This is a genomic window from Marinobacter sp. SS21 (genome assembly GCF_028369065.1).
Classification (GTDB): domain Bacteria; phylum Pseudomonadota; class Gammaproteobacteria; order Pseudomonadales; family Oleiphilaceae; genus Marinobacter.
In genome coordinates, this window is the sequence record NZ_JAQNDA010000008.1 from 1 (window position 1) to 56877 (window position 56877).

A 56877-nucleotide genomic window follows, 5' to 3' on the forward strand; every position below is an offset into this window, starting at 1 on the left:
AGTGCGGACGTCCGGGTAGGCAGGGAATTGCTCGAAGCCACCAAACCTTTTGTTGAAGAGTCTTCAGCTAAAAGCTGGTGGTACGTCGGCTCAACCTTTGTGTTAATGATTTCCGCTCTAGCCATCGCGGGGATGTTGGTGTGGTGGCCGCTGAAGTTGGTGTTCGCAATACTGGGAGCACTGCTGATCGTGCGCTCCTTTATAACCTTTCATGATTACCTGCACGGTGCGATTCTCAAAGAGTCCCGGTTCGCCTACTTGCTATTTCATTCCTTCGGAGCTCTTACCCTGACGCCAACCACGTCCTAGCTTGAAAGTCACAATTATCACCATGGTCACGTTGGTAAAATCAGTGCCTCCAGTGTCGGGGCCTTCCCGCTCATAACCACCCGTATGTGGCAAGTGGCGACACCGCGGGAGCGCCTGGTTTACAGGTCCCAGCGGCATCCTTTGGTGGTATTGTTTAGCTATCCCGTTGTCTTTGGAATAAATACGACTAAAGCTAACCCCCCCCCAAAAAAAAGGCCCAGGAGCTTTCGCTTCCGGGCCTTTTTTTCAGCGCGTCAGGTTAACCACCTCAACCACACTTACTATCCCCACAAGACAAACAAGTCGCACACCCATCCATCACAATCACCGCCTTGGTGCTGCACTTGCCACACATGGTGGCGTTGGCCGGGTATTCGCTGGCGGATTCGTCGTTCTGGGGCTTTTGGCTGGATTCGAACTCCGCACGCTTTTCGGCAATGATGCGCTTGGTGGCTTCGCTCATTTCCTCGCTTTCCAGCAGGCCGATGGCCTTGAGGTGTTTCTCGATCACGGCGCCGATTTCGGCCACCAGGGAGGGCATGAACACGCCGCCTTTTTTGAAGTAGCCGCCGTTGGGGTCGTATACGGAGCGCAGTTCTTCCACCAGGAAGGTGACGTCACCGCCCTTGCGGAATACCGCGGAGATGACGCGGGTGAGGGCGATGACCCACTGGAAGTGCTCCATGGACTTGGAGTTGATGAACACTTCGTAGGGCTGGCGGCTCTCGTGGTCGGTGTCTTCATTGAGCAGGATGTCGTTGATGGTGATGTACATCGCGTGCTCAGCCACCGGCGGCTTGATTTTGTAGGTGGTGCCCAGCAGGAAATCCGGGCGCTCGATGGTTTCGTTCATCTGCACCGGCTTGGGGGCGTTATCCTGCGCTGGCGCGTCCTGTTGAGGCTGTGCGTCGGCCTTGGCCACCCGGTAACCGACGATGTTCTTGGTGATTTTAACTGTCATGTTCGTTGTCCTGTGTCGGTGGTCCCGGATTAGTACTTGCCGTAGGTGCCTTCTTTCAGGGCGTCGAAGAGGTTGGCGGCGGTGTGGGTTTCACCGTCGTATTCTACCTGTTCATTGCCCTTGAGGGTTACCTTGCTGCCGTCGTCCAGGGTGAATTCGTACAGGGTGTTCTCCAGGTCTTTTTCCTTGACCAGTACGCCCTGGAACGCTTCCGGGTTGAAGCGGAAGGTGGTGCAACCTTTCAGGCCGTTCTCGTAGGCGTACATGTAGATGTTCTTGAAGTCCTGGTACGGGAAGTCCTGTGGCACATTGGCGGTCTTGGAGATGGAGGAATCCACCCAATTCTGCGCCGCGGCCTGGATGTCTACGTGCTGGTTCGGGGTCACGTCGTCGGAGGTGGTGAAGTAGCTGGGCAGCTTCTTGTCTTCCTCGTCGGAGAACGGCATGGCGCTGGGGTTCACCAGCTGACGGTAGGCCAGCAGCTCGAAGGAGAACACGTCCACTTTCTCTTTGGTCTTGCGACCCTCTCGGATGATGTTCCGCGAGTAGTGGTGGGAGAAGCTCGGCTCGATGCCGTTACTGGCGTTGTTGGCCAGGGACAGGCTGATGGTACCGGTCGGGGCGATGGAGGTGTGGTGGGTGAAACGGCCACCTTTCTCCGCCAGTTCCGCCACCAGCTCCGGTTCTACCACGGCAATCTTCTGCATGTAGCGGCTGTATTTGGCGTGCAATACGCGGCCTTTGATCTTGTCGCCTGCCTTGAAGCCGTCCGCCTTAAGTTCCGGGCGCTGGCTCAGCATCTTGGCGGTCACTTCGAACTCGTCGTCCATGATCGGGGCGGGGCCTTTCTCGCCGGCCAGGGCGAGGGACTGACGCCAGCCTTCCACGGCCATCTCGCGGACCACTTCCTCGGTGAAGCCGACGGATTCTTTCGAGCCGTAGGGCATACGCAGCATGGCGAGGGTGGAGCCCAGGCCCAGGATGCCCATGCCGTGGCGGCGCTTGTAGGTGATTTCGTGGCGCTGCTCAGCCAGCGGCAGGCCGTTGATTTCCACCACGTTGTCCAGCATGCGGGTGAAGATGCCCACCACCTTGCGGTATTTCTCGTAGTTGAAGCTGGCCTTGTCGGTGAACGGGTAGTCGACGAACTTGGTCAGGTTCACCGAGCCCAGCAGGCAGCTGCCGTAGGGCGGCAGGGGCTGCTCGCCACAGGGGTTGGTGGCGCGGATGTCCTCGCAGAACCAGTTGTTGTTCATCTGGTTGACCTTGTCGATCAGGATGAACCCTGGCTCGGCGTAGTCGTAGGTGGAGGTCATGATGGTGTCCCAGATCAGCTGTGCCTTCAGGGTGCGGTAGATGCGGCAGGCGACCTTGCCTTCGTCGTTCAGCACGTAACCCTTGGTGACCGGGAAGTCGCGGTAGACGAACTGGCTGGCGTCGGCCAGGTCCAGGCCTTCTTCTTCGGCTTCTTTCTGGGTGACCGGGAACGACAGGTGCCAGTCGTCGCCGTTCTTGACCGCCTCGATGAAGTCTTCGGTGATCAGCAGGGACAGGTTGAACTGGCGCAGGCGGCCGTCTTCACGCTTGGCCTGGATGAAGTCGATGATGTCCGGGTGGTGTACGTCAAAGGTGGCCATCTGGGCGCCGCGACGGCCACCGGCGGAGGACACGGTGAAGCACATACGGTCGAAGATGTCCATGAACGACAGCGGGCCGGAGGTGGTGGCGCCGGCTCCGGCCACGTAGGCGCCTTTCGGGCGCAGGGTGGAGAACTCGTAACCGATACCGCAACCGGCCTTGAGGGTCAGGCCGGCTTCGTGGTTCTTCTCCAGGATGTCGTTCATGGAGTCGTTGATGGTGCCAGACACGGTGCAGTTGATGGTGGACGTGGCCGGTTTGTGGGCTTCGGCACCGGCGTTGGAGGTGATACGGCCAGCCGGGATGGCACCGTTCTGCAGGGCCCAGACGAAGTCTTTCTTCTGTTTGGTGCGGACAGATTTGTTCTCGACCTGGGCGAGGGCTTCGGCAACCCGTTCGTAGGTGCCCTGGATATCCTGGTCTACCGGCTCGCCAGTCTTGGTCTTGAGCTGGTACTTGCTGCTCCAGATATCCAGTGAAGCGTCCTGCATCTGAATTGTTGTTATGACTGCCTGTGCCTTAGCGTTCATTGCCACCCTCTGTATTTCAATCGTGCCGATTAAAGACGGCGCGTTTCGAACTCTAGCGTCTTGCTTCGAGTATACGCCGTCTTACCCCTAAGAATTTGTCGTCTGTTTTGGTGCTTTAGTAACCAGAAGCGCAACCACAACATCTGGTGGTTGTCGGGCCGGCCCGGTTGACGCTGTTGGTCGTTCGCCGGCGGCCTGGCACCTGCTGTCGGTGCTTTGATCAGTTCGAGCGTATGTTGCGCAAACTGCTCAATAATGACCCAATATATTGGTGAATTTTGTGGAAGTATAACAGGATATAGTGGTCTGTGAAGAAGGTGACAACTATTAACTTGTGCCTGATCCAGCTGGAAAATTAATGGTCGAAGTCTTGAAATGGGAAAACTTCTGTAGCCAGAACGACTTGGGTAGCCAAAAGTATAAACACTATATGTAGTGGTTAAAAAGTGGTCAAAATGACTGGATTGAGGGCGGCTGCGGGCTGGAATCCAGTGCCCGCGCCGCCACTGAGGAGGGCTAGCCGAGCAGCAGGTTGTCGTCGTCGATTTCGAGACCGCGTTGTTGCTCGAACAGCCCTAGCAGGTCCTTGACCTCCAGGCCCTGCCGGTCTTCACCGGCGATGTCGAAGACCACCTGGCCCTGGTGCAGCATGACGGTCCGGCTGCCCACTTCCAGGGCCTGCTTCATGCTGTGGGTGACCATCAATGCGGTGAGCTTTTGCTCTTCGATGATCTTCTGGGTCAGCTCCAGTACAAAGGCCGCCGTCTTGGGATCGAGGGCCGCGGTATGCTCGTCCAGCAGCAGGATGCTGGAGGGCGTCAGGCTGGCCATCAGCAGGCTCACCGCCTGGCGTTGGCCGCCGGACAGCAGCCCCATTTTGTCGCCCAGGCGGTCTTCCAGTCCGAGTTTGAGGGTGGCGAGGCTGCTACGGAACTGATCCATGTAGCGGGCTTTGACCGCCGCGGTGAGGCCTCGCCGTTGGCCCCGCTTAATGGCCAGGGCCAGGTTTTCGTCAATGGTGAGCGATTCGCAGGTGCCGGCCAGCGGGTCCTGGAACACCCGGGCAACGTTGCGGGCCCGCTTGTGGGTCGGCAGCCGGGTGACGTCCTGGCCGTCCACCAGAATCTGGCCGCTGTCCACCAGTACTTCGCCAGCCAGGGCGTTAAGAAAGGTCGACTTGCCGGCGCCGTTGCTGCCAATCACGGTCACGAACTCGCCCTGGTTGACGGTCAGGCTCATGTCTCGCAGCGCCGGGTTTTCCAGCGGCGTGCCCTTGCCGAAGGTCAGTTTCAGGTTGGATGCACTGATCATGGATGACTCCCTCAGGCTTTGTTGCGGGTGAGGCGGGCGCGGACCGAATTGCGCACGCCCGGCAGCACGATGGCCAGGGTAACCAGCACCGCGGTAATCAGGTTCAGATCCTGAGCCTGCAACCCCATGAAGTTGGCGTTGAGGGCCAGGGCAATGGCCAGGCGGTAAATGATGGCACCCACCACACAGGCCAACAGCGCGCGAAAGACGGTGGACGGCGTCAACACCGCTTCGCCGCCAATGAGTGAGGCCAGACCGATAACGATCACGCCAACCCCCATGGTGACGTCCGCCGCGCCCTGGCTCTGGGCGAACAGGGCGCCGGCCAGGCCCACCAGGCCGTTGGACAGGGCGACGCCGAGCACAATCATACCGCCGGTGGCGATGCCCTGGGCACGGGCCATGCGGGCGTTGGCACCGGTGGCGTGCATGGCCAGGCCGGTTTCAGACTTCATGAAGCGCCAGAGCAAGGCCAGGGCCACCAGGGTGACGATCACAAACAGCACCACCGGCACCTGGTGGTAAGCCAGCCCCAGGTCATACCAGGGGGTCAGTACGGTATCTTCGGTGAGCAGGGCGACGTTGGGGCGCCCCATGATGCGCAGGTTGACCGAGTACAGCGCGATCATGGTGAGAATGGATGCCAGCAGATTGAGAATGTTGAGCTTCACGTTCAGCAGCGCGGTGACTGAGCCGGCGGCCATGCCGGCCAGTACCGCCGCGCCGGTGGCCAGCCAGGGATTGACACCGCTGATAATGAGCACGGCCGCTACGGCGGCGCCGAGCGGAAAGCTGCCATCGACGGTCAGATCCGGGAAATCGAGGACACGAAAAGAGATAAAGATGCCAAAGGCCACCAGACCATAGATCAGGCCGGTTTCTATGGCGCCATAAAAGGCAATTTCACTGAGCATGGGTAGGTCTTCGCCGTAAGGGAGTCAAAAGGGGCAGCGTTCCATAAGGAAAGGCTGCCCCGGGACAGGTGACGGTTTAGCGGTTGCTGGACACAACTTCCTGCGCGGATTCGATGAGTTCGTCGCTCAGGGTGATGCCCATGCGCTCGGCCGCTGCCGGGTTGACGAACAGGTTCAGCTTGTCCACGCTTTCCACCGCCATCTCGCCGGGGTTGGCGCCTGCCAGGATGCGGGCGACCAGTGCGCCGGTCTGACGGCCATGGTCATAGTAGTCGAAGCCAAGCGCCGCTACCGCGCCTCGGCTGACGGTGGCGGTATCCGCCGCAAACACCGGGATCTTGGCCCGTTCGCCCACAGAGACGACGGCTTCGGCGGCACTGACCACGGTATTGTCGGTGGTCAAATAGATGGCATCGACTTTGCCCACCAGGGAGCGGGCCGCGCCGAGCACTTCGGACGTCTTGGTGGCGGCGGCCTTGACCAGTTCCAGGCCGCGAGCCGCCAGGCGTTCCTCAAGCATCTCAACCAGTGCAACCGCGTTGGCCTCGCCCGGGTTGTAGACGGTGCCGATGCGATTGGCATCCGGCATCACCCGTTGAAGTAGGTCAATGTGGCGGTCCAGGGGCAGCATATCGGTCACGCCGGTGATGTTACCGCCCGGGGCCTGGAGGTTGGGCACCAGTTTCGCACCAACCGGGTCGGTGACCGCGGAGAACACCACCGGGAGGTTGCGAGCCGCCGCGGCCATGGTCTGGGCGGAAGGGGTGGCGATGGCGACCACCACGTCAGGGCCCTCGCCAACAAACTTGCGGGCGATCTGCGCCGCGATGGCGGCATTGCCTTGAGCGCTCTCGTGCAGGATTCGAAGGTTGTCGCCTTCTTTGTAGCCTTGCGCATTGAGTTCGTCCTTGACGCCTTCGTACACGGCATCCAGAGCCGGGTGTTCCACAATCTGGGTGATTGCCACCGTTTTCTGGTCGTCCGCCTGTGCCAATCCGGTGGCGGTCAGGAGCAGGGCGCCCAGGAAGGTACGCAAGGTCCGCTTGGCCATAAGCCGATCTCCAACAAGTTGAGGTCAGGTGTCGGGGTGCTGATGGTCTGTCCGGGGTGCGCCAGTTTGGCGGCCGGACGTGGTCAAAAGCCCCAGGGATCAAAACGCGAAAGTCTAGCACAGCAAACCGGTGTGCGGTGGGCTTTGGCGGCGGTTTGGGGCGCCCTTCGTATGCTGGATTTTCCCTATAGACAAGTATTGTCGCGGGCGTTCCAACGGGTTATAACGGGTTGGTTTCGCCCCGCTTTGACGTGATAGAGTGTGGTGAAATATGCTACCAAAGTCGCGTGTATCAACGAGGGTCGCGCCCATCAACGAAAGCTACGTCTCTTAATGACAGTCTTATGAATCAACAGTCGTATAAATCAACGGCCGTAAAAACAGATAGTCGCTTCGCTTAACAATAACAGATACAAGGAAGGTCCATGGACACTCAACAAAAACTTCCCCTGGATATGGTTTACCACTGGGAGACCGCCAAGGCAGAATCGGTTTACCTGACACAGCCGACGGGTGGCGGTCAGGTGGTGGATTACACTTGGCGGCGTGCGGTGGGGGAGGCCAGACGTATGGCCGCCTACCTCAAGTCGCTCAACCTCCCTGAAAATAGCCGGATCGGTATTGTCTCGAAGAATTGCGCCCAATGGATCATGTCCGATTGGGCGATCTGGATGGCGGGTCACGTTTCCGTCCCGCTCTATCCCACGCTGAACGCCGATACCGTTCGCTACATTCTGGATCACAGCGGCTGCGAACTGCTTTTCGTGGGTAAGCTGGATGACTGGGACACCATGAAGGAGGGCGTGCCGGATTCGCTACCGTGCATTTCCTACCCGCTCAGCCCGCCCAACGATTTCAGGACCTGGGACGACATCGTGGCCAAATTCCCGCCGCTGGAGGAAACCGTGCAGCGGGACGCCGACGAGATGGCCACCATTGTGTACACCTCCGGCAGTACCGGTAAGCCCAAGGGCGTGATGCTCAGCTTCGGCAATATTGCCTATGCAGCTAAGGGCGGGGCCGACGCCCTGAATGTGACCGGTCAGGAACGCATGCTGTCCTATCTGCCATTGTCCCACGTATTCGAGCGGTTCGTGGTGGAAGGTGGTTCGATGTACAAAGGCTTCCACCTGTTCTTCGCGGAGTCACTGGATACCTTTGTCGCCGATCTCCGCCGGGCGCAACCGACGCTGTTCCTGGCGGTCCCGCGCATCTGGACCAAGTTCCAGCACGGTGTCTTCGAGAAAATGCCGAAGCAGAAGCTCGACAGGCTGTTGCGAGTGCCTCTGCTGCGTCGCGTGATCAAGAAAAAAATCCTCACCAATCTTGGCCTCCAGCACGTCAAGTTTGCCGGAAGCGGTTCCGCGCCGCTGTCCCACGACCTCCTGGACTGGTACCGGGGGCTCGGGCTTGAGCTGCTGGAGGGCTATGGCATGTCGGAGAACTTTGCCTATTCCCACATGACCAAGCCAGGACGTGCCCGTACCGGCTACGTTGGCGAGGGCCTGCCCGGTGTGGACGTCAAGATCAGCGAGCAGGGCGAGGTTCTGGTCAAGAGCCCGGCGACCATGATGGGCTACTACAAGGATGAGGAGAAAACCCGGGAAACCATGACGGAAGACGGCTTCCTGCGAACCGGTGACAAGGGCGAGATCGACGAGCTTGGACGTCTGAAGCTCACCGGCCGGATTAAGGAAATCTTCAAGACCAGCAAGGGTAAGTACGTGGCGCCTGCTCCCATCGAGAATCGCTTGATGAGTCACCCGGACATCGAGATGGTGTGTGTGTCCGGTGAAAACTATCCACAGCCACACTGCCTGGTGATGCTGTCGGAAGAAGCCCAGAAGCGCAAGGCGGACGACGCCTACCGCCAGCAACTGGAGGCCAGCTTCTCGTCGCTGCTCAAGTCTGTTAACCAGACTGTGGACCCCCACGAGCAGCTGCAGTTCATTGCGGTGGTCAAGGACGAGTGGAGCATTGAGAACGACTTCCTGACGCCCACCATGAAACTCAAGCGGAACGTGGTGGAAGACGCCTACCGGACCGATCTGGATGGCTGGTATTCCAAGCGTCAGGCGGTGATCTGGCAGTAACGCCTGATCCATCCACCGTCTGAAAAAAGACCTGCTTCGGCAGGTCTTTTTTTGTTGCTCGGTTAGGTGCTACCGCACCATTGGCCAGAGTTGTGGAGCGAGTGTTGGATCAGGCGCTTTAACGTGAGGTGACTGAGACTGGAGTCCCATTGGCGAGATTTCGGCAACCGATTAGACTGACCACCGACTGGGAGGGCGCTATGACGCAATTGGACCGATTTCAACACCGAATCAATGAGGCAATTCCGCTGACCCGAAGCCTGGGGGTGAGGCTGGAGCGCTATGACGGCAAGCGGCTGCTGGTGACTGCGCCGCTGGCACTTAACAGCAATCACCAGGGCACGGGGTTCGGCGGCAGTCTTTATGCCGTGGCCGTGGTGGCGGCCTGGGGTGCAGTCGAACTGTTGCTGGCGGATTCCGGATTGACCGGCAACGTGGTGGTGCAAACCGGCGGCATGGATTACCTGGGGCCTGTGGAGGAGGATTTTTTCGCTGTCAGCGAATTGCCACCTGCAACCGAGCTGGCGCGGTTTCAGAAGAGCCTGGCCCGGCATGGCAAGGGTCGTCTGAACATTGAGGCTCGCCTCTACTGCGGCGCACCCGGATTGTCACCGGAGCACAGCCAGGCCCTGGCCGTGTTTCAGGGGCGCTTTGTGGTAGACGGCGCCCATAGGTGCTCGGCAGCGGTGGTTGATAGGCAGCCGTAGCCTGGGCTGCTCAGGCCACGCTGCGGGTGTTTCCGATCGAGCGGCTCATCAGGATAATGGGCACGATGCCCGCCATGACGATGATCAACGCCGGTAGCGCGCTGTGGGCGAGCTGTTCGTCCGAGGCGAACTGGTAGACGTAGGTTGCCAGGGTGTCGAAATTGAACGGACGGAGGATCAAGGTCGCCGGTAATTCCTTCATGCAGTCGACGAACACCACCAGGGCTGCGGTGAGCAAAGTGCCCCGTAACATGGGCAGATGCACCCGGATCAGCGTCCCGCCCGGACTGTGGCCGAGGGAGCGGGAGGCCATATCCATGCTCGGAGTGATTTTTTGCAGGGCGCTCTCCACGCTGCCTGCGGATACCGCCAGAAAACGCACGGTGTAGGCGAACACCAGGGCAAAGGTGGAGCCGCTGAGCAGCAACCCGGTACTGATCCCAAACAGTTGTCTCATCCAGTCATCGAGCCAGTTGTCGAAGCCAGCCAGCGGGATGATGACGCCTACGGCCAGTACGGCGCCGGGCATGGCGTAGCCCAGGCTCGACAGGCGCATCAGCACCTGCATGCCCTGGGTGTTGTGCAGGCGCCGACTGTAGGCGAGGGTCACACCGATGAGCAGGGTGGTCAGCGCGGCCGTACCGGACAGCAGCAGGCTATTCAGCGTGTTTTGCAGGAAGGTTGGGTTCCAGCTTTCATCAAAGTATTCCCAGGCGTAGTAAGCCAGGCTCAGAGCTGGAATGACAAAGCCCAGCAAGAAGGGCAAGGCGCAGACGATCACGCAGAACCATTGGCGCTTGCGGGAGAGTGTAAAGCGCTGGATTGGTTCGCGGTTGTCCCGGGTCGCAAACTGGGATTGCTTGCGTCGCGAATAGCGCTCCAGGGTCACCAGGATGACCACGAAGGACAGCATGGTGGTGGCGATCTGGGCGGCACCGCCCAGGTTGCCCATATTCATCCAGGTGTCGAACAGGCCCGCCGTCAGTGTTTGCACCGCGAAGAAGTCAACGGTGCCGAAATCGTTGAGGGTCTCCATCAGCACCAGCGACAGGCCGACCGCGATGGCTGGGCGAGCAATGGGCAGCACCACCCGGAAAAACGTGCTAAGGGCCGAGTGGCCCAGGCTCCGGCTGACCGAAAACAGCGATGGCGACTGTTCCAGAAAGGCCGCCCTCGCCAGCAGGTAGACGTAGGGGTAGAGCACCAGGCCAATCATCACGGTGGCGCCGCCCAGGCTGCGAATCTCCGGAAACCAGTAATCCTGGGCGCTGGTCCAGCCAAAGAGTTCGCGCAGGGCAATCTGAACCGGGCCGGCGTAGTCCAGCAGATTGGTGTACACATAGGCAATAACATAGGCCGGTACCGCGAAAGGCAGCAGCATGGCCCATTCAAAGAAACGCCGGCCTGGGAAGTCGCACATGGTGATCAGCCACGCCGAGCTCACGCCGACCGCCAGCGTAATGGCGATTACTCCGACCATTAATTCGAAGGTGGTGGTCAGGTAGCGTGGCAGGGTGGTGTTGACCAGGTGGGGCCAAATATTTTCTTCAGGGAAAAACGCCAAATACAGAACGGACAGAACGGGCAGGGCAACGATGGCGGTGGTCAGGATGGCGGAGATCAGCCATCGCTTGGACGTGCGCCGGGCCAGCAAGGGTTGATGCAATTTGTAATCCGCGGGATCGGCGGGCTGGCTCATGGTCGTCCGTTCACCTGAAAAAAGGCAGGAGTTTAGACAGAGCTTGCGTGGACTTCAATGACCGCGTGCTTCGCCGGTGGATGCCGGAGCGGTGAAGCCACCGCTCCGGACCTGTGGGTCTTAGTTGTCGTAGTCGACGCGATCCACCATGCGAACGGCAGCTTCCCGGTTCTCGGCAATTTGTTGCAGAGACAGGGAATCCGGATGCATCTCACCCCAGCTGGCGACGATGCCAGAGGGTTGGATGTCCGGGTTGGCCGGATATTCGGTATTGGCTTCGGCGTAGATCTGCTGCGCTTTTTCCTGCGACAGGAACTCCATCAGTTTGATGGCGTTTTCCCGGTTCGGTGAGCTGTTGGTCAGGGCGATGCCGCTAATGTTGATGTGGGTGCCACGGCCTTCGGCGTTGGGGAACACAATGCGAACCTGCTCGGCGGCCGGACGCTGGCTCTCGTCGGCGAGCATCTTGCCATAGTAATAGCTGTTTCCGATGGACAGGTCGCAAACGCCTTCGGCAATTGCCTTGATCTGGTCGCGGTCGCCACCTTGCGGCTTGCGAGCCAGGTTGTTCTGCAGGCCGGCGAGCCAGGCTTGCGCTTCTTCTTCGCCGTGGTGGGCAATCATGGATGAGAACAGGGCAATGTTGTAGGGATGCTTGCCGCTGCGGGTGCAGATCCGGCCTTCCCACTTGGGATCGGCCAACTCTTCATAAGAGGTGATCTCACCATCCGCAACCCGGTCAACCGAGGCGTAGATCATGCGGCCACGGGTGGTCAGGGCATACCACTTGCCTTCCGGGTGACGCAGGTTTTCCGGAATATTCTGCTCCAGCACATCGTTTTCCAGCGGCTGGGTCAGGCCACGCTCGACCAGGTCGTTCAGTCGGGAGATGTCGACGGTCATCACCACGTCCGCCGGACTGTTGCGGCCCTCGCGCTCCAGGCGCTCAGCGAGGCCATTCTTGGCGAAAACCACGTTGGTTTCGATGCCGGTCTCTTCGGTGAAGGCGTTCAACAGGGGCTGCAGCAGGTTTGCTTGGCGGTAGGAATAGATGTTGACCTCATCCGCCCCGTGGGCGCTGAGAGGCAGGGCGGAGGCTACCGCGAGGGCAGCGGCGACATGCTTGATTTGCATAGCTGACTTTCCCGAACTGGTGATTGTGCGAGCAGTGCCCGTGGGCGCCGCATGGTTGAAAACAGAAACCATTCTCATTCTAGTTTTTAATAGAGTCAATGTCAGTTTAGATCAATTTGTTGAATAAAAGTGCTAATCTTGACCCTAAGCTCCCGCTTTCCAATCACTTTTGGTTAAGCTCGAGTAATGCGACAATAAGCACGATGCGCAGCAGATGTGCTGTGAAAACGATGTGCCGGTAAGAATAAGCAGAAAAGTGGTGTTGCTTCCATGACGTCTGATCGTAGAGAGCATTTGCGCACTTCCATGACCACCAAGGTGAGCGTGGAACACCCAATCAAGGGAAGGGTGGTCGTGCCGACCCGTGATATCTCGGATGGCGGGGTCTTTATCCTGGCTGCTGAGGGCGAGCTGGAGCTGGAATTGGGCGACGCGGTCAGTGTCCAGGTGCAGGGCTTGCCGGTGCCGGCGCCGGTACTGGAAATGGTGGTGGTGCGCAAGGTGCCCGATGGTTACGGATTGCAGTTTTCAGGCGACGACCAATGATGAACCGACCGCTCCTTAATCTTGTGGCCGCTATGACGCTGGCCACGATGCTCTCCGGCTGTGCCTCCTATTACAGTCATTACGCGATGTTTCCGGCCGCCAATTCCAGCGGCGAAAGTCGAATGGTCAGGCTGAGTTGGCAGTCGGCGGAGTATCCCGGCTGGTGGCTCCGGGACAATCAGGCCACCAGTATCCGTGTGGAAACCCAGTGTAGCGAACGCCAGTGGCGCTTGACGGAAGCGGAGTCGGCCGATCAGGGTGGTTGCGGCCCCGGCATCCGGGCCTGTGGCCAGGAAGGGCTCGATGTACTTGCCGAGTCTGGGCAGCCTGCGACAAAGGACTCGGTTTGCCTGGCACTGTCTTCGGGACCGTCGAACTCGCGAATAGCAACGCTGGACAGAAACCTTGAACTAACCGTGCACTGTCGACCTGCCGAAGTGAGCCGGCAATCCGGGGGTGAATCGGTCGGCATGGACTATATTCGCCCATCGGCGGTGCCCTATGTGGTTGCTGTCAAGAAGGCTCCGCGGGGGTCATTGGCGGCCAAACTGCCGGAATTCGATGACGCGGTGTGCGACTAATGTGACCGATTTCCACTCGAAAATGTGAGTGAAGTCGCGTTACTACAAATCGTTGCTGACGGCGAAATCGAGTGACATTTTGTAGCGTTTCGATAGAAGAATCCAACCAAACTGTAATGGCATCTTTCTGGTTTACCGGGAGAATAGGCAAGGTAACAAAATTGTCTGTTTCGAGGTGTCAGGTGGGTGTAAGCCAGAAGAAAGTCGCCGCTCATAGTCTTCAGGTCGGGATGTTCGTATCCGATCTCGATCGACCGTGGCATCAGACACCGTTCCCGATCCAGGGCTTCCGCATTCGTTCCGACGACGACGTGAAATCGGTGGCCTCGTACTGTTCCTGGGTCATGATTGATGTCCCGGAAAAGCGCAGTGCTGACGTTTTTGATCAGGGTTCAGTACCAATCTTCCAGCGCCGCCGTCCGGCGTCCCCGGGTGGCTCCCAGGAAGTGGTTCAATTGCCCCCCATACAGATCAAAAGTCCGGTGGCGTACCCCGAAACCGCGGCTTTCCGAAAGGAGCTCAGGGCCAGCGAGAAACTTGTGCAGGCAACGGATGAGGCGCTCCGGCAAGTCCTGGATCGTGTGAGAGCGGGGGAGATCCCAGACCTGAGGTCGCTGGCCAGTGCTGCCCAGAGCATGGCCACAAGCGTTACTCGCAATCCAGATGCGCTGCTGTGGTTGAGCCGAATGCAGCACTATGACGATTATCTCCATCAGCATGGTGTCAACACCGCAGTGTGGGGATTGGTTTTTGGCCGCTTCCTCGGGCTTGAGAAAGGTCTGCTTAATCACTTGGCGCTGGGTTGCCTGTTGGCCCAGGTGGGGAAAGTGGATTTGCCAGCTACGTTACTGCGGGACGAGGACAGTCTGTCCAGCCAGGAATTCACCGAGTACAAGTCTTATGTGGTTCGAGGGCTGGAACGCCTGCAGGATACCGGGCTGTCCAGGGCTGTCACCAGCATTATTCAGTTTCACCGCGAGCGTCATAACGGCAGTGGCTTCCCGGAAGGGCTTCGTGGTGATCGCATTCCCTTGTTGGCGAAAATTGCCGGGCTGATGGAGTACTACGAGTCGTTGATTTCCCCCAGGGACTCAGCCAGAGCCCAGACGCCGGCGCAGGCGGTCGCCTACCTGTACGAGACGCGCAACATTGAGTTCCAGGAAGACCTGGTAGAGAAGTTTATTCAGGCCATTGGCATCTACCCGATCGGAACCTTGGTGGAGCTTTCGGATGGTCAAAGAGGCGTGGTTGTATCGCACTCGCCAGAGCGCCGACTGCTGCCGAAGGTGATGGTGATGACCAATCAGGAGCATCAGTCCTTAAAACAGGCCAAGATCATCAATCTGGCTCGGCACAATGCCGAGCTGTCGGCCGAATCCAGCTTGTTGGTGAAAGGCTGCTTGCCTCGCGGCACGGATGGCCTCGACCCGGGCCGGTTTGATGTCACCGGGGCAGAATCGCGCTGGCGTTTTGGCAAGCTGCTCGGTGGTTGAGTCCGCTCGGCGGGGTTACTGAATCAGCACTCGAAGCTGTTTCCTCAGCCAGCGGTAGTCACCTTCCGGACGGAAGTTGACCAGTAGATCCGATTCCCCACCCGCCTCTCCGGTAATGAAGTACTCGACGGTTGCGCTTTGCCAGTCGTAGGCGTGAATGGCGACGTCTGCCTCCCTCAGGCTGACGGCTTCGAGAGTGGCCAGCTCGGGCTCTGCGCCAATTTTGCGCAGGCGTACGCTGTGTATGGCGGTGTCTGTTGCCGGGTGGGCCGCTGTCTCAGAATCCAGGTAGTACTGATTGGCATAGGTTCGGGTCGCCAGATCCAGCTGCTGTGTCAGGTAATTCTCTGCCTTCTCGCTATCAAATTGCTCAAGGTTGCGTACGGCGCTTGCAATGCGCTCGCGTAGGCCAATGAGATCTTCCTGGTAGAGCAGCTCTGGATCTCGCTCCTCCACGTCGATCGGGCGTGGGGGAGCGGCGTCAATTTCGGCCTGGGTGGGCGGAGTGTCGCAACGGGTGTCCCCTTCGGGGTAAAAGCAAATCTGGGCCAACAACTGATTGGCGGGTGATGGGGTCAGACCGGCCGCTTCGAATTCAGCTGGGTCGACGCTGAAGTCAATGGGGGACTCCTGCTGTGCCAGGGCCGCATTGAGCTGCTCAATCACCCGATCCCGAATGTCCAGGGTCTCTCCCTCCGCGATGGTTTCATTCCAGTTAAGCGCAAGCAGGAACCGCGTCATGTTGAGCAGGGTGGGGTCTTGCAGCAGTTGCCGTTCGGTGGGCCGGTGATCCCGCAGGCCTTCGTCATTGACCCCAGGGGATTGCAGGGCGGCGCGGGCGCTGGCCTGGAAGTCCATGGGCGTGATGATGTCATCTGCCGGCACGTCCGTGACCAGCACCAGGTCGCCAACACCAATTTGAAGTCGCTCGCCCGGGTAGTACTGGAACTGTCCGGTGTCGTTCGTCACGCCAGTTGCACTGGCGCTCCGATAACTCAAACCACGGATTCCGGAGACAGTCACCTGACCGGTCAGGTGGTCGTTATCGCTGCCGGAACCGTCGTCGTGCAGACAGCCGGTCAGCAAGATCAGGGCGGGGAGCGTGCAGAGCTGGGGCAGTGTCTTCAACAGCTGAGGCATGGCGGGTGAACTTCCGATTTGGCGCAGCGAGACTGGCGCACGGTTTGTAACTTGTTGTAATCGCCATTATAGAAATCTCCGGTTGTCGAGATCCGGAAGCCCGTCGCAGTTTGGCCGATTGTTCTATCGATAGGCGCGCGCCGGGGCCTTGAAATCCTTAGCCAGCGACACAACCTACAAAGCCTGGCCTGACAAATTCGCTCCCGGCAACTTGCCGAACATTCGAACGTTACGGAACCGATTATGAGCCACGCGCTGGAAATTAAGGGGCTGAGTAAAACCTATGGCGATGGGTTTGCGGCCCTCAAGGGCATTGACCTGACCGTAGCCGAAGGGGATTTCTTCGCGCTGCTGGGACCCAATGGTGCCGGTAAGTCCACCACCTTGGGCATCGTTTGTTCCCTGGTCAACAAGAGCGGGGGGGCGGTGAAGGTTTTTGGTCATGACATCGACACCGACTTGTCTGCGGCCAAGATGCATCTGGGGGTGGTGCCTCAGGAGTTCAACTTCAATCAGTTCGAGAAGGTGTTTGACATCGTCACCACCCAGGCCGGCTATTACGGCATTCCACTTAAACAGGCGGCGGCATCCGCAGAGAAGTACCTGAAAAAACTGGGGCTCTGGGACAAGCGCGATACCCCGGCCCGAATGCTCTCAGGCGGTATGAAACGGCGGCTGATGATCGCCCGTGCACTGGTTCACGAACCGGGATTGCTGATTCTCGATGAGCCCACCGCAGGCGTGGATATCGAGCTCAGGCGGTCCATGTGGACGTTCCTCGAGGAGATGAACCGCCAGGGCACCACCATCATACTGACCACCCATTACCTGGAAGAGGCGGAGGCGTTGTGCCGTAACATCGCCATCATTGATCACGGCCGCATCATCAAGCACACCAGCAAGCGCGAACTGTTGCAGCAACTCAACCTGCAGACCTTTGTTCTGGATACCGAATCGCCCTTGTCCTCGGCGCCTGTGCTGGAAGGGTTTGCAACCCGATTGGGCGACGAGGGCGCGCTGGAGGTGGATGTCGAGAAGTCTCAGAGCCTGAATGATGTGTTTGTGCAGTTGGAGCGCGAGGGCGTTCGCGTTCAAAGCATGCGCACCAAGGCTAACCGGTTGGAGGAGCTATTTATCCGGATGGTTGAGGAAAATGCTCGGGAAAAACTGGAGGAAGCCGTATGACCCCACGAGCCATGGCCGTCGCCTTCTCCACCATCGTCGTGCGAGAAGTTCGCCGTTTCACCCGTATCTGGGCGCAAACTCTGTTGCCGCCGGCGGTCACCATGACGCTCTACTTCATCATCTTCGGTAATCTGATCGGCTCCCGGATTGGTGAAATGGGCGGTTTCGATTACATGTCCTATATCGTACCGGGGTTGATCATGATGTCGGTGATCACCAATTCCTATGCCAACGTGGTGTCGTCGTTTTTCTCCATGAAGTTCCAGCGCAGCATCGAGGAACTGCTGGTGTCGCCGGTCCCAAACTGGGTGATTCTGGCCGGCTATGTGGCTGGCGGAATGGCCCGGGGGCTGAGTATTGGGGTCATTGTTACCCTGCTGTCGCTGGCCTTTACCCAATTGCAGATTCACCATTTGCCCGTCATGGTGCTGACAGTGATCCTGACTTCGGCGCTGTTTGCCCTGGGAGGCTTTATCAACGCCATGCTGGCGACCAAGTTCGACGACATTTCCATCGTTCCCACCTTTGTGCTCACCCCGCTAACCTACCTCGGTGGCGTGTTTTACTCCATTCAACTGCTGCCGGAGTTCTGGCAGGCTGTGTCCATGGCGAACCCCATCCTCTATATGGTGAATGCGTTCCGCTATGGCATTCTCGGTGTCTCGGATGTGAACGTGGTGGTGGCACTGGGGATGATCCTGGTGTTTATCTCAGTCCTGTCGGCGGTTGCCCTGGTGATGTTGAAACGCGGCAAAGGCATTCGCCATTGATCGCGACGTATTGATTGAGGAACGAGAATGGCCCTACACGACGCACCTTTGGGTAAGAGCAGTGAGTACCCGGAGCAATACAGTCCTGACCTGCTGTTTCCAGTGCCCCGGGACGACAATCGCCGCCGCCTGGGGCTGCAGGATGGCCGTTGGCCGTGGTTTGGGGAAGATCTCTGGCAGGCCTGGGAAGTTTCCTGGCTCCGGCCTTCCGGCGTCCCTGCGGTGGCCTGGGCGGAGTTCAGGGTGCCAGCCGCATCAGCGGCGCTGATTGAGTCCAAGTCCTGGAAACTGTATCTGAACTCACTGAATCAGACGGTGTATTCAACTCCCGAGCAGCTTCGGGAGACGGTGGAGCGAGACCTGTCCAGCGCCTGTGGCGCGGCAGTCCAGATGCGATTGTGCAGCGTGGATGACACCGCGGTCGCTCAGGGACGCCCGGATGGGTTTGAGCTGATCGACGATGAGCCGGTGGCGTCCGTCCCCCGCGACTATGACCCTGCGCGACTGACGGCGGGTGAGGGCCGGGTTTCCGAAAAGCTCTGTTCCCATCTGCTCAAGAGTAACTGTCCGGTGACCGGTCAGCCGGACTGGGCCACCATCACCGTGGAATATACCGGGCCGGTGATTGACCGGGCGGCTCTTCTGGCCTACATCGTGGGATTTCGCCACAAGCAGGATTTCCATGAGCACTGTGTGGAAACGGTCTTTGTGGATATCATGCGGCGCTGCCAGCCGGAGTCGCTGACGGTCTGTGCCCGATATACACGACGGGGCGGGCTGGATATCAATCCCTGGCGCAGCACCGAACCAGGTTCGGTGCCATCCGTCAGGCTGGTGCGACAGTAACTGCGGGTGACTGGCGGGGCGGAATTTCCGACCTACAGTTTACAGTTCTTCGTGACGTAGGCGGTCGGCGGCATCTTCCAGTGCCGCCAGAATACTTTCGCGTTCTTTTTCTGTAATCTTGTCTGAGTCCAGGTACATGGCAAAGCCGCTGTGCTCGTGTTCCAGGAAACTGCGGTTGGGGCCAATGTCCCGACGGAAGTCGACAACCTCGTAGATGGGGACCGGGCGGCCGAACCCCTTTACGGTGATTTCACCCTTGTCCCGGCACATGATCTTGTCTTTGATCAACGAGAAGGTTTCGTAGGAGACCAGGATTTCGCCGGGATTGGCGAGGGATTCCAGGCGGCTTGCCAGATTGACCTCTTTTCCGATGATGGTGTAGTCCATGCGATTCTCGGCACCGAAGTTGCCCACGGTGGTGTAGCCGGTGCTAATGCCCATGCGAATCTCCAGTGGCGTCTTGATGCCCTGGCTGCGCCATTTTTGCCGCATGATCTTCATGTGCTTTCGCATTTCGATGGCCATGGAGACACAGGCGAAGGCGTCCTCGCGCTGGCCACGGCTAGTGGGATCACCGAAAAACACCATGATGGAGTCGCCGACGAACTTGTCGATGGTGCCGCCGTACTTCAATGCGACTTCGGACATCTCGTTGAAGTAGTGATTGAGCAACTCGGTTAGCGCCTCCGGCTCCATCTCTTCGGAAAGTTCAGTAAACCCCTTGATATCCGAAAAGAAAATGGCCAGTTTTTTGCGCTGGGTTTCCAGGCGTACATCCCGTTCGCCGGTGAAGATGGATTGCCACACCTGGGGTGACAGGTATTTGGATAACTTATGGGATAGTGCGATGGATTGCTCGCGCTGGTTCTGGATCTGGGTCTTTGCCGTCATCAGATTCCGGGCCTGCTGGTGGGCATAAAAGGCGGTGACGCAGATGTACAGACCGGTGGCAAAAATCGAGGCCATGCTGGTCAGCAACGGGGCTTGAAAGGACGCCGGTGGCCCATGAATTGCGGCGGAGACAATCATGGCGCCAATCATCAACACCATGCCGTACAGCCACTGCCGGATGCCGCCGACAATCAGGCAACTGAAACTCAGCATCAGAACCACCGCCGCGGAGGGAATCGCGATCAGGTTGAGGGCGCCAATCAATCCGCCTCCAAAGACGCAGTCCAGCAGCAGCATTTTGTTTCGAATGCGATGGGATCGGCCCAGGGGCGTTCGCCGGGTGAGGACAAACGCGACATGCGGCCACACCAGAGAGGCGGCCAGCAGCCAGTACAGCCACGACGCGAAGACGGCCTCGTGCAGGCCAACCGCAAGGAAGCCAGCGGTTGCGGTGTAGGCCAGAACGCGACCATTGTAGTCTGGCATGGGAGGCACGGCCACAGGCTGGTTATGGGCGTCAAACCCCAGCGTTTTGCCCGTGTTCAGGGGTGCGTTCATCATTCTAGAACCGGATTCGGCCAATTAGCATGTCTTTCAACATGACCCAGTCGCCCAGGAGGCTGTACAGTGGGTATTTGAAGGTTGCCGGGCGATTTTTCTCGAACAGGTAATGGCCGATCCAGGCAAAGCCGTAGCCGATCACCGGCAGCAGCCACAGGTAGACCAGCCGGCCCGACAGCAGGGCGTATGCGGCCACCAGTAATACCAGTGTACTGCCAAGGTAATGCAGGCGACGACAGGTGGGGTCGCTGTGCTCTTCCAGGTAAAACGGGTAAAACTCGGCAAAGGAGCTGAAGGCGCGATCACTGCTCATTATTGTTCTTCCAAACGATTTGATCGTTCTGCTGGAGTTCCGGCGGAATCCGGGCAGACCATTCTACGACTAAAGACTAACAGCATTGCGTGTGCACGACAATTCTGGCAGTTTTGCGCAGTTCGTGAAAAAACGTCCACTACTGTCGATTATCGGGGTTCATTATGACAGATGTAATTGAGGCCATTCTTCAACGCAGCTCGGAACCGAGACTGTCCGCTCCGGCCCCGTCGGCGGACGAGCTGGCACGGCTGTTCGAATGTGCGTTCCGGGCCCCGGATCATGCGCTGTTGCGGCCTTGGCGTTATCTGATCATTGAAGGGGAGGGGCTGCACGCCCTGGGTGAACTCTACGCCCGCACCGGGGATTCCGAGGAGGCCAGGGACAAGTTGCGCAAGATGCCGCTTCGGGCGCCAATGGTGATTGTGGGCATTACCTCGCCCAAACCGCACCCCAAGGTGCCGCAGATCGAGCAGTCCATGTCGACGGCGGTTGGCATGGGCTACCTGCTGCTGGCGCTGAATGAGGCCGGCTATGGCGGCATGTGGCGAACCGGGGCTCTGGCTTACGATTCCCAAGTCAAGTCGGGGTTGGGGCTGGCGGAGCACGAATCCATTGCAGGGTTTCTGTATGTGGGCTCGGTCAGCAGCGAGAAGCCGGCCGTTCCCCGGCCGATCATGTCTGAGCTGGTATCCAGCTGGCCAGCGAAGCCTTGATAGCCCGCCCCCTGCCGTAACCGGCAGGGGAAAGACTTTGCCGCTTTTCCGGCTTTTGCCGCGGCACTGCCCCTACTCATCTCACTCCGCTTTCCCCGTTACCTCCTGCCAATCCCTTGAGGTTGGCCACAGCTAAAAAACTGGCACCCTGCTTGCTTGGTCTTTGGAAACCACGCAGCGCCAACCTTCACGTTGCCGCGCGGCGCAATGTTACGGAGGCGGTATGGCGATTTCACTGGATATGGCATTAGGCATTCACCAGCACGCGCTGCAGGCAAGAGTCCAGCGCGCCGAGGTGCTGGCCAACAATCTGGCCAACGCCGACACACCGGGATACAAGGCTCGGGATGTGGATTTCCGGGCCATGATGGAACAGGCCCAGGGCCAGATCAGCGGTATGCAGATGACTCGCACCGACGATCAGCATATGGACACGTCCGCAGCCCCAGGGACGCCGGAATTGCTGTACCGCAACCCGCATCAGCCTTCCATCGATGGCAACACGGTGGACAGTCAGTTGGAGCAAAGCCTGTTCATGCGTAACGCGATGGATTTCCAGGCCAGCTTCCAGTTCCTTAACAGTAAATTTGCCGGCTTGACCAAGGCGATCAAGGGTGAGTAGGTCTTGAGGCCAGTTGAGTAAACGCGTCGAGTTAGTGCAGTCGAATCAGCACAGGAGAGTCGCCATGTCCCTTGGAAACATTTTCGATATTGCCGGTTCCGGTATGACCGCGCAGTCGCTGAGGTTGAATACCACCGCCTCCAACATCGCCAACGCCGAGACTGCCAGTTCCAGCATTGACACCACCTATCGCGCTCGCAAACCGGTGTTTGCGACCATTCAGCAGAGTTTGCTCAATCCCGGTCAAGCCGGGACCGGTTTTGCCCCAGAGGGTGCGGGTGCGGGCGTTCGGGTTGAAGGTATAGTCGAAAGCGACGCTGAGCTGCAGATGCGTTTTGAGCCGTCCCATCCGGCCGCAGATGAGGAAGGCTATGTTTTCTACCCCAACGTCAATGTGGTGGAGGAGATGGCCGACATGATGTCGTCGTCCCGTAGCTTTGAAATGAATGTGGACGTGATGAACACCGCGAAATCGATGATGCAGCGCATTTTGACCCTGGGTCAGCAGTAATTTGGGAGTCGACCAATGACCACAGTAAACGGCACGGTTGCCGGCGATGTTTTGAGCCAGTATCAGTTGCAGTCTCAGTCGCCGGCGAAGAGTGAACTGGGCAAGACCGAGTTCATGGAGCTCATGCTGGCCCAGCTCAAAAATCAGAACCCGCTGGAACCCCAGGCCAACGGTGAGTTTATCGCCCAGCTGGCCCAGTTCAGCTCGCTGGAAGAAATGCAGAAGGTATCCGGATCGCTGGACAATATGGTTGGGGAGTTCCGGTCTGCCCAGGCCCTGCAGGCCTCCGCCATGGTCGGCCGATCCGTACTGGTACCGGGAACGGCGGGGCAGTTGGAGGCCGGCGGGGAGTTGAGTGGCAATGTCGCGGTGCAGGCGACCACTTCCAACTTGCGAGTGTCCATCAAAAACAGCGCCGGCGAGCTGGTTCGTCAGTTGGACCTGGGCAGCGCCCAGACCGGTTACCACGCGTTCAGCTGGGACGGCACCAACGCTGACGGCGACGCTTTGCCGCCCGGCAAGTACGAGGTAGTGGCCGAAGGCAGCTACCCGGGTGGGGTTGAGCAGCTGGGGACCCTGATCAGCGCCAATGTGGACAGCGTGTCTTTGGGTGGTGCCGGTGAAATCACCCTGAACCTGGCCAGCATGGGTTCGATTGCGCTCTCTGACGTGTACCAGATTAATTAGGGTAGATAGGCCCTGAACTAGCGAGGTGTAACATGGCTTTCAATACGGGACTCAGCGGCTTGCGGGCGGCGTCCGTTGATCTGGATGTCACCGGCAATAATATTGCCAATGCCAGCACGGTCGGCTTTAAGAGCAGTCGTGCTCAGTTCGGGGATCTGTATGCCAGCGGATTTCTCAGCGCCGGGACCAACCCCATCGGGGATGGCGTTCGGGTGCAGGACGTCAAGCAGAATTTCGGTCAGGGCAATATCAGCTTTACCGATAACGGCCTGGATCTCGCCATCAATGGCGACGGATTCTTTGTCCTGAACAATGGTGGTGAGATTCGATACTCGCGGGCCGGTCAGTTTGGCGTGGACAAGGATGGTTTTGTCATCAACAACCAGAACATGCGCGTTCAGGGGTTTCAGGCGGATGACGACGGCAATCTGTCGGGTATTCGCGACGATCTGCGCATCGATACCGCAAACCTGGCGCCGCGTCGCACCACCAATCTCGAAACTGACCTCAACCTTGACTCGCGTGAAGAGGTGCTGGAACAGCGGGTCTCTGTGCTGGCGGAGGTGGGCGAGGCGGAGCTGGGCGCCGGCAGCACCTCGTTTCCCGCCGAAATCGTCACCCTGACCTACAGCGATGGTACCCAGAGAAACGTGCAAATTCCGGCCGGCTCCTCGGCCGCACAGGTGGCCGGTATTTTTGCCCAGGAAGACGGTGTCAGTGCCTCAGCCACCACGGACATGACCGTGGCGGGGTTGGATGATGCGTTCATCGCGGTGGGTAACTTCACGTTCGACCTGGAGCTGGAAGGCGTTCAGGTGCCGATCGATACCACCGGTGTCACCGATCTCGACTCGCTGGCGGATGCCATCAACAATTCGAGTGCCAATACGGTCACGGCAACCGTGGTGGCTGGTGAGTTGCGCCTGGTGGACAACCGCGGCCAGACCCTGACCACCAACTACGCCAACACTGCCGGCGCCGTTGGCCCGCAGACTCAGTTGGGCACGGTGCGGGTGCAAACGGGCCGGGAGGTCACCGACATCACCTCCGATACCAGCACTTTCGGCACCGCATGGGACGGACGTACCCTGCAAATAACCAACGAATTCAATCCCCAGGACCAGCGCACTTACAACCATGCTACGTCCACTACCATATACGACAGTCTGGGCAACCCCCATGTGCTGACCCAGTTTTTCGTCAAGGATCAGGCTCCGGGCAGCGGTGTTGGCGCCAGTCAGTGGTCTATCTACTTGCAGATCGATGGCGAGTTCGTGAGCGGCACCGATCAAACCCCGATTCAGGCGCAGTTTGATCAGGACGGTACGCTACAATCCATTGACGGCGACATCAGTGGCCAGATCCTGGTGACTGATTGGACTCCCAAGGACTCCGACGGCCAGCCCAATGGCGCGGACGGCCCGCCCGCGCCGGGGGTGGTCACCACCACGCCGCTGCCGGACCCTCCTACCAGTTCGGCCTTTGTGATCGACCTGTCGGACACCACCCAGTATGGCAGCGCTTTCGGGGTTAACGATCAGCGCCAGAACGGGTTTACCACCGGCCGACTATCCGGGTTGGACGTGTCCGATGAGGGGGTGCTGTTTGCCCGCTACACCAACGGTCAATCACAGGCCTTGGGGCAGGTGGCGTTGGCCACATTCAACAACACCGATGGCCTCAGTCCGGTGGGTGAGACCACCTGGGTGGAAACCTTCGAGTCTGGACAGCCCATCATCGGCCAGCCCGGAACTGGCACCCTCGGCGCGATCAAGGCAAGTTCGGTGGAAGAGTCCAATGTCGATCTGTCTGAGGAACTGGTCAACCTGATCATTGCGCAACGTAACTATCAGGCAAACGCAAAGACCATCGAAACCTCCGATGCCATCACCCAGACCATCATCAACCTGAGGTAACTCGGGTCCCTGGCGGGAGCGCGGCTCAACGAGTCGCCGCGCTTCCGCTGATCCTGAACATCCTTGGCCCCTCTCGCCAATTCTGGCATGGCTCCTGCATCAAGACCTTAAACAGTCAAAAATCCGGCAGGAGTTTTCCCAATGGATAAGTCGCTCTATATCGGGATGTCCGGCGCCAAGCAGAACATGCTGTCGCAACGGGCCCACGCCAACAACCTGGCGAACGCCAATACCACGGGCTTCAAACGGGATTTTGCCCAGGCCCGCAGCATGCCGGTGTTTGGCGAACACCATCCGACCCGGGCCTACGCCATGTCTGAGCGGCCGGGGACCGATCTTTCCGCCGGCGCGCTGATGGAAACCGGGCGCAAGCTCGATGTGGCCGTGGATGGTAATGGCTGGCTGGCGGTACAGAACCGCCAGGGCCAGGAAGCGTTCACTCGATCCGGCAGCTTCCAGATTGATACCAATGGCCTGTTGCGAAACGGCGCTGGGGATCTGGTGCTGGGTAACGGTGGACCGGTGGCGCTGCCGCCGTTCGAGAACGTTCAGGTCGGCGCCGATGGCACTATTTCCGTGATCCCTGTGGGCGGTCCTCCGGATCAGTTGGTTGCGGTGGATCGGTTGAAGCTGGTCAACCCGCCGGCCGATGCGCTGGAGAAAGGGGAGGATGGCTATATGCGCCGTAAGCCCGATCAGGCACTGGGCGGTGTGGAGCCGGCCGATGCCAGCTTGCGGGTGGCTTCCGGATTCCTGGAAAGCTCCAACGTGAATGCGGTGGAAGAGATGATCGCCAATCTGCAGCTGTCCCGCCAGTTCGAGATGCAGATCAAGGTCATGCGGACCGCCAATGACAATTCCGAGGCAGCGGCACGACTGTTGCAGAACCTTTGATAACGATCCATGACCAGTCACCGGAGGCGGCAAAGCGGCAAAGTCTGGCCGCTGCCAACCGCTGTCGGTAAGGAGTAGACCATGCATCCAGCACTGTGGGTGAGCAAGACCGGGTTGAGCGCACAGGACACCAATATGTCCACCATTTCCAACAACCTGGCCAACGTCAACACCACCGGGTTCAAACGGGACCGGGCCGTGTTTCAGGATCTGCTGTATCAGATCAACCGGCAACCCGGTGGGCTCAGCGGGCAGAATTCGGAGCTGCCTTCGGGGCTGCAGCTGGGAACCGGTGTCCGGGTGGTCGGCACGGCCAAGCAGTTTTCCCAGGGCAATCTGCAGGTGACCGAGCAACCACTGGACATGGCGGTTAACGGTCGGGGCTTTTTCCAGGTGCTGTTGCCGGACGGCGACATCGCCTACACCCGGGATGGCCAGTTCCAGCTCAACGCCGATGGTGAAATCGTCAACCCGGACGGCTACCCGCTGGAACCCAACATCACCGTGCCCGAGAACGCTACCAGCATCACCATTGGCAAGGACGGCACGGTCAGCGCAGTGGTGAATAACCAGGCCGGCCCGGTGAATCTGGGCGAGATCACGTTGGTGGACTTCATCAACCCTCAGGGCCTGCAGGCCATCGGCAACAACCTGTTCCGGGAAACCAACGCCAGTGGTGATCCCGCCGAAGGCGAGCCGGGTATTGGCGGGTTGGGTACGGTTGAGCAGGGCATGACGGAGGCCTCGAACGTGGAGGTGGTTGAGGAGTTGGTGAATATGATCACCACTCAGCGCGCCTATGAGATGAACTCCAAGGTGGTGTCGACCACCGACCAGATGCTGCAGTTTGTGACCAATAACATCGGCTAACCGAGGTCAGGGGCCAGAGCGGTAACGGGGTCAAAGAGGGAAGCGCTATGAACGAGATCAGCCAGAAGCCAGCGACGCGAACACCAGGGGGGACCTTAGTGCTGGTAACCGCGTTGATTCTGTTGCAGGGCTGTGCGGCTGCAACCCGGCCGCGGGCCATGCCCGACGATCCCGCCTATGCGCCGGTCCGGGCCCAGGCCATGATGACTCGGGATCCACACTCTGGTGCGATCTATCAGTCGTCCCGCAATTACAATTTTTACGGCGATACCGTGGCGCTCAACGTGGGGGATATCCTCACGGTAACGTTGCAGGAGTCCACCGAAGCCAGTAAGTCGGCGGAGAGCAGTATCACCAAGGACAGCGAACTGAGCCTTCCGGAGCCGGTGCTGTTTGGCAAGGCCAATATCGGTTTGAACGCCAGCGCCAACTACGAGCGGGATTTTGAAGGCCAGGCGGAAGCCGACCAGAGCAACAGCCTGGATGGCAGCATCACGGTGACGGTCACCGAAGTGCTGCCCAATGGCGTGTTACGGATACGGGGCGAGAAATGGATCTCGCTCACTAATGGCGATGAATACATCCGGCTCACCGGACTGGTGCGACCACAGGATATTTCTCCGAACAACACCATCGCTTCAAACCGAATTGCCGATGCCCGTATCGCCTACGGTGGTACCGGCGACTTTGATCAGGCCAACCAAATGGGGTGGTTGGCCCGGTTCTTCAACTCCGAATGGTGGCCGTTATGAGACTGCGTCAATCCTGCCTGATCGTTGTGCTGCTGGCCTTGGTGGCGGCTCCAGTGATGGCTGACCGGCTCAAGGACTTGGCCCGGATCAAGGGCGTGCGGAGTAACCAGTTGGTGGGCTATGGCCTGGTGGTTGGGCTCGACGGCTCCGGTGACAAGGCACCGTTCACCAACCAAACGTTCCGCAATATGATGAACCAGTTCGGTATCACCCTGCCGGAAGGCACCAATCCCAATTTGGCCAACGTGGCGGCGGTGATGGTGCATGCCACCTTGCCCGCGTTTGCCAAGCCCGGCCAGGAGCTGGACATTACGGTGTCATCCATCGGCAATGCCGACAGCCTGCGGGGCGGCAGTTTGTTGATGACCCCCCTGAAAGGGGCTGATGGCCAGGTCTACGCCATGGCACAGGGGAGTCTGGTGGTGGGGGGCTTTGGTGCCTCCGGTGCTGACGGTTCCCGGATCACGGTCAACGTACCCAGCGTCGGTCGGATTCCCAACGGAGCGACCATCGAGCGGGAAGTGATTTCGCCGTTCAGTCGCGGCGACACCATCACCTTCAATCTGTTGCGTGCGGATTTCACCACTGCTCGCCGGGTGGTGGATGCCATTAACGCACTGTTGGGGCCGGACATGGCCTACGCCCACGACGCCACCTCGATTTCGGTGAAAGCGCCGCGAGACCCATCCCAGCGCGTCAGCTTTCTCTCTATCCTTGAAAATCTGGAGGTGAATCCGGCCGAGGATGCCGCCAAGGTGGTGATTAATAGCCGCACCGGAACCATCGTGGTGGGCCAGAACGTGAAGGTTAGCCCGGCGGCGATCACCCACGGCAACCTGACCGTGACCATTGAAGAGAATCCGGAGGTGAGCCAGCCCGGTCCGTTCTCCGAAGGTGAGACCGTGGTGACCCCCAATACCCAGATTGTGGTAACCGAAGATCCGGCGCGGATGTTCCAGTTCGGGCCGGCGGTCACCCTGAATGACATCGTACAGGCCGTTAACCAGGTTGGCGCCGCTCCCGGCGACGTCATGGCGGTGCTGGAAGCGCTCAAACAGGCCGGCGCCTTGCGCGCCGAGCTGATTGTCATCTAGGTGGTGTGATGCAGGACCCTCGGCTTCAGCAAACCCAGATTTACACCGAATTCAGCGGCCTCAATGCGCTGAAGGCGCAGGCGCGCACAGACAAGCAGGCGGCGTTGCGGGAAGTGGCCGGGCAGTTTGAAGGGTTGTTCCTCACTGAGATGCTGAAGTCGATGCGCAAGGCCGGTGATGTCTTTGCCGAGGGCAATTACCTGAATAGCCAGCAGTCGCAGTTCTACCGCGACATGTTCGACAACCAGCTGAGTCTGACACTGTCCTCGAACCAGGGCCTGGGGCTGACTGACACACTGGTGCGCCAGCTCAGCCGCCAGATTCCCGGGATGACCGATGCCGGGGAACCGGGCGCCTCCCGACACCGGACCCTGGCCGATTATGATCGCAGTTTACCGGCGCTGTCCCGTGGACTGCCCGAGCGGCTGACGGAGGTGAGCCAGATAGCTGGAGAGGCAAGCACTCCAGCGCTCGCCAACGAAGGTCCTGCTGACAACGCCCAGACGCCCAGGCGTTTCGACTCCCCGGGGCAGTTTGTCCGGCAGCTGTTGCCAATTGCCCGGCAGGTCGCGGCAGGCTCCGGTATCGACCCCCGGCTGATGGTGGCGCAGGCGGCGCTGGAGACCGGCTGGGGAAGCCACATGATCGAAGGGGAGAGCGGTGAGCCCAGTTACAACCTGTTCGGTATCAAGGCCGATCAGCGCTGGACGGGCCCGGCGGTCGATATCACCACCTCGGAATACCGGGAAGGAGTGAAGCTCAGTGAGCAGGCGGCATTCCGCGCCTATCCGGATTACCAGGCCAGTTTTCGGGACTACGTGTCGTTCCTGGAATCCAATCCCCGTTATCGTGAGGTGCTGGCCGCTGCTGACAATCCAGAGCTGTTTGCCCAGCGCTTGCAGGAGGCGGGCTACGCCACCGACCCGAACTACGCCAACAAGATTCGCCGCATTTTGAGCGGCGATCAGTTTGCCAGCCCGACGGGCAACGTCCAGTTGTCCTTGGGGGCTGAGGAGTAAACGCTATGGCAGGTCTGATCAATATTGGTCTCACCGGTGTGCTGGGGCATCAATCCGCCCTGAATACCACCGGTAACAACATCGCCAATGCCAACACGGCCGGGTACAGCCGCCAGGAAGTTATCTTCGAAACCCAGCCCGGCCGACGTACCGGCGCCGGCACCATTGGCACCGGGGTCAATATCTCGGACGTTCGCCGCATCGCTAACGAGTTCCTGGTGGGCCAGGTACGCTCCGACACCTCGCTGTTTGCCGAGCAAGAGGTCTTGAATGCGGAGTTGAGCCGGCTGGATAACCTGCTCGGTGGCGAGACCACCGGCCTTAACAAGGTGTTGAACAACCTGTTTTCCAGTTTGCAGAGCGCCTCGGAGGACCCGGCCTCGCTGCCTCAAAGGCAGCTTGTGCTGAGCGAGGCTCAGGCGGTGGTGGATCGCTTTCGCGCGCTACAGCAGGAATTTATCCAGCAACGCGAATCCATCAAGACTCAGATGGAGCAGGGGGTAAAAGATGCCAATACCCTCATCGCCAGCATTGCCGACTTGAACCTGGCCATCTCGGAGTCCCCTGGACTCGCCCAGGGCCATATGCCAAACGAGTTGCTGGACAAGCGCGATGAAAAACTGCGGGAGCTGTCGGAGCTGCTTGGGGTACGGGTTGTGCCGGTCGACGGCGGTCAGGTCAACGTCTTGCTGCCCAACGGTCAGCCGCTGGTGATTGGTGTGGAGGCCTCCCGGCTGGGAACCCGGAACAGTCCGGAAGACCCGACCACCCTGGAGTACACCCTCACCACCGCCGGCCGCACCATGGCCATCGACGAGCAGGTTAACGGTGGCGCACTCGGCGGCTTGCGGCGCTTCGAGCGAGAGGCTTTGCAGCCGGCATTCGATGAGCTTGGCCGGGTCGCCGTCGCGCTGGCGGATAATCTCAATCACCAGCATGAGATCGGCATGGATCTCAACGGCGATCTGGGCGGGCTGTTCTTTTCCGACATCAATTCCGACGCTGCCCGACGCAGCCGGGTGATTGCCAACGCCAATAACCTGCCGCCCAAAGACGGGGTCCTGGGTGTCGAGATCAGCGATAGCAGTGAACTGCCTGCCGGGTCCTGGAACCTGCGCTTCAGCGGCGACGGCCGCGATTTCGAAGTGGTGGATCGAGCCACGGGCCGCACCGTCAATCAGGGGCGGCTGCCCGATCCGTTGCCGGCGGAAATCTCCATGCCGGGCTTCAACATCCAGATCGACAGCGGAACCTTTAATGCCGGTGACAGTTACCTGATTCAACCAACCCGGTTGGCGGCAGAATCTATCGAACTGGAGGTCGAGCGGGAGGAAGATCTGGCCTTTGCCAGCCCGGTCCGTGCTGAGGCTGATATCGGTAATGGCGGCACCGGTGTGATCGATCAGGGGGAGATGCTGAATGTCCGCAACCCCTTGTCCAATGGCACGTTGCCACAGTTCCAGACCCAGGGCCAGCTCAGCCCGCCGCTGGAAATCCGTTTCCGCGATGACGGTGGCACCCTGGTGTACGACATCCTCGACGCCACCGATCCGAGCAATGTGCTGGTGGCGGGCGATGCGTCTGCAACGCCTCCGCAAAACGTGTTTCAGCAGGGGATCTCCAACGATCTGTTCAGCGAGGATCCCCAGGATCCAAACTACCGCGGCTTCCAGTTCTCCATCAACGGCGATCCGCAACCCGGAGACAGCTTCTTTATCGACTACAACACTGACGGGGTCTCCGATAACCGAAACGCCGAGAAAATGGCGATGCTGGCTACCGCCAACACCATGAATGGCGGCACCCAAAGTTTCACCGAGGGTTACGCTGGTCTGGTGGAGAGCGTTGGTGTGCAGACCCGGCAGAGCCAGCTCGATCTGGATGCCAGTCAGACATTGCTTGAGCAGTCCACCGCGCAGCGGGAATCCGTGTCCGGGGTCAACCTGGACGAAGAGGCCGGTCGACTGATCCAGTTCCAGGCCGCGTACAATGCATCGGCCCAGGTTATGAGCGTGGCTCAGAGCCTGTTCGATACCTTGCTGTCAACGTTCAGGTAGGCCGAGGGAGTGACATCATGATCCGGATATCTTCACAGCAGATCTTTTCAGGTGGCATCAGCCGGATGCAGACCGCGAACAGCAACCTGCAGCAGACCCAGGAACAGATTTCCACCGGCAAACGGGTCAACCGGCCGTCGGACGACCCGGTGGCGGCCGCCCGTATTCTCAAGCTGGATCAGGAGGTGGCGCGCATCGAGCAGTTCCAGCGTAATGCCGGGCTGGCGGAGAACCGCCTGAACCAGGAAGAAGCCGCGCTGGCCAGTGTGGTCGATGTGGTCCAGCGGGTGCGGGAACTGACGGTACAGGCCGGCAACGCCACTCTGTCGAAGAATGATCGTATTTCCATTGCCGCCGAACTGCGGCAGCGGTTGGACCAGCTCGCCACGCTGGGGAACACCCGGGATGCCTCCGGGGAGTACATTTTCAGTGGCTTCCAGGGGGAAAAGCCGGCGTTTGGCCAGAACATCTCCGGGCATTACGTGTACCAGGGCGATGAGGGGCAGCTGCAACTGGAAATCGACGAAGGCGTGAGTGTGGCCATCAGTGACCATGGCAAGGGCATCTTCGTTGATATTCCCAGTGCCCACACCACCTTCTTTGCCGAAGCCAGCCCCAATAACCTGTCCGGCGCCCAGATCAGTACCGGTATGGTGCTGGACCAGCAGGTGTACGACGACTTCGTCAGCAGCATCAATGGCGATGATCTGATCGTCCGATTTCAGGACGATGGCGCAGGCGGATTGAATTACGAGGTGGTGACCAAGAGTGACCCCGAACCCAAGCCGGTGATTGCCGCTGGCGCCTATACCAGCGGTGGAAGTATTGTGGTTGAGGGGATTCAGTTCGAGATCACCGGTGCCCAGCTGAACGACGAGTTCAATATCAAGACCACCAATAAGCAATCGCTGTTTACCAGTGTCGAAAAACTGATCTATGGCCTGGAAAATCAACCCAAGACGCCGGCAACCGCCACCATCGACGGAGCCACCGGCTTCATACCCAACACCGGTGACCTGCTGTACATCAATGGCATTGAGCTGGGCCCCTTCACGGCGGGCGACACCATTGCTGATCTGCAGAGCGCCATCAACACCAATTTCGAACTCGAGGAACTGGGAATCACCGCGGCGATCGATTCGGGCCAGCTCACCATCACCTCCATCGGCCAGGACTTGCGGGTATCGGCGGATGACGAAAGTGTCGATCCGCCTGTGACCACCTGGACTGGCGATCTGACCGTCAGCGGTGCCAAGTTCCAGGATCTCAGTGTGACGGGCGGAGTCGGGGTGACGACCGCAAACTTCGGCAGCGGCCAGCAGGCCTTCGATGACCTGATCGCAGACTCGCTGATCAATTTGGACAATGCCCAGGACAGCGTGCTGCTTACTCAGACTGAGATTGGTGGTCGCCTGAATGCGGTAGAGTCGACAACGGTGTTTCTGGAGGATTCATCCATCTACACCAAGGACATCCGCTCCCAGCTACAAGACGTGGACTACGCCGAGGCCATCAGCACACTGAGCTTCCAGAGCTTTGTGCTGGAGGCCGCGCAGGCATCTTTTGCCCAGGTCTCAAGGCTGTCGTTGTTCGACCGGCTCTAGGCTGAAGCACGCTTTGCCAGGGCAGGGCCTGGTCAGGCGATAATAAAAGCTCGCATTGTGTTGATTTCACTGCGCGCGTCAGTATAATTCGCAATCTCTCCGATGCCAGCGTGGTGAAATTGGTAGACACAGGGGATTCAAAATCCCCCGCCTTCACGGGCGTGGCGGTTCGAGTCCGCCCGCTGGTACCACTTTTTTCAAACAAGACTTATGCCGTGGCGCGCCTGCCGAGCCGAACGTCTTCGATGCAGGCACTCAAAGTCCCTGGCTTCATAGAACAGTCCTTCCGATGAATGTCTCCGATTTTCATTTTGATCTGCCGGACGAACTCATCGCCCGCTACCCGTTGCCCGAGCGCACGTCTTCGCGTCTGCTGACCCTGGATGGGTTGAGCGGACACACCAGGCATTTGCATTTCCGCGACCTGCCCGCGCTGCTCCAGCCCGACGACTTGCTGGTATTCAACAATACCCGGGTAATTCCCGCGCGGCTGTTTGGCCGCAAGGAAACCGGTGGCCAGGTGGAGATCCTGGTGGAACGGGTGCTGGATGAACACCAGCTACTGGCCCATGTTCGTGCCTCCAAAGCGCCTAAACCGGGTCAGCGTATCCTGGTTGAAGACGGCACCGTGTTGGTGATGCGAGAGCGTCGGGATGCCTTGTTCGTATTGGCCTGCGAGGCGGCGGAGCCGGTTATCGAGGTGCTGGAGCGCACCGGCCATATGCCGCTGCCGCCCTATGTGGACCGACCGGACGAGCAGTCGGACCGGGAGCGTTATCAAACCGTTTACGCCCAACAAGCCGGCGCCGTGGCGGCACCTACCGCCGGACTGCATTTCGACGATGAACTAATCGGGCAACTCCGCAAGCAGGGCATCAAGACGGCGTTCGTAACCCTGCACGTGGGTGCGGGTACCTTTCAGTCGGTCCGTGTCGATCGGGTGGAAGAGCACGTGATGCACAGTGAAGTGGTGCATGTGCCGGAGGAGACGGTCGATGCGGTTCGTCGGACCCGAGAGAAAGGTGGTCGAGTCATTGCGGTGGGCACCACCTCGGTTCGGTCGCTGGAATCTGCCAGTCGTGGTGGCGTGCTGCGGGCTTTTCGTGGCGAAACGGACATCTTCATTCACCCTGGCTACCGATTCCAAACCGTGGATGCCATGGTCACCAATTTTCACCTGCCCGAATCCACGTTGATCATGCTGGTGAGCGCGTTTGCCGGCTACGAGCATGTGATGGCAGCGTATCAGGAAGCTATTCGAGAGCGTTACCGCTTTTTCAGCTACGGTGACGCAATGTTCATTACCGGCCAGGAACCCAGCCTGGGTTCTCTGACTGCATCGGCACCGTCGGGAGAGGTAACGTGACTAGTGGCAGCTTTATGTCGTTTGAGAAACTCGGCGAGGACGGCAGGGCCCGTCGCGGACGTCTGACTTTCCCTCGGGGGGTTGTAGAAACCCCCGCCTTCATGCCGGTGGGCACCTATGGCACGGTCAAGGGAATGCTGCCGCGGGATATCGAGGAAATCGGCGCCGACATCATCCTGGGCAACACCTTTCATCTGATGCTGCGTCCCGGTACCGAGGTGATCCGGGGCCATGGCGATCTGCACGACTTTACCCAGTGGCAAGGTCCGATCCTTACCGACTCTGGCGGCTTCCAGGTGTTCAGTCTGGGGGAGATGCGCAAAATTACCGAGCAGGGCGTCACCTTCCGCTCACCAGTAGATGGTTCCCCGGTGGAGCTGAATCCCGAAATTGCCATGCGCGTGCAGCGGGATCTGGGCTCTGACATCGTCATGATCTTTGATGAATGCACCCCGTATCCGGCAACGGAAAAGCAGGCCCGGGAGTCCATGGAGCTGTCGCTTCGCTGGGCGGCCCGCAGTCGCCAAGCCCATGGCGATAACCCTGCCGCGTTGTTCGGCATCGTGCAGGGTGGCATGTACCCGCAGCTGCGGCAGCGGTCCCTTGAGGGGCTGACCGCCATCGGCTTCGACGGTTACGCCATCGGAGGGCTGTCGGTGGGTGAACCGAAGGAGGACATGATTCGCATTCTTGACCACCTTCCGCCGCAAATGCCTGCCGACAAGCCCCGCTATCTGATGGGCGTCGGGCGGCCGGAAGACATTGTTGAAGCGGTGCGGCGTGGCGTTGATATGTTCGACTGCGTGATGCCGACACGTAATGCCCGTAACGGGTATCTGTTTACCTCTACGGGCATCGTCAAGATCCGTAATGCCCGTCATCGTCATGACACGTCTCCGGTGGATGATCAGTGTGATTGTTACACTTGCGAGAATTTCTCGAGGAGTTATCTCCATCATCTGGATAAATGTGGAGAAATGCTCGGATCGCAGCTGAATACCATCCATAACCTGCGGTACTACCAGAACCTGATGGCCGGTTTGCGCGGGGCCATTGAAGCAGGTACATTGTCCGACTTTATTGAGGCCTTTTATGCCCGCAGGGGCGAGGCGGTACCGCCTCTTGGGGATTCCTGATAACGCCCCTATATAGAGGGACGACATTCCTACTTTATTGAACGGAGAAACTGAATGAACTTGATCAAACTGTTGGTTACCGCACTGGGTGTTGTTCTGCCGGGCATCGCGCTGGCACAGGAGCCGGGTGCTGGCCAGATGGGCGTAATGGGGCAGATTATCTTCTTTGCTGGTTTTATCCTGATTTTCTACCTGCTGATCTGGCGTCCCCAGTCCAAGCGCGCCAAAGAGCATAAGGCCCTGATGTCCGGTCTGAACAAAGGCGACGAGATCGTGACCTCCGGCGGCGTGGCCGGCAAAATCACCAAGGTTGGCGACGACTTTATCGCGGTTGAGATTGCCGACAACGTCGAAGTCAAGGTTCAGAAGGCTGCGGTTGCCGCGGCACTGCCGAAGGGTACCCTGAAGGACATCTGAGTCGCCGTCTGATACTGACGAAGTGAGTTCGACGACTGGTCAACACAAGGGATCTCATGCTTAACAAGTATCCGTTATGGAAAAACCTGATCATCCTCTTTGCCCTGGTGATCGGGTTCGTATACGCACTGCCCAATCTGTATCCGGACGATTTTGCGGTGCAAATTACCGGTGCCCGTAGTAGCACAGAGGTTGACCAGCGCGCGCTCGATCGCGCCCTTGGTGCCCTCGAGGACGCTGGTATCGATATCAAGTCCTCCGCCTTGCAGGAGCGCAACGGTCTGATTCGTCTGACCAGCGCCGAAGATCAGCCGGACGCGCGAAAGCTGGTTCAGGCCACACTGGGCCGGGAGTATCTGGTGGCGCTGAACATGGCACCATCGACCCCGGACTGGCTCCGCAACCTGGGGGCCGGTCCTATGAAGCTGGGACTGGACCTGCGCGGTGGCGTCCATTTCCTGCTGGAAGTGGATATGGATTCCGCCCTGGAGCAGCGTCTGGAGGCCATGGCCAGTCAGATCAAGCGGGAGCTGCGTGACGAACGAATTCGCTACCGTGGTGGCGAGCGGCAGGGGCAGCGGGACATCGTTTTCAGTTTTCGGGACGAATCGGCGCGGGATGAGGCCTTCAACCTGGTCAAGCGGCAGCACAACCAGTTCCTGCTGGATGAGCGCACCGAGGGCGGTCAGCTCCTGCTGGTTCTGACGCTGTCAGAGGCCGAGGTCAAGTCCATTCAGGACTACGCCCTCGAGCAGAACCTCACGACCATCCGTAACCGGGTTAACGAACTGGGTGTGGCTGAGCCGCTGGTGCAGCGCCAGGGCGCGGATCGCATCATCGTTGAACTGCCGGGCGTGCAGGACACCGCCCAGGCCAAGCGTATCCTGGGTGCAACCGCCAATCTGGAGTTCCGCCTTGAGGCTCGCCCGGATGCGGCCACCAGTACCACAGAAGTCTATCCGTTCCGGGATAACGAAAACCGTACGGCGCGGCTCGAGCGCGAAGTGATTGTCACCGGAAACAATGTTTCCAATGCCCAGCAGGCGTTTGACGAAAACGGCCAGCCTCAGGTGAACATCACCATGGATGCTGTCGGTGGTGACTTGATGCATCGGGCCACCCGTAATGCCATCAAGCGCCGAATGGCGGTGCTGTTCATTGAGTTCAAAACCGAAACGGACGAACAGATTGTTGATGGCAAGGTGCAGACGGTCGAAAAGCGCATCGTCGAGCGCAGCATCATCAGTCTGGCGACCATTCAGTCCGCGCTGGGTAGCAGCTTCCGCATCACCGGACTCGATTCCATTCCGGAGGCTTCCGAGCTGGCGCTGTTGCTGCGGGCCGGCTCACTGGCGGCGCCCATGTATTTCGTTCAGGAGCGGACCATTGGGCCGTCCCTGGGACAGAAGAACATCGACGCTGGCGTGATGTCGGTTGCGCTCGGTTTTGCCCTGGTGCTGCTGTACATGCTGGTTTACTACCGGGGCTTTGGTTTGGTGGCGAATTTCGCGCTGACCCTGAACCTGATGCTGCTGGTGGCCTGTATGTCCATCCTGTCCGCCACGCTGACCCTGCCGGGCATTGCCGGTATTGTACTGACGGTAGGTATGGCGGTGGATGCCAACGTACTGATCTTCGAGCGAATCCGTGAAGAACTGCGGGCCGGGGTTCCGCCCCAGTCGGCAATCAACGCCGGTTACTCGCGGGCGTTTGTGTCGATCTTTGATGCCAACATCACCACCTTGCTGGTGGCGGTCATTCTGTTTGCCATGGGATCGGGGCCAGTGAAAGGATTTGCGGTCACCCTTTGCCTGGGTATCCTGACGTCCATGTTCTCTGGTCTGATGGTCAGTCGCAGCATCGTGAATCTGGTGTACGGCGGACGCAAGGTTGAAAAACTGTCGATCGGAGGGAAGCTTGCTAATGTCTGATTCAGATAAGAAACCGTTCGACTTCATGGGGTTGCGGAAGATTGCTTCCGCAGTTTCTATTTTCCTGGTGGTGGCTGCTATCGCGCTACTGGCGGTGCGGGGGCTCAATCTGGGTCTGGACTTCACCGGCGGCACCTCGGTGGAGCTGGAGTACCAGAAGCCGCCGGCGCTGGAAGACGTTCGCGCCACCCTCACTGAAGCCGGCTACGAAAAGTTCGTGGTCCAGAATTTCGGTGACGATAACCTGGTGCTGGTGCGGTTGGCGGAGTCCCGGAACGACAAGTTGGCGGAAGAGATCGAAGCCACGCTGACGGCCGGGGGGGATGAGCTTAAATTGATCAGTTCCGAGTTCGTCGGCTCCCAGGTGGGGGAGGAACTCAAGGAAGACAGCGGCCTGGGTCTGCTGATTGCATTGGCGGTGGTGCTCATCTACGTGGGTATGCGCTTCCAGTTCAAATTCGGTATTGCCTCGGTGCTGCCTCTGGCTCACGACGTCATCATTATTCTGGGGATTTTTTCCCTGTTCCAGTGGACCTTTGATCTGAGTGTGCTGGCGGCCTTGCTGGCGGTGATCGGTTACTCTCTGAACGACACTATCGTGGTGGCGGACCGTATTCGGGAAAATTTCCGAAAGATGCGGGTGGGGGACTCCGAGCAGATCATCAACGAGTCCATCCATCAGACGATCGGGCGTACCATCAATACCTCCGGTACCACCTTGGTGGTGTTGTTTGCGCTGTTTTTCCTGGGTGGTGAGGCGATCAATAACTTCGCGATTGCGCTGATCATCGGTGTGGTGGTCGGTACCTACTCCTCCATCTATGTCTCCGCCAACCTGCTGGTGGCGCTGGGCGTTACCCGGGAGGATATGGTCATTCCGCCGAAGGAGGGTGCGGGCGAGGCTGAGGAAGAAGAGCAGCCGCCGGAATGGCTTAACCGGATGTAGTGTTGGTGCCAACAAAAAAGGCCGCGCCGGTGACACCGGGGCGGCCTTTTTTGTAGCTGGCTGTTGCGCTCGACGGACCGTGGGGTCTCTATCCCGAGAGCGGGCCCGGGAATTAACGGGGCAGGCGGCTCTGAAACGGGTGCAGGGTTTTGAGCATTTCCTTGAACAGCTTGGGGTTGGCAATCACCAATTGCTTGGCGCCGCTGGTGGACGGGTTGCCGGAAAAATCACCAGCAAGGGCGCCGGACTCCAGGGCGATGGTGAGGCCGATGGCGAGATCTTCCCGCTCCGGGCGGAAGATCACCGCCGCATCCAGGCGTCCAGCTGCGACACGGGCAATGTCGAGCGAGGTGCAGCCCGAAGTCTGCAGGTTGCCGGATTGTTGTGCCAGGCTGGCCGTCAGTTCACCCCACAGCAGCGGGTCGTCTGAACCTTTGCACTGGTCCAGCAGGTTGGTGACCAGGCTGGCGGAAGCCAGGCTGCGGGTGGTGCTGGTGCGTACGCGGCGGCTGTTGAGGGCTGCGCCCTGGCCTCGGCTGGCGCTGTACTCCTCGCCGGTCACTGGATTGACCAGCAGCAGGTTCTCAGTGCGATTGCTCTTTTTCTGGATCATCGCCAGCGCAAAGTCAGGAAGACTCCGCAGGAAATTTTCCCGCCCCAGTACCGGGAAAATATGCCAGGAGTAATCCGCATCGCCGGCGTCAGCTTCATTGATTGGCGCAATTACATGGTCTTTGTAGGCCTTTTGAAGCTGCTCGGAAAAGTTCTCGTAGATGGACTGAGCGACACGGTCGAGTTGACGGCCGAGCTCAATCGGGTCCTTTTCCGCAAGATCCTGGCGTTCGAAATGGGCTTTCAGATAATCCGAACCCTGTCGCGCGACGCGCAGAGCCATTTTAATTGCTGGTTGCATCAGACTGTACAATACCTGGGTGTATGGAAGGTCGCGTATCATACCAAAACCTGCTCGGGCCTTGTACGTTTTTCGACTTCGCAATGTCACGGATAGCCCGCCATTTCTGGTGGTCTGAATGGGCGCGCCGGTAAAGTTTCGGCAAGTGCGAACGGGCTGTTCGATGCCGGATTCTGGTATCATGGCTGTTTTTTCCGACCTACAGAGATTTGTGTTCATGCTCAAGCAAGCACTCCCGGGTGAAGCCGCCCAGTCCAATTACGATCAGGTCCGCATTGTCCTCGTTGAAACTTCCCATTCGGGCAATATCGGAGCGGTAGCACGGGCGATGAAGAACATGGGGCTTTCCAATCTTTGGCTGGTCAATCCGGTGTCGTTCCCTGACGAGGCTTCCTACGCCCGCTCATCCGGCGCTTCGGATGTGCTGGACGCCGCGCGGGTGGTCACCAGCCTCGACGAGGCCATCGAGGACTGTGTGCTGGTGATGGGAACCAGCGCTAGAGGGCGCAAGGTGCCCTGGCCGGTGATAGCGCCTCCCCAGGCGGTCGAGAAGGCCGCTGAGCATGCCGAACGGGGGCCGGTGGCGCTGGTGTTCGGGCGTGAGAATCATGGCTTGAGCAATGACGAACTTCAACGCTGCCATTTCCACATCCATATTCCATCGAATCCGGATTACAGCTCACTGAACCTGGCGATGGCAGTGCAAGTGGTCTGCTACGAGATGCGGATGCATTATCTGCGTTGTCTTGAAGAACGGGAAAGCAAACCCTATCTAGGATCCATGACTTCGCCGGTGGACGAGGGTTGGGATGTGCCGCTGGCGTCGGTCAAAGACGTGGAAGGATTTTTTGGCCATCTGGAGTCTACACTGGTGGACATCGCGTTCCACCGTCGGGACAACCCGCGACAGCTGATGACTCGGTTGCGCCGGCTGTTTCAACGGGCACAGATGGACCAGATGGAGATCAATATCCTCCGGGGTGTACTGACCGCGGTCCAGAAAGCGGCCGGAAGCAAAGGCAAGGGTGCTGCCGAAGCCACACCCGGCGCATCAACCGACACGCAGGATGACAATCATGTTTGAAGGACTGAAGGAAGATGTACAAAGCGTGTTCCACCGGGATCCGGCGGCACGCAATACCTTTGAGGTGCTGACCAACTACCCGGGGCTCCATGCGCTTTTGTTCCACCGACTCTCTCACTGGCTGTGGGGATTGGGGTTGAAGTGGCTGGCCCGGACCATATCGACTCTGGCCCGTTGGCTGACCGGCATCGAGATTCACCCCGGCGCGCAGATCGGGCGGCGCTTCTTTATCGACCACGGAATGGGGGTGGTCATCGGAGAAACCACGGTGATCGGCGATGACGTCACTCTTTATCAGGGCGTCACTCTCGGCGGAACCAGCTGGAATAAGGGCAAGCGACACCCGACCCTGGGTAATGGTGTGGTGGTTGGTGCTGGCGCCAAAATCCTGGGGCCCTTTGAAGTCGGGGAGGGAGCAAAGATTGGCTCTAACTCTGTGGTCACCAAAGAGGTGCCGCCGGGCGCCACGGTGGTCGGTATTCCGGGGCGGGTGATCGTCAAGCAGAAATCCGATCAGGATGTTCGTCGGCGGGAGATGGAAGAGCGTATGGGGTTTGATGCCTATGGCGTCACCGATGAGATGCCGGACCCCATGGCCCGTGCCATGCGCAGTCTGCTGGATCATATGCACGCGGTGGATGACCGCATCGAAAACATGTGCAAGGCACTGCAAAAGGTTGATGCGGAGTACCGAAACGGTGCTTTGCCGCCGCTGGATGACACTGATTTTGACTGCGTGCGGGATGAAAGAAGCAAGGGGCGCTGAATACTTGACTGAAATAGTCGGTCAATTCATACTCAAAAGCCTTCACGCTTCTATACTCGCACCGTCGAGGCTCTATCTATGCGACTGACCACCAAGGGCCGGTACGCCGTGACCGCCATGCTGGATCTTGCGCTGCATGGCGGTGAGGGGCCGGTAAGTCTGGCTGATATTTCCGTGCGCCAGGAGATTTCCCTCTCCTATCTGGAGCAGTTGTTCTCTCGTCTGCGTCGTCATCAATTGGTGGCCAGCGTTCGAGGGCCGGGTGGTGGTTATCGCTTAAGCCGCAGTACCGATGCCATTTTCATTTCCGAAGTGGTTGATGCCGTCAACGAATCGCTGGATACCACCCGTTGTGGCAATAAGGGTGACTGCCAGAAGGGTGAGAAATGTCTGACCCATCACCTCTGGTCCGACCTCAGCAACCAGATCCACCAGTTCCTCAGTGAAATCAGCCTGGCCGATCTGATGAGCAAGCGCGAGATTCAGGATGTGGCTGCCCGCCAGGACCGTCGCCAGGAACTCGAAGCGTCCGAGACCATCAATACCGAGCGCCTTTCCGATCGTGCGCCGGTGTAAGACCAATCCGCTGGTGTGAATCAAATCGTCAGTGTGAAACCAATTCGCCAGTGTGAAACCAATTCGTCAGTGTGAAACCAATTCGTCAGTGTGAAACCAGTTCAAAGTCGTAACCTATGAAGAAACCTGTATACATGGATTATGCGGCCACGACGCCCGTAGACGGTGCCGTTGCCGAAGAGATGACAAAATGCCTCACGGTCGATGGCGTGTTTGGCAATCCCGCGTCCCGCTCCCATGGCTTTGGGTGGCAGGCCGAAGCGGCGGTGGAAAATGCCCGTCGCCAGGTGGCTGATCTCATTGGCGCCGACCCAAGAGAAATCGTCTGGACATCCGGTGCAACCGAGTCCGACAACCTGGCGATCAAAGGGGCGGTGGCGGGGAAGGTCAACCCTCACATAGTCACATCCAGTATCGAGCATAAGGCTGTACTGGATACCTGCAAGTGGCTCGAATCCAAGGGCTGTTCCGTTACCTGGTTGGTGCCAGATGACGCGGGCCGTATCACGCCGGCGCAGGTGGTCGATGCCCTGACCGAGCAGACGGTGCTGGTCAGCCTGATGCTGGTGAACAATGAGCTGGGAACCGTCACGGACATTGCGGCGATTGGCGAGTGCCTGCGGGCCAGGGGCGTGCTGTTCCATGTCGATGCCGCCCAGGCTGCCGGCAAGATGCCGGTGAATGTTCAGACGCTCAACGTCGATCTGTTGTCGCTGTCCGGTCACAAGGTTTATGGCCCCAAAGGCGTCGGCGCGCTCTACGTGCGACGGGCCCCGGGTGTTCATGTTGAGGCGCAGATGCATGGCGGCGGTCACGAGCGGGGGATGCGTTCTGGCACTCTGCCGACCCATCAGATCGTGGGGATGGGGAAGGCCTTTGAGTTGGCTGGCGAATACCTTGATCAGGAGCGGGCTCGTCTGGAGGCCTTGCGAGCGCGCTTCCTGGAAGGAGTTCAGGCCCTGGAAGGCGTGCGCTTGAATGGCCATACGGTGCATCGGGTCCCTGGCATCATGAATTTGTCCTTCGAGGGTGTTGAGGCGGAGTCGCTTATGCTCGGGCTGAGAGAGTTGGCGGTCTCCTCCGGCTCGGCCTGCGCGTCCGCCACGTTGGAGCCTTCCTATGTGCTCCGGGGCATCGGGCTGAGCGACGAGCAGGCGCACCGGGCGTTGCGTTTTTCCATTGGCCGCTATACCTCTGAGGAGGAAGTCGATTTCGCCGCCTCGCAAGTGATCGACGTGGTCCGTCGTCTTCGCGCTGTCCGGTAGGCAGTAGGCCCAGGACTGCGTATAATCCCAACCCTGAATTTTTATCCTGAACACTCAACTGGAGACAAATCATGTCAAACGAGCGCACGCTCTCTATCATCAAGCCAGACGCGGTTGCCAAGAACGTTATCGGTGAAATTTACAGCCGTTTCGAGAAGGCTGGTCTGAGCATTGTCGCTGCCAAAATGAAGCACCTGACTCAGGAAGAAGCCGAAGGTTTCTACGCTGAGCACAAAGAGCGTCCGTTCTTCGGTGATCTGGTTGCCTTTATGACCTCCGGTCCCGTAGTGATTCAGGTGCTGGAAGGCGAAGGTGCCATCCTGAAGAACCGCGATCTGATGGGTGCCACCAACCCGCAAGAAGCAGCCGCTGGAACGATTCGTGCCGATTTCGCGTCTTCCATCGATGCCAACGCCGTTCACGGTTCCGATTCCGCAGCCTCCGCCGAGCGCGAAGTTGCCTATTTCTTTAACGACAACGAACTCTGCCCACGCGGCTAAGTCGTTGTCCCGAGGGTGAGCAGGTTAATCTGCCCGCCCTCGTTTGTTATCTGATCGAGGTTCTCCGATGACAACCCCCGCTGAAAAAACCAACCTGCTCGGAATGCCCAAGGCCAAGCTGGAGGCCTATTTCGAGTCGATTGGGGAAAAACGTTTCCGCGCAACGCAGCTTTTGCAGTGGGTGCATCAGCGAGGTGTGGATGACTTCGATCAAATGACCAACATCAGCAAACCGCTGCGGGAAAAGCTCAAGCAGGTGGCCGAAGTGCGTGGTCCGGAGGTGGTCTACGACGAGACCTCCAAGGATGGCACCCGCAAGTGGGTTATGCGCATGGACAACGGCAATAGCGTCGAAACCGTGCTGATCCCGGACGGTGAGCGGGGCACCTTGTGCGTCTCCTCGCAGATTGGCTGTAGCCTGGATTGCACCTTCTGTTCCACCGGAAAGCGGGGCTTCAACCGCAACCTGACGGCGGCTGAGATCATTGGACAGGTGTGGGTCGCTCGTAAGGCGTTTATGCCGTTCGACCATGTCTCGGATCGGCCGATCACCAACGTGGTGATGATGGGTATGGGCGAGCCATTGCTGAACTTCGACAATGTTGTCGATGCCATGAACCTCATGATGGAGGATCTGGCTTACGGCATTTCCAAGCGCCGGGTCACCCTCAGCACCTCAGGTGTGGTTCCGGCCCTGGACCGGCTGGGCGAGGTTACCGATGTTTCACTGGCCATTTCGCTGCATGCGCCCAATGATGAGTTGCGTAACCAACTGGTACCGTTAAATAAAAAGTATCCGATTGCGGAGCTGTTGGCAGCCACCCGGCGGTATCTGTCGAACCTGCCGGATAAGCGCAAGGCCACTATTGAATACACCGTCATCGAGGGGGTCAATGACCTGCCGGAACACGCCCGTGAACTGGCTCGGCTTTTGCGGGGGCTGCCGTGCAAGATTAACCTGATCCCCTTCAACCCCTTCCCGGAGAGTGATTTCCGGCGTCCGAAGATGACGGCTACCCGGCGTTTCCAGACGATTCTGAACGAAGCCGGTTACGTGACCACCGTGCGCACCACCCGTGGCGATGATATCGATGCCGCCTGCGGCCAGTTGGTGGGCCGGGTGGAGGATCGTACCCGGCGCAGCCAGCGTTACATCGAAGTTCGTCAGGTTCAGCCATAACGTGACGGATGATCGTGTGACGGATGAAAGTTTGACCGACAATCCAAGGATCCGATTAGTGACGATGTTGAGTGGTGCGATCAAACGAGTCAGTGTCAGTGTGTTGATGGCTGTCGTGCTGGCAGGCTGCGTGACCACAACGGACAGCCGTTTTGCCCGCGAAGCCGATAAAGAGAAGGCCCTGAGCAGCTATGTTCAGCTGGCCACTGCCTACGTCGGCCAGGGCAATATTGATCGGGCGCGGATTCATCTGGACCGGGCCCTGGAGCTGGATGCTGAAAACTCGGGCGCACTCTCGGTGATGGGGCTGGTCTACCAGTCTGAAGGAGAATTCGATCTGGCCGAGGCATCCTTTCAGCGGGCCCTGGCTTCGAACCCGAACTACACACGGGGACGCGTATTCTATGGCGCTTTCCTGTTTTCCCAGCAACGATACAGTGATGCCAGCACCCAATTCCGTCGGGCGACACTGGATACCGGGTATCCGGAGCGCGCCTCGGTCTTTTTCAATCTTGGCTTGACGGAAGAGCGGCTGAACAATGTGGACGCGGCAGCCGTGGCCTATCGCCGTTCCGTCGAGCTGAGCCGAGGTCATGCGAATTCGTTGTTGGCGCTCTCGCGCATGCTGATCGAGCAGGGCAATTATGACCAGGCCGCTGGCTATTACAATCGCCTGACCACTGCGATGAGGCGGAATCCGGAGATGCGGCATTCGCCTCAAAGTTTATTGGCCGGTATCCGGATTGCCCGTTTTTTCAGCGATCATGACCGGGAGTCCAGCCTGGCACTGTTGTTGAAGAATGAATACCCTGATTCAGCCGAATACCAACAATATAAGGTGTTGAGTTCAGATGTCGAATGATGAAACTGGCGTCCAACCAACGAGCAATCCGTCCATTGGCAGTCAGTTAAAGGCTGCGCGTGAGGGCAGGGGGTTGCAAGTAGCGGACATCGCAAGGGGTCAGCATCTACGCCCTGCGGTGATCCAGGCCATCGAGAGTGGCAACTTTGGTGAGATTGGCAGCGAGCTGTTCCTCAAGGGCTACGTCAGAACCTATGCCAGCCAGGTGGGACTTGACGCCCAGAGCCTGATTGCCCAGCTTGATACCGAGCTGGAACCGTTGCGGCGTGAGCGGGAGCAGGAGCGCCAGAGCCATCCGTTGGTGACCATTGAAGAGCGCAAGCATCGCAAGCGCCGGCTCGTCCGGGGCTTGCTGTTTCTGGTGTTCGCCATGGTGGTTGGCTTTCTGAGTTACAAGCTGGTGATCGAGGACATCGATGGCAGCGGCAGCCCGGTGGCCACCGAAGAGAGCGCTGACGATAGCGACGCCACCGTGCTAAGCGAAAGCGACGACAAGGTCGAGCCGATGGCGTCAGAGCCCGACAGTGGCCCGTTTACGGAGCGGGCAGCGGACCCGCAGCCAGCGGTTGAGGAGGTGCAGGCGGTAGAGGCTGTTGAGGCCCGGGCGCCCCCGATTGAGGATGTAGAAACGGACGTGGCGTCCGTGCCGGTCCAGCCTGAGCCGGAACAAGCGCCTGCGCCCGCCGAACCCAGTGCCCCGGCGGCAGTGCCGGTTGAATCCGCTCCCTCCGCAGCACCAACGGCCGTGGCGAGTGGTCAAGTGAATTTGCAGCTGACCTTTTCGGCGGATTGCTGGGTCCAGGTGACCGATGCCGCCGGCCGACGGCTGGCTTCCAGGTTGCGACGGTCCGGTGAACGGTTGGATGTATCCGGGACGCCTCCGTTGCAAGTTGTTATTGGCGCGGTCGACGCAATTGACTCCATTCGGTTTCAGGGACAGGCTGTCGATCTGAGCGATTATCGTGTGGTCAACAATCGGACTGAGTTTTCGCTGGGTAATTAAGATCGCGAAACTGTCATCGCCGAACTTTCTTTGAATATTTTGGTTGCTCCAATATGAAACAGGAATCACCGATTAAACGGCGCGTATCGCGCCAGATCATGGTAGGCAATGTTCCCGTTGGTGGTGATGCGCCCATCGCGGTGCAGAGCATGACCAACACCAATACCTGCGATGTCCAGGCCACCGTCAACCAGATTCGGGCGATTCAGGATGCGGGGGCCGATATTGTCAGGGTGTCCGTGCCGTCCATGGAAGCGGCGGAAGCGCTTGGCCAGATTCGTCAGCAGGTCACCCTGCCGCTGGTGGCGGATATTCATTTTGACTACCGCATCGCGCTCAAGGTCGCCGAACTCGGGGTGGACTGCCTGCGCATCAACCCTGGTAATATTGGTCGTGAGGACCGGGTTTCGGCGGTTATCAGTGCCGCACGGGATCGCAATATTCCCATTCGAATCGGGGTGAATGCCGGCTCCCTGGAAAAGGACCTGCAAAAGAAGTACGGCGAACCGACACCGGACGCGCTGGTGGAATCCGCCATGCGGCACATCGATATCCTTGATCGCCATGACTTCCAGGATTACAAAGTCAGTTTGAAGGCCTCGGAAGTGTTCATGACGGTGGCCGCCTACCGCAAGATTGCGTCCCAGATTGAGCAACCGTTGCATTTGGGCATCACTGAAGCGGGCGGATTTCGTTCTGGTACGGTCAAGTCCGCGATTGGCCTGGGCATGCTGTTGATGGATGGAATCGGCGACACCATCCGGGTGTCCCTGGCGGCCGATCCGGTGCAGGAAATCAAGGTTGGCTACGACATTCTCAAGAGCCTGCGCCTGAGATCTCGCGGCATCAACTTTATTGCCTGCCCAAGCTGTTCCCGTCAGAACTTCGACGTGATCCAGACCATGAACGATCTGGAAGCCCGCCTCGAAGACGTCAATACCGCGCTCGATGTGGCTATTATCGGCTGTGTGGTGAACGGGCCAGGCGAGGCCAAGGAAGCGGATGTCGGCCTGACCGGTGGCAGCCCGAAGAACCTGTTCTATCTGGCGGGACGTCCGGACCAGAAGCTGGACAACGCTACCTTGACCGACGACCTTGAACGCCTGATCCGCGACGAGGTCGCCCGTCGGACCGAGCAGGAAGCGGCCATCATAGCGCGCTCCGGCGACTAGGGCCGAATACCTCGTCACATCGCAAACAGTATTCGAACGAAAGGTTATCCCTTGGCAAAGATTCAGGCTATTCGCGGGATGAATGACATCCTGCCCGAACAGACTCCGGTTTGGCAGTACGTAGAGCAAACGGTACGGCAGGTGCTTGGCAGTTACGGCTACCAGGAAATCCGCATGCCGGTGGTGGAACAGACCGACCTGTTCAAGCGCTCGATTGGTGAAGTCACTGACATCGTCGAAAAGGAAATGTACACCTTTGAGGACCGCAACGGCGATAGCCTGACGCTGCGTCCGGAAGGCACGGCTGGCTGCGTTCGTGCCGCCGAAGAGCATGGCCTGTTGTTTAACCAAACCCGGCGTCTCTGGTACATCGGGCCCATGTTCCGCCACGAACGGCCGCAGAAAGGCCGATATCGACAGTTTCACCAGATTGGCGTGGAATGCTTCGGCATGGACGGGCCAGATATCGACGCCGAGCTGTTGGTGCTGACCGCCCGGTTGTGGCAAGCGCTGGGCCTGGCCAGCCACACCCGCTTGGAAATTAACTCCATTGGCACCTCGGAGTCCCGTAAACAGTACCGCGAAGCTCTGGTGGCCTACCTGTCGGACTACCATGACCAGTTGGATAGCGACAGTCAGCGTCGTCTGAGTACCAATCCACTGCGCATTCTTGACAGCAAGAGCGCAGAGACCCAGGCGATCCTGGCGGACGCTCCAAGGCTGGACGACTACCTCGACGACGAGTCTCGGGTGCATTTCAGTCGTCTCCGGGCTCTGCTGGACGCTGCCCGAATCGAGTACACCGTCAACCCACGCCTGGTGCGCGGTCTCGACTACTACGGCAAGACGGTTTTTGAATGGATCACGGATAGTCTCGGTGCCCAGGGCACTGTGTGTGCAGGCGGCCGCTATGATGGTCTGGTGGAACAGCTCGGTGGCAAACCCACCGTGGCGGTTGGCTTTGCCATGGGCCTGGAACGGCTGATCCTGATGCTCGAAACACTGGATCTGGTGCCCGCGCACGTTAACAACGATGCCGATGTTTACGTCACCGCGTTGGGTGACAGTGCGGTAGCCGCGGCCCAACAGCTCGGTGAACAGCTGCGGACCGCACTGCCGGCGTTAACGGTGATCACCCATTGCGGCGGTGGCAGTTTCAAAAGCCAGATGAAGAAGGCAGACCGAAGCGGCGCCCAGGTGGCGTTGATTCTGGGAGAGAATGAGGTGCAGGCCGGCACGGTGGGGCTCAAGCCGCTGCGTGCCGAGGCTGCCCAGCTGGAAGTACCGCAATCCAATGTGGTCGAAGCGCTGACGAAACTGCTTGACCACTAAATACGCGAGACCGAGGGTCGGCTGACCCTTACGCCAGAATAATTGACGATAACAGGAGACAGCATGGCCGAGTTGCGTACCGAAGAAGAACAGATTCAGGCGATCAAGAACTGGTGGAAGAAAAACGGCAGTTCACTTCTGATCGGTATCGGTGCCGCATTGGCAATTGTGTTCGGTTGGCAGGCCTGGCAGAAGCAACAGGACCAGCAACGTAGCGCAGCAGCAGCGGAGTTTGCCAACCTGTTAATTGCCTACAGTGACCAGGCTGATGAGAGTCGCGCTGAGACCGTCAGCTATGTCGCATCCCAGTTGCAGGAAGAGTTCGAGGACAGTGCCTACGCCATCTATGGAACGCTGATTCTGGCGCAACTGCAGCTGGTTGAGCTTAACGATGACAGCGCCGCGCTTGCCTCATTGCAGTGGGCTCATGAACGCGCCGCCGGCAATCCGGCCCTGGAGCTGGTGGTACGCAGCCGCCTGGCTCGAGCTCAGCTGGCTAACGGACAACTGGATGAAGCCTTGGCAACCGTGCGCGACGCCAGTAACCCCAGCAGCTTCAAGGCGCTGTTGGCGGAGCTGGAAGGCGATATCCTGATGGCTCAGGGCGATCAGGAAGCCGCCGGTGAGGCTTATTTGCAGGCGCGTCAGGCGAGTCGCACCGGACGCAATGGTGTACTGGAGCTGAAACTGGCGGATCTGGGCATCGGGGAGGGCTCTTGATGCTCAAGGCGCTAAGCCGTAGTGGGTTGCTTGGACTGGTAGGGCTGACCGCGATCGGCCTGGCCGGGTGCAGTTCCCGGGATACGTTTGAGCAGCCCGCGCCGGTGCCGGAGATTGTCGACAGAGTCGAGTTCGACGAGATCTGGGATATGCAGGTGGGCGAGGGGCATGACGAGCAATTGATGCAGTTGGGGCCCCTGGTTGCCGATGATCGTGTTTATGCCGCTGCGGCGGACGGTACCGTCGTCGCCGCCACCATTGAGACGGGCAAAGTACACTGGTGGCAATACCTCGATACCAGCCTGCTTGCCGGCATTGGTGGTGATCAGCAACGACTTTACCTGGTGACCGGCAACGCCGAGCTGGTTGTTCTGTCCATCACGGACGGTTCGGTGTTGTGGGAAGCGGCACTACCGAACGAGGTCATCGCCTCGCCCCGATCCAACGGGGACATCGTGGTGGTGCAGACGGTGGACGGAAACGTACTGGCGTTCGACGGTGCCTCGGGCGAGAAACGTTGGCAGTATGACGGTGTGGTTCCGGTCCTGAGCCTCAGAGCATCGGCACCGCCGCTGGTGGGTAGCGACATGACGCTGGTGTCATTTTCCAGCGGACGCCTGTTTGCGCTGGCATCGGACACTGGCCAACCGCTTTGGCAGTACACCGTCGGTGAGCCTCAGGGGCGTACCGAACTTGAGCGATTGGTGGACGTGACCAGCGAGCCCCTGGTGTTGGAGTCGGCGGCATTGGTGACCGGCTATCAGGGCAAGTTGGCGTTGGTGGATTTGCGAACCGGACAGGAAATCTGGAGCCGTGCGAGTTCCAGCCTTCACACGCCGGCCATCGCAGACGGGAATATCTATGTCTCGGAATCCAATGGTCATTTGGTTGCCTACGAGGGTTCCAGCCGACGCGCCATTTGGACCCAGGATAAACTGGCCTGGCGGCAGCTTAGCCGGCCTGTGGTGTTCGACGATTACCTGGTGGTCGGAGATTTTGAAGGCTATATCCATATACTGGCTCGGGACGATGGCCGCTTGCTGGGACAGCTGGAGTACGATGATGAAGGCCTCTGGATCCCCATGCAGCGCCTGCAGGACAAGTTGTTGGTATACGGCAACAGCGGCAAGCTGAGTCTGTTTGAATTAAACGAGCGCGACTGAGCGCCACCGGCCGGGGAGTTCTGCCCCCGGCCTTCCCATATCTGGATACGCGAACACTATGACGCCTGTTATTGCCCTGGTGGGTCGGCCCAATGTCGGCAAATCGACTCTGTTCAATCAAATGACCCGCTCCCGGGACGCGCTGGTCGCTGACTTCCCAGGCCTGACCCGTGACCGGAAATACGGTGAAGGTAACTATGAAGGGCAGCGTTTTATCGTCATCGATACCGGCGGTCTCACCGGAGACGAGCAAGGTATCGACGCCGAAATGGCGCGGCAATCCCTGCAGGCGGTTGAAGAGGCCACCATCGTTCTGTTCTTGGTGGATGGCAAGGCCGGGCTGACGGCAGGGGATGAGCTCATTGCCGCTCACCTGCGCCGGATGGGCAAGCCGGCTCACCTGGTGGTCAACAAGACCGATGGCCAAGATCCCGATGTGGCGGCCAGTGATTTCTACAGCCTTGGCTTCGAGTCTCCATTTCTGATCGCCGCCTCCCATAACCGGGGTATTCGCTCCTTGCTGGAAGCGTTGTTGCCAGACATCGAGGCCGAAGCGGAAGAGGACTTGGCGCATAAGTATCCCGGTATCCGCATCGGTATTGTCGGCCGCCCCAACGTGGGCAAATCCACCCTGGTTAATCGCATGCTGGGTGAGGACCGGGTGGTGGTCTACGACATGCCCGGTACCACGCGGGACAGCGTCTACATTCCTTACGAGCGGCAAGGTAAGGAATACACCCTGATTGATACCGCCGGCGTTCGGCGCCGCAAGAATGTGCGCGAGGCCGTCGAGAAGTTTTCCATCATCAAAACCCTTCAGGCCATCGAAGATGCCCATGTAGTGATTCTGGTGATCGATGCCCGGGAGGGGTTGGTCGACCAGGACCTCCATCTGATCGGCTTTGTCCTGGATGCTGGCCGGTCACTGGTCATCGCGGTCAACAAGTGGGACGGCATGGATCAGGAAGATCGAGCCCGGGTCAAAGAGCAGGTCCAGCGCCGGCTGGAGTTTCTCGATTATGCCGATAAGCACTACATCTCGGCATTGCACGGCTCCGGCGTCGGGGTTATGTACGAGTCGGTGGCTGACTGTTATGACTCGGCTATGGCGAAGTGGCCCACCAACCGACTGACCGCAATTCTTCAGGATGCCAGCGCCCAACATCAGCCACCGATGGTACACGGTCGTCGCATTAAACTGCGTTACGCTCACCAGGGCGGCTCCAATCCGCCGATTGTGGTGGTTCACGGCAACCAGACCGATGCCCTGCCAGGGGCCTACAAACGTTATCTGGAAAACACCTTCCGCCGGGTCCTGAAAGTAACCGGGACGCCAATCAGGTTCGAATTCCGCAGTGGCGAGAACCCCTACGCGGGTAAGGTCGACCGCCTGACACCTCGTCAGAAGGTCAAAAAAGATAACGATCTTCGCAAGGGTAAACGGGTGAAGAAGGTCCGGATGAAAAGCAAGAAGCGGCCATAGGGAGAGCGGCATCGCGCCGGCCCGACAATACTCTGCAAGACGCCCGGCCCAGCTGGGGTCAAGACCTGGCCCAACCGCGATCACTGAATACCCGATTTATCGCGATTGGGCCCAGCCTAAGGCCTCGGTGAGGCCTTAATCACTCAAGTCTGCTGTTGGGGAGGTGATCACCTCCCGGCATCCGCCACCTGCTTGGCCTGTACTGCGGTCAGCGCAATGGTGAATACAATATCGTCCACCAGGGCACCCCGCGACAGATCGTTCACCGGCTTGCGTAAACCTTGCAACATGGGGCCGATGCTGACCACGTTGGCGCTGCGTTGAACGGCCTTATAGGTGGTGTTGCCGGTGTTCAGGTCAGGGAATACGAATACCGTCGCCTTGCCGGCCACCGGGCTATCGGGAGCCTTGCTTTTGGCAACGCTGGCGATGGCAGCGGCATCGTATTGCAGTGGTCCATCGATGAGAAGGTCCGGCCGGCGCTGTTGGGCGATGCGAGTTGCCTCTCGCACCTTGTCCACATCGTCTCCGCTACCGGACTCCCCGGTGCTGTAGCTGATCATCGCGACCCGTGGTTCAACACCGAAGGCTTGGGCGGACTCGGCACTTTGAATCGCGATGTCAGCGAGGGATTCTGCATCAGGGTCTGGATTGATGGCGCAGTCGCCATAGACCAGCACCTGCTCCGGCAGCAGCATGAAGAAAACCGAAGAGACTACCCGCGCATCGTCATGAGTCTTGATCAGCTGCAAGGCCGGGCGCACGGTGTTGGCGGTGGTGTGAACCGCGCCGGAGACCAGGCCATCGGCCTCATCCATGGCCACCATCATGGTGCCCAAAACCACATTGTCTTCCAGCATCGCCTCAGCCATATCCGGCGCCAAGCCCTTATGCCGGCGCAGCTCCACCATGGATTGGATATAGCGCTCGCGCACGCTGTCCGGATCGATGACTTCCAGATCATCCGGCAGGGCGAAGCCCTGGGTTTGGGCTACGGCGGCAATCTCCTGGCGATCACCGATCAGAACGCAATGGGCCAATTGACGCTGGTGGCAAAGGATCGCGGCCTGCACGGTACGGGGTTCGTTGCCCTCTGGCAGTACGATGCGCTTGCTTGCCGCCCGGGCTCGTTCCGAGAGTTGATAGCGGAACGCCGGTGGCGACAGTCGACGCTGGCGCTGAAGGCTCAGGTGTTGCTGCAGCCATTCGGTGTCCAGATTGGTGGCCACGGCTTCCATGGCCTGTTCCACGCGCTCGGGGTCATCCACGGGAATTGACGGCGCCAGGCCAGCCAGCTTCTGGGCGATTTCGAAGGTGTTGGCGTCGGTGGCAAGAATGGGCAACCCGGTTTCGAGAGCCTTGCCACACAGGGTCAACACCCGTTCGTCCGGGGACAGGCTACCGGTAAGCAGCAATCCGGCCAGGGGCACGCCGTTCAGGGCGGCGACAGCGGTGGCCAGGATAATGTCGTCCCGATCACCGGGAGTTACCACCAGGGTGCCTGGCAGCAGGGTGTGGGCCATATTGCGAATGGATTGGGCGCAGACGGTGACTTTGCGTACCCGCCTTGTGGCGAGCTGGCCCTGATGAAGCACCGGGCAGTCGAGTTCGCGGGCAATGTCGAAAACCCGGGGCGAGAGCAGCTCGGGCTGCCAGGGGATCATTCCCAGCAGGCGGAAACGCTGGCTGCTGAACACCTTGCACTGATTTGCATAGTCAGGAACCTGCTGGCTTAGCTCCGCATTGATCCGGGGGCTAAATTCCGGCCGCTCGGGTTCACCGACCTTGTTGAGGATCACGCCGATCACATCGGGATCGCTGGGCGCGGCGAACAGTCTGGCGGAGAAGTCCAGTTGTTCATCCAACGCCTCCGGCGCGGCGTCTTGCGGAGCGCTGACCAGGATAACCTCAGCGCCGAGGTTGCGAGCCACTTCCACATTTAGACGAGCGATGTAGGCTTCGCTGCGGTCTGGCACCAGGCCTTCGATGATCACCACATCGACGGCGCTGGCCACTTTCTGGTACTGGGCCACCACGTCTTCCATCAGGAAATCGGCTTTGCCCTGGTTGAGCAATTTTTGAGCGCGTTTGAGGTCGATGGGCGTTGGCGGCACGAGCTCACTTTGAGCGCTGATAAACGTGACGGAGGCATCTTCGCTGCCCGGTGAGTACAGGCGCCCGTTGCTGTCCGGTTGGGAAAAGGGTTTGAAAAAGCCTACGCGCACACCGACCCGGTCGAGGGCGCGATGCAGACCCAGGCATACCGAGGTGAGACCGCAGTGCAGCGCGGTGGGTGCGATAAAGAGATTCTTGGCCATCGTTTTTCCTTAACTGTGTGGCAATTTTATGGCGAGGTGGTGGCTGGCCTAGTGCGGGCCGTAGCCCCTGTCACGGGCGGCCTGAGCGATGACCAGCTCCTCGTTGGTCGGGACGACCAGTACTGGAAATCGACTGCTCGCCTCATGAATTCGGTGCTCATTGTCCCTGCCATGGGACGAGTTGGCTGCCGAATCCAGTTTGAATCCGAGCAGGGCCAGGTGATCGAGGGTTGCGGCACGGACGCTGGCGCTGTTCTCGCCGATGCCTCCGGTAAATACCAAGGCGTCGAGTCGGTCGAGCGAGGCCATCATGGCACCGATGTACCGGGCCAGGCGGAAGCAGAATACCTCAATAGCCAGCGTTGATGGCGGGTGTCCTGCTTTGGCGCGCTCAGTGAGAGTGCGCATGTCATTGGTTGCTCCTGACAATCCCAGCAGTCCGCTCTCCCGATTCAGAATTCGGTTTATCTCTGCGGTACTCAGGCCTTTGCCCATCAGGAAGTCAAACAGTCCGGGATCAATGTCGCCGCTGCGGGTTCCCATCACCAGACCTTCCAGCGGCGTCAGCCCCATGCTGGTGTCGACGCTTCGACCGTTGCGGATCGCGGTGATGCTGCAGCCGTTGCCCAGATGAGCGGAGATAATCGATGTCTGATCCGTAGGCTGCTTCAACAGGCGTGCAGCTTCGTTGGCCATGAACTGGTGGCTGGTACCGTGAAAGCCATAGCGGCGAACGCCCCAGTCGCGGTAAAAGCGGGTTGGCAGCGCATAATGAAAGGCTTTGGGCGGCAGGCTTTGATGAAAAGCGGTATCGAATACCGCCACCTGGGGTACGTCGGGAAACAGCGCCCGAGCGGCATCAATGCCGATCATATTGACCGGATTGTGCAGTGGCGCCAGCGCCGAACAGCGGTCAATGGCCTGGATCACCTCGGGTGTGATCAGGGCCGCGTCGGTGAAGGCTTCGCCTCCGTGCACGACGCGATGCCCGATGGCCACCGGGGCGGACTTGAGGATGCCGACAGACCGAAAATGCTCAATCAACGTGACCAGGGCCATGTGGTGGTCGGCGTTGGCGGGCAGCGCCAGCGCTTGTTGGTCGACGGTGCGTGCCTTGGCGCTGGCTTCTTCGGAGTTTAGCCGTTCAGCCAGTCCATGGGCGAGGCTGTTCAGATCGCTGTCAAAAACAGCCAGCTTGAGCGACGAACTGCCGCAATTGACCACAAGAATGTTGTCATCCATGAGATAACCTTATTGATCTAACGAGGGGTTACATCTGAGCCCGGTAATTGGAGCGTAGCCAATCTTCAAACTCAAGTTGCGGGGAAG

52 protein-coding genes, 1 tRNA gene and 1 pseudogene (1 of these 54 only partly in view) are annotated in these 56877 nt (G+C 59.2%); 40 read left to right on the forward strand and 14 right to left on the reverse strand.

Features of this window, described 5'->3' with window-relative positions; genetic code table 11:
• Window positions 1–309: pseudogene (locus tag N6L25_RS11845) on the forward strand (fatty acid desaturase family protein); the annotation flags it as partial.
• Between the two features lie 268 nt (window positions 310–577).
• Here the strand turns inward: N6L25_RS11845 and N6L25_RS11850 are convergent.
• The 5 genes from N6L25_RS11850 to N6L25_RS11870 form a co-directional block, all read right to left on the reverse strand.
• Window positions 578–1270 carry a TSCPD domain-containing protein gene (locus tag N6L25_RS11850; RefSeq protein WP_271980536.1) on the reverse strand — a complete coding sequence of 231 codons (693 nt, stop codon included), beginning with the start codon at window positions 1268–1270 and terminating at the stop codon, window positions 578–580.
• 29 nt (window positions 1271–1299) lie between these two features.
• Window positions 1300–3438: an adenosylcobalamin-dependent ribonucleoside-diphosphate reductase gene (locus tag N6L25_RS11855; RefSeq protein WP_271980539.1), complete on the reverse strand. Its 2139-nt coding sequence runs from the start codon at window positions 3436–3438 to the stop codon at window positions 1300–1302.
• Between the two features lie 516 nt (window positions 3439–3954).
• Window positions 3955–4749 carry an ABC transporter ATP-binding protein gene (locus N6L25_RS11860; protein WP_271980541.1) on the reverse strand — a complete coding sequence of 265 codons (795 nt, stop codon included), beginning with the start codon at window positions 4747–4749 and terminating at the stop codon, window positions 3955–3957.
• An 11-nt stretch (window positions 4750–4760) separates the two neighbouring features.
• Window positions 4761–5663 carry an ABC transporter permease gene (locus N6L25_RS11865; RefSeq protein ID WP_271980543.1) on the reverse strand — a complete coding sequence of 301 codons (903 nt, stop codon included), beginning with the start codon at window positions 5661–5663 and terminating at the stop codon, window positions 4761–4763.
• Between the two features lie 76 nt (window positions 5664–5739).
• Entirely contained in the window at window positions 5740–6714 is a 975-nt protein-coding gene (locus tag N6L25_RS11870) for an ABC transporter substrate-binding protein (RefSeq protein ID WP_271980545.1), read from the reverse strand.
• 425 nt (window positions 6715–7139) lie between these two features.
• Between N6L25_RS11870 and N6L25_RS11875 the strand changes: the two genes are divergently transcribed.
• Both N6L25_RS11875 and N6L25_RS11880 read left to right on the forward strand, forming a co-directional pair.
• The gene (locus tag N6L25_RS11875; protein ID WP_271980547.1) at window positions 7140–8807 is read left to right on the forward strand and encodes an AMP-binding protein; all 1668 of its coding nucleotides are present in this window, start codon (window positions 7140–7142) and stop codon (window positions 8805–8807) included.
• Window positions 8808–9007: 200 nt separating this feature from the next.
• Window positions 9008–9514, forward strand: coding sequence for a YiiD C-terminal domain-containing protein (locus N6L25_RS11880; protein WP_271980549.1), 507 nt, complete (start codon window positions 9008–9010; stop codon window positions 9512–9514).
• 10 nt (window positions 9515–9524) lie between these two features.
• On the opposite strand, the gene N6L25_RS11885 is transcribed toward N6L25_RS11880, so the two are convergent.
• Together N6L25_RS11885 and N6L25_RS11890 are read right to left on the reverse strand one after the other, a co-directional pair.
• The gene (locus N6L25_RS11885; protein ID WP_271980551.1) at window positions 9525–11213 is read right to left on the reverse strand and encodes an ABC transporter permease; all 1689 of its coding nucleotides are present in this window, start codon (window positions 11211–11213) and stop codon (window positions 9525–9527) included.
• A 120-nt stretch (window positions 11214–11333) separates the two neighbouring features.
• Window positions 11334–12347 carry a Fe(3+) ABC transporter substrate-binding protein gene (locus N6L25_RS11890; protein WP_271980553.1) on the reverse strand — a complete coding sequence of 338 codons (1014 nt, stop codon included), beginning with the start codon at window positions 12345–12347 and terminating at the stop codon, window positions 11334–11336.
• Window positions 12348–12617: 270 nt separating this feature from the next.
• Between N6L25_RS11890 and N6L25_RS11895 the strand changes: the two genes are divergently transcribed.
• The 3 genes from N6L25_RS11895 (at window position 12618) to N6L25_RS11905 (ending at window position 14967) form a co-directional block, all read left to right on the forward strand.
• Window positions 12618–12893, forward strand: a complete 276-nt coding sequence (locus N6L25_RS11895) for a PilZ domain-containing protein (protein WP_271980555.1) — start codon at window positions 12618–12620, stop codon at window positions 12891–12893.
• Window positions 12890–13474: a hypothetical protein gene (locus N6L25_RS11900; protein WP_271980557.1), complete on the forward strand. Its 585-nt coding sequence runs from the start codon at window positions 12890–12892 to the stop codon at window positions 13472–13474. Before N6L25_RS11895 ends, N6L25_RS11900 begins: the two co-directional genes overlap by 4 nt.
• 182 nt (window positions 13475–13656) lie before the next feature.
• Window positions 13657–14967 carry an HD-GYP domain-containing protein gene (locus N6L25_RS11905; protein ID WP_271980559.1) on the forward strand — a complete coding sequence of 437 codons (1311 nt, stop codon included), beginning with the start codon at window positions 13657–13659 and terminating at the stop codon, window positions 14965–14967.
• Window positions 14968–14982: 15 nt separating this feature from the next.
• On the opposite strand, the gene N6L25_RS11910 is transcribed toward N6L25_RS11905, so the two are convergent.
• Window positions 14983–16107: an organic solvent ABC transporter permease gene (locus N6L25_RS11910; protein WP_271980562.1), complete on the reverse strand. Its 1125-nt coding sequence runs from the start codon at window positions 16105–16107 to the stop codon at window positions 14983–14985.
• 243 nt (window positions 16108–16350) lie between these two features.
• On the opposite strand from N6L25_RS11910, the gene N6L25_RS11915 reads away from it, so the two are divergent.
• From N6L25_RS11915 to queF, 3 genes are read left to right on the forward strand one after another with little or no spacing between them, the layout of a single operon-like run.
• Window positions 16351–17292, forward strand: coding sequence for an ABC transporter ATP-binding protein (locus N6L25_RS11915; protein WP_271980564.1), 942 nt, complete (start codon window positions 16351–16353; stop codon window positions 17290–17292).
• Window positions 17289–18062 (forward strand): ABC transporter permease, encoded by a 774-nt coding sequence (locus N6L25_RS11920; RefSeq protein ID WP_271980566.1) that lies wholly within the window; start codon window positions 17289–17291, stop codon window positions 18060–18062. Before N6L25_RS11915 ends, N6L25_RS11920 begins: the two co-directional genes overlap by 4 nt.
• A 27-nt stretch (window positions 18063–18089) precedes the next feature.
• Window positions 18090–18908 carry an NADPH-dependent 7-cyano-7-deazaguanine reductase QueF gene (gene queF / locus N6L25_RS11925; RefSeq protein ID WP_271980569.1) on the forward strand — a complete coding sequence of 273 codons (819 nt, stop codon included), beginning with the start codon at window positions 18090–18092 and terminating at the stop codon, window positions 18906–18908.
• Between the two features lie 39 nt (window positions 18909–18947).
• On the opposite strand, the gene N6L25_RS11930 is transcribed toward queF, so the two are convergent.
• Both N6L25_RS11930 and N6L25_RS11935 read right to left on the reverse strand, forming a co-directional pair.
• The gene (locus tag N6L25_RS11930; protein WP_442915238.1) at window positions 18948–20360 is read right to left on the reverse strand and encodes an adenylate/guanylate cyclase domain-containing protein; all 1413 of its coding nucleotides are present in this window, start codon (window positions 20358–20360) and stop codon (window positions 18948–18950) included.
• A gap of 1 nt (window position 20361) precedes the next feature.
• Window positions 20362–20673 carry a DUF962 domain-containing protein gene (locus N6L25_RS11935; protein ID WP_271980572.1) on the reverse strand — a complete coding sequence of 104 codons (312 nt, stop codon included), beginning with the start codon at window positions 20671–20673 and terminating at the stop codon, window positions 20362–20364.
• 164 nt (window positions 20674–20837) lie between these two features.
• On the opposite strand from N6L25_RS11935, the gene N6L25_RS11940 reads away from it, so the two are divergent.
• From N6L25_RS11940 to secF, 18 genes are all read left to right on the forward strand, one after another.
• Complete coding sequence (locus N6L25_RS11940; RefSeq protein ID WP_271980574.1) at window positions 20838–21389, forward strand: nitroreductase family protein; 552 nt, start codon at window positions 20838–20840, stop codon at window positions 21387–21389.
• 223 nt (window positions 21390–21612) lie between these two features.
• Window positions 21613–22011, forward strand: coding sequence for a flagellar basal body rod protein FlgB (gene flgB / locus N6L25_RS11945; RefSeq protein ID WP_271980577.1), 399 nt, complete (start codon window positions 21613–21615; stop codon window positions 22009–22011).
• Window positions 22012–22075: 64 nt separating this feature from the next.
• Window positions 22076–22522, forward strand: coding sequence for a flagellar basal body rod protein FlgC (gene flgC, locus N6L25_RS11950; protein ID WP_271980579.1), 447 nt, complete (start codon window positions 22076–22078; stop codon window positions 22520–22522).
• 15 nt (window positions 22523–22537) lie between these two features.
• Complete coding sequence (locus N6L25_RS11955) at window positions 22538–23209, forward strand: flagellar hook assembly protein FlgD (RefSeq protein WP_271980581.1); 672 nt, start codon at window positions 22538–22540, stop codon at window positions 23207–23209.
• Window positions 23210–23241: 32 nt separating this feature from the next.
• On the forward strand, window positions 23242–25125 hold the full coding sequence (locus N6L25_RS11960) for a flagellar hook protein FlgE (protein WP_271980583.1): 1884 nt from the start codon (window positions 23242–23244) through the stop codon (window positions 25123–25125).
• 141 nt (window positions 25126–25266) lie between these two features.
• A complete protein-coding gene (locus tag N6L25_RS11965; protein ID WP_271980585.1) occupies window positions 25267–26019 on the forward strand; it encodes a flagellar basal body rod protein FlgF in 753 nt (250 codons plus the stop codon).
• 81 nt (window positions 26020–26100) lie between these two features.
• Window positions 26101–26889 (forward strand): flagellar basal-body rod protein FlgG, encoded by a 789-nt coding sequence (gene flgG, locus N6L25_RS11970; RefSeq protein WP_271980587.1) that lies wholly within the window; start codon window positions 26101–26103, stop codon window positions 26887–26889.
• Window positions 26890–26936: 47 nt separating this feature from the next.
• Window positions 26937–27641 carry a flagellar basal body L-ring protein FlgH gene (gene flgH, locus N6L25_RS11975; protein ID WP_271980588.1) on the forward strand — a complete coding sequence of 235 codons (705 nt, stop codon included), beginning with the start codon at window positions 26937–26939 and terminating at the stop codon, window positions 27639–27641.
• A complete protein-coding gene (locus N6L25_RS11980) occupies window positions 27638–28735 on the forward strand; it encodes a flagellar basal body P-ring protein FlgI (RefSeq protein ID WP_271980592.1) in 1098 nt (365 codons plus the stop codon). Before flgH ends, N6L25_RS11980 begins: the two co-directional genes overlap by 4 nt.
• An 8-nt stretch (window positions 28736–28743) precedes the next feature.
• Window positions 28744–29754, forward strand: coding sequence for a flagellar assembly peptidoglycan hydrolase FlgJ (gene flgJ / locus N6L25_RS11985; RefSeq protein WP_271980594.1), 1011 nt, complete (start codon window positions 28744–28746; stop codon window positions 29752–29754).
• A gap of 5 nt (window positions 29755–29759) precedes the next feature.
• Window positions 29760–31811 carry a flagellar hook-associated protein FlgK gene (gene flgK, locus N6L25_RS11990; protein ID WP_271980595.1) on the forward strand — a complete coding sequence of 684 codons (2052 nt, stop codon included), beginning with the start codon at window positions 29760–29762 and terminating at the stop codon, window positions 31809–31811.
• 17 nt (window positions 31812–31828) lie between these two features.
• Window positions 31829–33415, forward strand: a complete 1587-nt coding sequence (gene flgL / locus N6L25_RS11995) for a flagellar hook-associated protein FlgL (protein WP_271980597.1) — start codon at window positions 31829–31831, stop codon at window positions 33413–33415.
• 104 nt (window positions 33416–33519) lie between these two features.
• Window positions 33520–33606 (forward strand) — tRNA-Leu (locus N6L25_RS12000).
• 98 nt (window positions 33607–33704) lie between these two features.
• Entirely contained in the window at window positions 33705–34781 is a 1077-nt protein-coding gene (queA, locus tag N6L25_RS12005) for a tRNA preQ1(34) S-adenosylmethionine ribosyltransferase-isomerase QueA (protein WP_271980599.1), read from the forward strand.
• 14 nt (window positions 34782–34795) lie between these two features.
• Window positions 34796–35917 (forward strand): tRNA guanosine(34) transglycosylase Tgt, encoded by a 1122-nt coding sequence (gene tgt, locus N6L25_RS12010; protein ID WP_271980935.1) that lies wholly within the window; start codon window positions 34796–34798, stop codon window positions 35915–35917.
• A gap of 54 nt (window positions 35918–35971) precedes the next feature.
• Window positions 35972–36334: a preprotein translocase subunit YajC gene (yajC, locus tag N6L25_RS12015; protein ID WP_271980601.1), complete on the forward strand. Its 363-nt coding sequence runs from the start codon at window positions 35972–35974 to the stop codon at window positions 36332–36334.
• A 56-nt stretch (window positions 36335–36390) separates the two neighbouring features.
• The gene (secD, locus tag N6L25_RS12020; RefSeq protein ID WP_271980603.1) at window positions 36391–38265 is read left to right on the forward strand and encodes a protein translocase subunit SecD; all 1875 of its coding nucleotides are present in this window, start codon (window positions 36391–36393) and stop codon (window positions 38263–38265) included.
• A complete protein-coding gene (secF, locus tag N6L25_RS12025; RefSeq protein ID WP_271980605.1) occupies window positions 38258–39211 on the forward strand; it encodes a protein translocase subunit SecF in 954 nt (317 codons plus the stop codon). Before secD ends, secF begins: the two co-directional genes overlap by 8 nt.
• 112 nt (window positions 39212–39323) lie before the next feature.
• On the opposite strand, the gene N6L25_RS12030 is transcribed toward secF, so the two are convergent.
• A complete protein-coding gene (locus tag N6L25_RS12030) occupies window positions 39324–40106 on the reverse strand; it encodes an inositol monophosphatase family protein (RefSeq protein ID WP_271980607.1) in 783 nt (260 codons plus the stop codon).
• Window positions 40107–40341: 235 nt separating this feature from the next.
• Between N6L25_RS12030 and trmJ the strand changes: the two genes are divergently transcribed.
• The 13 genes from trmJ (at window position 40342) to der (ending at window position 53230) form a co-directional block, all read left to right on the forward strand.
• A complete protein-coding gene (trmJ, locus tag N6L25_RS12035; protein WP_271980609.1) occupies window positions 40342–41208 on the forward strand; it encodes a tRNA (cytosine(32)/uridine(32)-2'-O)-methyltransferase TrmJ in 867 nt (288 codons plus the stop codon).
• The gene (gene cysE / locus N6L25_RS12040; protein WP_271980611.1) at window positions 41201–41974 is read left to right on the forward strand and encodes a serine O-acetyltransferase; all 774 of its coding nucleotides are present in this window, start codon (window positions 41201–41203) and stop codon (window positions 41972–41974) included. The genes trmJ and cysE overlap by 8 nt, the downstream gene beginning before the upstream one ends.
• Before the next feature lie 78 nt (window positions 41975–42052).
• On the forward strand, window positions 42053–42550 hold the full coding sequence (iscR, locus tag N6L25_RS12045; RefSeq protein ID WP_271980613.1) for a Fe-S cluster assembly transcriptional regulator IscR: 498 nt from the start codon (window positions 42053–42055) through the stop codon (window positions 42548–42550).
• Window positions 42551–42666: 116 nt separating this feature from the next.
• Window positions 42667–43815: an IscS subfamily cysteine desulfurase gene (locus N6L25_RS12050; protein WP_271980615.1), complete on the forward strand. Its 1149-nt coding sequence runs from the start codon at window positions 42667–42669 to the stop codon at window positions 43813–43815.
• A gap of 71 nt (window positions 43816–43886) precedes the next feature.
• Window positions 43887–44315 (forward strand): nucleoside-diphosphate kinase, encoded by a 429-nt coding sequence (gene ndk, locus N6L25_RS12055; protein ID WP_271980617.1) that lies wholly within the window; start codon window positions 43887–43889, stop codon window positions 44313–44315.
• 67 nt (window positions 44316–44382) lie between these two features.
• Complete coding sequence (rlmN, locus tag N6L25_RS12060; RefSeq protein ID WP_271980619.1) at window positions 44383–45495, forward strand: 23S rRNA (adenine(2503)-C(2))-methyltransferase RlmN; 1113 nt, start codon at window positions 44383–44385, stop codon at window positions 45493–45495.
• A 64-nt stretch (window positions 45496–45559) separates the two neighbouring features.
• Window positions 45560–46357 (forward strand): type IV pilus biogenesis/stability protein PilW, encoded by a 798-nt coding sequence (pilW, locus tag N6L25_RS12065; protein WP_271980937.1) that lies wholly within the window; start codon window positions 45560–45562, stop codon window positions 46355–46357.
• Entirely contained in the window at window positions 46347–47360 is a 1014-nt protein-coding gene (locus tag N6L25_RS12070) for a RodZ domain-containing protein (protein WP_271980621.1), read from the forward strand. The genes pilW and N6L25_RS12070 overlap by 11 nt, the downstream gene beginning before the upstream one ends.
• Window positions 47361–47413: 53 nt before the next feature.
• Window positions 47414–48532 carry a flavodoxin-dependent (E)-4-hydroxy-3-methylbut-2-enyl-diphosphate synthase gene (gene ispG / locus N6L25_RS12075; RefSeq protein WP_271980623.1) on the forward strand — a complete coding sequence of 373 codons (1119 nt, stop codon included), beginning with the start codon at window positions 47414–47416 and terminating at the stop codon, window positions 48530–48532.
• A gap of 78 nt (window positions 48533–48610) precedes the next feature.
• Window positions 48611–49864: a histidine--tRNA ligase gene (gene hisS / locus N6L25_RS12080; protein WP_442915241.1), complete on the forward strand. Its 1254-nt coding sequence runs from the start codon at window positions 48611–48613 to the stop codon at window positions 49862–49864.
• Window positions 49865–49927: 63 nt separating this feature from the next.
• On the forward strand, window positions 49928–50584 hold the full coding sequence (locus N6L25_RS12085; protein WP_271980628.1) for a YfgM family protein: 657 nt from the start codon (window positions 49928–49930) through the stop codon (window positions 50582–50584).
• A complete protein-coding gene (gene bamB, locus N6L25_RS12090) occupies window positions 50584–51747 on the forward strand; it encodes an outer membrane protein assembly factor BamB (protein WP_271980630.1) in 1164 nt (387 codons plus the stop codon). Before N6L25_RS12085 ends, bamB begins: the two co-directional genes overlap by 1 nt.
• Before the next feature lie 58 nt (window positions 51748–51805).
• Complete coding sequence (der, locus tag N6L25_RS12095) at window positions 51806–53230, forward strand: ribosome biogenesis GTPase Der (RefSeq protein ID WP_271980632.1); 1425 nt, start codon at window positions 51806–51808, stop codon at window positions 53228–53230.
• 167 nt (window positions 53231–53397) lie between these two features.
• Here the strand turns inward: der and pta are convergent, their stop codons facing one another.
• The 3 genes in view from pta to N6L25_RS12110 are tightly spaced (at most 48 nt apart) and all read right to left on the reverse strand, a layout consistent with a single transcriptional unit that may run on beyond the window.
• A complete protein-coding gene (gene pta, locus N6L25_RS12100; RefSeq protein WP_271980634.1) occupies window positions 53398–55548 on the reverse strand; it encodes a phosphate acetyltransferase in 2151 nt (716 codons plus the stop codon).
• A 48-nt stretch (window positions 55549–55596) separates the two neighbouring features.
• Window positions 55597–56790: an acetate/propionate family kinase gene (locus N6L25_RS12105; RefSeq protein WP_271980636.1), complete on the reverse strand. Its 1194-nt coding sequence runs from the start codon at window positions 56788–56790 to the stop codon at window positions 55597–55599.
• Between the two features lie 28 nt (window positions 56791–56818).
• A protein-coding gene (locus N6L25_RS12110) for a bifunctional diguanylate cyclase/phosphodiesterase (protein ID WP_271980638.1) crosses the window boundary here: on the reverse strand, window positions 56819–56877 show its final stretch. Its footprint extends 2359 nt past the window's final position; the window shows 59 of its 2418 coding nt (coding positions 2360–2418); its start codon lies beyond the right edge, outside the window; it ends in the stop codon at window positions 56819–56821.

What these genes read in the sequence shown, in the direction of transcription:
- N6L25_RS12085 (WP_271980628.1), top strand. Translation starts at nt 49,928, where the DNA reads ATGGCCGAGTTGCGTACCGAAGAAGAACAGATTCAGGCGATCAAGAAC.
- flgC (WP_271980579.1), top strand. Translation starts at nt 22,076, where the DNA reads ATGTCCCTTGGAAACATTTTCGATATTGCCGGTTCCGGTATGACCGCG.
- N6L25_RS11870 (WP_271980545.1), bottom strand. Translation starts at nt 6,714, where the DNA reads ATGGCCAAGCGGACCTTGCGTACCTTCCTGGGCGCCCTGCTCCTGACC.
- N6L25_RS11865 (WP_271980543.1), bottom strand. Translation starts at nt 5,663, where the DNA reads ATGCTCAGTGAAATTGCCTTTTATGGCGCCATAGAAACCGGCCTGATC.
- N6L25_RS11920 (WP_271980566.1), top strand. Translation starts at nt 17,289, where the DNA reads ATGACCCCACGAGCCATGGCCGTCGCCTTCTCCACCATCGTCGTGCGA.
- flgH (WP_271980588.1), top strand. Translation starts at nt 26,937, where the DNA reads ATGAACGAGATCAGCCAGAAGCCAGCGACGCGAACACCAGGGGGGACC.
- N6L25_RS11960 (WP_271980583.1), top strand. Translation starts at nt 23,242, where the DNA reads ATGGCTTTCAATACGGGACTCAGCGGCTTGCGGGCGGCGTCCGTTGAT.
- N6L25_RS11910 (WP_271980562.1), bottom strand. Translation starts at nt 16,107, where the DNA reads ATGCCTCAGCTGTTGAAGACACTGCCCCAGCTCTGCACGCTCCCCGCC.
- N6L25_RS11875 (WP_271980547.1), top strand. Translation starts at nt 7,140, where the DNA reads ATGGACACTCAACAAAAACTTCCCCTGGATATGGTTTACCACTGGGAG.
- flgB (WP_271980577.1), top strand. Translation starts at nt 21,613, where the DNA reads ATGGCGATTTCACTGGATATGGCATTAGGCATTCACCAGCACGCGCTG.
- yajC (WP_271980601.1), top strand. Translation starts at nt 35,972, where the DNA reads ATGAACTTGATCAAACTGTTGGTTACCGCACTGGGTGTTGTTCTGCCG.
- der (WP_271980632.1), top strand. Translation starts at nt 51,806, where the DNA reads ATGACGCCTGTTATTGCCCTGGTGGGTCGGCCCAATGTCGGCAAATCG.
- flgG (WP_271980587.1), top strand. Translation starts at nt 26,101, where the DNA reads ATGCATCCAGCACTGTGGGTGAGCAAGACCGGGTTGAGCGCACAGGAC.
- N6L25_RS11880 (WP_271980549.1), top strand. Translation starts at nt 9,008, where the DNA reads ATGACGCAATTGGACCGATTTCAACACCGAATCAATGAGGCAATTCCG.
- ndk (WP_271980617.1), top strand. Translation starts at nt 43,887, where the DNA reads ATGTCAAACGAGCGCACGCTCTCTATCATCAAGCCAGACGCGGTTGCC.
- ispG (WP_271980623.1), top strand. Translation starts at nt 47,414, where the DNA reads ATGAAACAGGAATCACCGATTAAACGGCGCGTATCGCGCCAGATCATG.
- secD (WP_271980603.1), top strand. Translation starts at nt 36,391, where the DNA reads ATGCTTAACAAGTATCCGTTATGGAAAAACCTGATCATCCTCTTTGCC.
- queA (WP_271980599.1), top strand. Translation starts at nt 33,705, where the DNA reads ATGAATGTCTCCGATTTTCATTTTGATCTGCCGGACGAACTCATCGCC.
- N6L25_RS12050 (WP_271980615.1), top strand. Translation starts at nt 42,667, where the DNA reads ATGAAGAAACCTGTATACATGGATTATGCGGCCACGACGCCCGTAGAC.
- N6L25_RS12070 (WP_271980621.1), top strand. Translation starts at nt 46,347, where the DNA reads ATGTCGAATGATGAAACTGGCGTCCAACCAACGAGCAATCCGTCCATT.
- N6L25_RS11855 (WP_271980539.1), bottom strand. Translation starts at nt 3,438, where the DNA reads ATGAACGCTAAGGCACAGGCAGTCATAACAACAATTCAGATGCAGGAC.
- N6L25_RS11980 (WP_271980592.1), top strand. Translation starts at nt 27,638, where the DNA reads ATGAGACTGCGTCAATCCTGCCTGATCGTTGTGCTGCTGGCCTTGGTG.
- N6L25_RS11955 (WP_271980581.1), top strand. Translation starts at nt 22,538, where the DNA reads ATGACCACAGTAAACGGCACGGTTGCCGGCGATGTTTTGAGCCAGTAT.
- cysE (WP_271980611.1), top strand. Translation starts at nt 41,201, where the DNA reads ATGTTTGAAGGACTGAAGGAAGATGTACAAAGCGTGTTCCACCGGGAT.
- N6L25_RS11890 (WP_271980553.1), bottom strand. Translation starts at nt 12,347, where the DNA reads ATGCAAATCAAGCATGTCGCCGCTGCCCTCGCGGTAGCCTCCGCCCTG.
- N6L25_RS11860 (WP_271980541.1), bottom strand. Translation starts at nt 4,749, where the DNA reads ATGATCAGTGCATCCAACCTGAAACTGACCTTCGGCAAGGGCACGCCG.
- N6L25_RS11930 (WP_442915238.1), bottom strand. Translation starts at nt 20,360, where the DNA reads ATGATGAACGCACCCCTGAACACGGGCAAAACGCTGGGGTTTGACGCC.
- pta (WP_271980634.1), bottom strand. Translation starts at nt 55,548, where the DNA reads ATGGCCAAGAATCTCTTTATCGCACCCACCGCGCTGCACTGCGGTCTC.
- flgJ (WP_271980594.1), top strand. Translation starts at nt 28,744, where the DNA reads ATGCAGGACCCTCGGCTTCAGCAAACCCAGATTTACACCGAATTCAGC.
- N6L25_RS11885 (WP_271980551.1), bottom strand. Translation starts at nt 11,213, where the DNA reads ATGAGCCAGCCCGCCGATCCCGCGGATTACAAATTGCATCAACCCTTG.
- N6L25_RS11940 (WP_271980574.1), top strand. Translation starts at nt 20,838, where the DNA reads ATGACAGATGTAATTGAGGCCATTCTTCAACGCAGCTCGGAACCGAGA.
- rlmN (WP_271980619.1), top strand. Translation starts at nt 44,383, where the DNA reads ATGACAACCCCCGCTGAAAAAACCAACCTGCTCGGAATGCCCAAGGCC.
- N6L25_RS11900 (WP_271980557.1), top strand. Translation starts at nt 12,890, where the DNA reads ATGATGAACCGACCGCTCCTTAATCTTGTGGCCGCTATGACGCTGGCC.
- queF (WP_271980569.1), top strand. Translation starts at nt 18,090, where the DNA reads ATGGCCCTACACGACGCACCTTTGGGTAAGAGCAGTGAGTACCCGGAG.
- N6L25_RS11915 (WP_271980564.1), top strand. Translation starts at nt 16,351, where the DNA reads ATGAGCCACGCGCTGGAAATTAAGGGGCTGAGTAAAACCTATGGCGAT.
- flgK (WP_271980595.1), top strand. Translation starts at nt 29,760, where the DNA reads ATGGCAGGTCTGATCAATATTGGTCTCACCGGTGTGCTGGGGCATCAA.
- N6L25_RS11895 (WP_271980555.1), top strand. Translation starts at nt 12,618, where the DNA reads ATGACGTCTGATCGTAGAGAGCATTTGCGCACTTCCATGACCACCAAG.
- bamB (WP_271980630.1), top strand. Translation starts at nt 50,584, where the DNA reads ATGCTCAAGGCGCTAAGCCGTAGTGGGTTGCTTGGACTGGTAGGGCTG.
- N6L25_RS12030 (WP_271980607.1), bottom strand. Translation starts at nt 40,106, where the DNA reads ATGGCTCTGCGCGTCGCGCGACAGGGTTCGGATTATCTGAAAGCCCAT.
- N6L25_RS11935 (WP_271980572.1), bottom strand. Translation starts at nt 20,673, where the DNA reads ATGAGCAGTGATCGCGCCTTCAGCTCCTTTGCCGAGTTTTACCCGTTT.
- pilW (WP_271980937.1), top strand. Translation starts at nt 45,560, where the DNA reads ATGTTGAGTGGTGCGATCAAACGAGTCAGTGTCAGTGTGTTGATGGCT.
- iscR (WP_271980613.1), top strand. Translation starts at nt 42,053, where the DNA reads ATGCGACTGACCACCAAGGGCCGGTACGCCGTGACCGCCATGCTGGAT.
- hisS (WP_442915241.1), top strand. Translation starts at nt 48,611, where the DNA reads ATGAATGACATCCTGCCCGAACAGACTCCGGTTTGGCAGTACGTAGAG.
- N6L25_RS11850 (WP_271980536.1), bottom strand. Translation starts at nt 1,270, where the DNA reads ATGACAGTTAAAATCACCAAGAACATCGTCGGTTACCGGGTGGCCAAG.
- N6L25_RS12105 (WP_271980636.1), bottom strand. Translation starts at nt 56,790, where the DNA reads ATGGATGACAACATTCTTGTGGTCAATTGCGGCAGTTCGTCGCTCAAG.
- tgt (WP_271980935.1), top strand. Translation starts at nt 34,796, where the DNA reads ATGTCGTTTGAGAAACTCGGCGAGGACGGCAGGGCCCGTCGCGGACGT.
- N6L25_RS11965 (WP_271980585.1), top strand. Translation starts at nt 25,267, where the DNA reads ATGGATAAGTCGCTCTATATCGGGATGTCCGGCGCCAAGCAGAACATG.
- flgL (WP_271980597.1), top strand. Translation starts at nt 31,829, where the DNA reads ATGATCCGGATATCTTCACAGCAGATCTTTTCAGGTGGCATCAGCCGG.
- secF (WP_271980605.1), top strand. Translation starts at nt 38,258, where the DNA reads ATGTCTGATTCAGATAAGAAACCGTTCGACTTCATGGGGTTGCGGAAG.
- trmJ (WP_271980609.1), top strand. Translation starts at nt 40,342, where the DNA reads ATGCTCAAGCAAGCACTCCCGGGTGAAGCCGCCCAGTCCAATTACGAT.